Below are 57,671 nucleotides of genomic sequence, written 5' to 3' on the forward strand. Positions count from 1 at the left end.
GGTATGCAGCGACTGGTGGAGGTTGCACTACAGGGTCAAATACCGGTTTTGAAGGTTTTTGTACCTCAGTGCAGTTGGCAGATACAGAGTCAAAGAAGAAAAATAAAGCAACGGTAGGTAACGGCGAAGCTAACGGTAAACTGACAATTTCTGGAGAAGCTAAAAGAGTTGGGGAAGTTGGCCTCCAATTAGAAAAATCAGGTGGTAAATTAGTATCGGGTCAAACAAACTTAGATGGTAGTGCTACTGCAACTTATAGCTTTGGGGGAGATTCTAGTGGAGGCTGGAGTTACGGCAAGTACAGTGACTTGTATGCCGAAACTGCCTCAACCATTGGCAATGGTGCCTTAGCGGCAGTCGGTAACTTGATACCAGATATGGTAAATGGCATTGCTGACTGGACTGAACATTTCCTTCATCAAGATTCAGGTTCATTAGGTAGAATGGACCAGAGGGTTGATGTAGACAATGAGGTTGCCCAAGGCGTTGCTAATGATTTTAGAAAAATTGCCGCAGTTGGGACTGCCATGGTTCCTGTCATACGGAGAAGTACATCATCGTCAATGGAGCAGTATAACTTTGCAAACTCTCCAGCTCTTCATATGACTAACCCAGCTAGATATGTGCCTGTACAATTGCTTGATCAGGTAATCAAAGGAAGTAAAGGTTTTCCTGATCCACAAGGCTCGGTTGCCTTGATGCACTACATGAGGATTTGGCGTAACGAAAACCCGTATAATCTGGAAGTCCTTTATCATAAGAATACTAATACTATTCTACATTTTGAATATGCACGCAAAAAAATGGGGCCATTAGATGCAATCAAAAAATAAACCTAATAAACAGGCTGTAGAATATTTGTACTATTTGATGAAGGAGCTAATATCACAAAATATAACGCCTAGAAGCTTTTGTGACGAGTTTTATGAATGTTTTGACATAGGCATAGATTTATCTTTGCTAAATCCGAAGGAACTGCAGGAGTTTGAAAAGCTCTCAAATGTGGCAGGAAGATTTTCAGAGTTTGAAGAAGATCGAGTTAAATTTCCTAACGCTTACTGTGATGAAAATAAACTAAAGAGTATCGTTATTGAGGTTATGTCATCATTGGCTCAAGAAAGAAAAGGACTGCCACATCTTTTCTCTCAAGAATAGATTAGGCAGAGCCACGACACTCGCCGACCCAAATAGCAATATCGTTGCCAACGCTACTTTGCCCTCTTAAAAAAGGAAAGAGAGCGGGCAGCCATAACACTTTTTACAATAAGCCCCATTTCTTGGGGCTGTTTCTTGCCTGAAACCGGGCAATTCGACCAGCAGCCTGAGCAGTCGTTACTGGTAGAAGTGATCACTGTTCGCCAGCAGGGCGGCCAGTTTTTTGCAGCGCCACCACATCAATTGGTGTTGCAAAATAGATCGCTTCTGCTGTCTATGAGTGATCTCTTCTACTGTTTTGAGTTGCTCAGTCTGCTGCGAGTGTTGACCACATAAGTTTTAGAAGAGCATTCACTTTAGTTCATGGAAAGAAGAAGGATGGCTTGTTCATCGGTTTATTACTAACTTTCAATAATTGCCTTACAAATATTAATCCGAAACCAATGAATTAGAGTAAAAAATCTAACAAGGTTTTGTCCCAAAGCGTGCTGCGTAACACTTTTAAATCTACAGATTACGCGAATGCTCGAAAGGTGTGCCATGGTGATTGGCGAGACGACCGTCCGCCCCATGGACGGACTTGCTGCGAGTCGACGAGCGAATGCCATGGCAAGCCTGTGCGAGTGGATACCCGTAAACGCTAAACTTCTAACAACTGAAGTTACTGCTCCCCAAACACTACTTTCCAACACATTTCTGTCCAAAAGTGAGTTGTGTGGTGTCGAGTGGAGATTGTACGATTAAGTCACGCTATATAATCAAATCAGCCAGTTCGTGTATGAGTTAGTGCAAAAAGGGGAGTCAGTTAATCTGACTCCCCTTTTTTAGAACGTTTGTTGGACTTACATTAAAACCTACGTTAGGCCCAAACTAGCGTAATGTTAGAACAATAAATGGGCTACACCTGCGATAACAGGCAGTGTCACTAAGGTGCGTAGAATAAACACCACGAAAAGCTCAACGAAGTTGACGGGAATTTTACTGCCGATAAGCAGTGCACCGACTTCACTCATATAGATCAACTGAGTCACAGATAAGGCTGCAATTACAAAGCGGGTCATATCTGATTCAATTGAGCTGGCAAGGATTGACGGAATAAACATATCCGCAAAACCGACCACGATTGTTTTAGAGGCTTCAGTGGCTTCTGGAATATGCAGTAATTCGAGTAATGGAATAAACGGCATCCCCAGATAGTTAAAGATGGGCGTGTGCTCGGCAATAATCAGTGCCAGCGTACCAATGGCCATTACCACAGGGATAATACCAAACACCATATCGACAACGTTTTTAATGCCTTCATTTAAGACAGCTTTTATGCCACCGGCACTGGCGGCTTTTTCTAAGGCTTTATCAAAGCCCCAAGATAAGGCGCCATGTCCTGCTGGGATCAGCTCATCATCTGGCATGCGTGGTGTGTCATCTATATAGTTGTCTTTCTTCCACGATAATGGTGGCAACTTAGGCACAATCACAGCGGCGGCAAAACCCGCGAGGCACACAGTCAAATAAAAGGGCACAAACATATGCTCTAACTTAACTTGTGAAATCACCACTAAGCTGAAGGTAATCGATACCGCCGAGAAGGTTGTACCAATAACTGCGGCTTCTCTCTGGGTATAAAAACGGGCTTCGTATTGTTTGCTGGTCAGCAAAATGCCGACACTGCCATCACCTAACCATGAGGCCATACAATCGATAGCACTACGACCCGGTAGATTGAACACGGGACGCATGACTTTCGTTAAGAGTGTACCAAAAAGTTCGAGCAGGCCGAAGTTCAGCAGCAGCGGCAGTAACATACCCGCAAAGATAAATACTGAGAACAACACAGGTAATAAGTCGTTTAAGACTAATGCGCCAGTGCTCGAGGAGTTGATGATCTCTGGACCTAAACCTAAGTAAGTCAGTACGATAAACACTGCACCTAAGATCCGAGTCGTCAACCACATAGGGCTGACATTCAATAAACCATTAAGGAAGTGATTTTGGCTAACGAATGTGGGCTTAAACACTTTTGACAGTAAAGAGGCCAGCGCCGTAGTCACAACAATAATAGTCACTATGAGGGTTAGCACACCGCTCAATGCGCCTTGCAGTGCTTTAGATATGATAGCGATAGGAATTGTGATCGCATCGTTGTAGCTGATAGGGGTCATAAATAACAACAGACCAATCAGCGAAGGGACGATAAAGGTGAGTATCGTCTTAATGTTTCGGTTTTTATTTTCAGTAGCCAATGTTGTACACCTTAAAGTACGAGTCGTACATGGTAAATTTGAATAAATAGCCGCACGTAACAAGCTGTCGACGCTAATTAAGGTGCATTTAAATTCAACTCAAAAACGAGAATGGGGAAGATTACTCGCTTAGCTTCTCTATGTAAAACGATTCGCTAGTTAGTTTGATATAAGCAGCAAAACAGCATAGTTATTTTACTTCAGTTGTCGATAAATTAAGAGTGGCTATATTGGCTTCCATTACTGCAAAAGCATTATTAAACATAGCTTTACCATCACTTACCTTAGGTGGGTTAACGACTGGTTAATTACTTGTTTACTGATGTGTGTGAAACTATCTAGATGTTATTTCTGCACAAAAAAACATCAGCAACTTTAGCCCTACCGCCATGTTGGCTGGTTTTCTGTTCGATTTGAAAGTGCAATAGAGATAACTCTGGCTATATAGCGTTGACGAGAACCTGTTGTGCATATCGCGGTAATGTTAAGGAGTCTTGGGCACTAGGACACATTTTTATGCGATAAGCCTTTAAATCGACTTATCTCTAAAAGTGACCTTCTCCATTATCTTGATGCTTTTGTGATTGACTAAAAAGTCGCAAATAACGATGAAAGTAAAAATATTATTCATAAAGCGGATACCCGCCGCTTTAAATCTTCTCATTTCCATGTAAGTTAGTATTACTCCCATCCAGCTCTAGTATTCATGATCGCAAAAGTACAGAAGGTTACGATTAAAGGCGGCTCAACACTGGCCATTAAGTTTGGTTTTTTGGGGATCTTTGGGCTTTTAATTGGCATTGTTATTACTGTTTTGGGGTTCGATGATTCTGAATTCCATCGCTTCAATTTTTTGAATCACACCCTAAGTGAATTAGGGACTTATGGTCATTCGTCTTTCGCTGTCATTCTCAACGGTGGATTGTTTTTTGGCAGTTTAAGCCTCGTTTTCTATTGTTTGTCTTCTTTGCAGCAGGTAACTTCTTGCTGGGGATACCCTTTCTTTATCAGTTTGGCTCTCACTTTTCTGGCTTTAGCGAGCGTGGGATTATTTCCGGTGAACGTGTATCACTTGCATGTTCTTGGGCTGAAATGGTTTTTCTATCTGGGGAGTTTGAGTGCGATCTTCTATTTAGCCTTGGTCTGTTTCGGCAAGTCTAACTTTGGCCGTTGGACTGGGTTGTTGGCGTTAATAGTCTTATGTAGCATGTTGACGTTTCTGTATGCGCCACAGCTCAATTTAGGTTTGACCGAAGGTGATAGACCGTTTTATCAGGAGATGGTATTGCAACTGCCGCGTCCTACTTTGTGGTGGCCAGCCCTACTAGAATGGATTGGACTGGGAAGTTTATTGTGCTGGACAAGTGTGCTGCTTTTTAGCCAGTTAAGCTTCAGCCAAGATCCCAAAATCATTGGCTGAGTTATCTTTGAATTTAGGCTTATCTTCAGCTTTAGGCTATGGATTCACATGCACAGCAAGGCCCGCTTCACCAAACCAATAACCGTTGCACTGGGTTATACCAAGATTGCTATTCATCGAAAAATCCTGAGTATTTTTAGTCGCTTGAATCGTATCGACCAAAGCATTGGCTTTAGTGATGCAGTCAAGACTACTGGGTGATACTCGAAACACATCGACCCCCATTTGTGTCATTGCCGCTATTTCACTGCGTAAATCTAAACAGCTAGCGGATTGGGTTTGAATTCCATTGAGCCTGAGTAAAGGTTGCTGCTCTTGGGTTTGCGCGAGTAGTCCTTTACTGTATTCACGGCATACCGTTTCGCAATGATCTTTCGTGAGCTGTTTGTGTCTAGCGGTAAAGCAGCGCGCCGAATGGGCGAGTGGTAAATAGCCGTGGCCGAGCACTTCCACCTCAAATGATGGCTGTTCTTGAATCACTTGTTGCAACCAAGCCTTAGATAGCTCCACTGGCATGACAAATCTTTGCATTCCAAACCGCTGCAAAATGTCTAAACTAGCGCGATTGTAGTTATTGATACTCGCGCCGCAGACAAAGGGTAACTTACGCTCTTTGGCAAGATACACTGCCGCCATATCGTTTGCTTCGACGATAAATTCACCGTTATCGACCTGGCGTTTGAGCTCAGTATATTCAGATGGCGCTTCGATTAAGGCCAGCGTCGAAAGCACGACTTCTTTACCCGCCTGCTTGAGCATTTGCGCCAGCTCTAGATAATCGCCCCACTTGAGTTCGCGTCTGCGGCTACAAACCGCCTCACCTAAATATACTAAGGGAATTTGACTGGCGGCGACTTGCTGGTAAAAGTCAGCGACTTGCTGTTTCTGCCAGCAATACAACAGTGGTCCTAGGGAAATCTTCATAAGGTGTCCTTTGTCAATCTTGCTCTCTATTTACCTTTTATTGCCAATCGCGCTCGTAGGCGCCAAGCGTAGTGATCTGACCCTCGGATACTTTCGCTAGGGCTTGTTCCCAATGGGGTTGATTTTGGCTTTGTGAGTACAGCGCTGGATTATTTAGATAGGTGTCTATGGCTTGACGCCATACTCGAGTGACTTGTTCAACATAGGCGGGGCTGCGTTGACGTCCTTCGATTTTCAGCGACACTATGCCAGCTTTGGCTAGCTCTGGAAGTAAGCTTAAGGTATTCAAACTGGTTGGTGATTCGAGTAAATATTGCGGTGAATCTTGATCTGCTGTGATGTAACGGCCTTTGCATACCACGGGATAACCCATTTGTTCGTCGAGGGCCGATTTATCAATTAACACATCGTTGAGCCGGGTTAATCTGTTCTGTCCTTCTTCTTGCCAGCGTACGTGTTTTGCTGGTGAACAAGATCCACCGGTGTTGGGCGATTGGCCCGTTACATAGGATGACAGCTGGCAACGCCCTTCGGCCATAATGCACAGACTACCAAAGGCGAATACTTCCAAATCCACTGGGCTGACTTTAGCAAGATCCCGTACTTGTTTCATGGATAACACCCGTGGCAATACTACTCGGGTGATGTTAAAGGCTTCCTTATAAAAGCTCAGCGCACCCAGATTGGTTGCACTGGCCTGCACCGATAAATGCAGTGGCAGGTTTGGATAGTGCCTATGGGCATAATCGAGTAAAGAAAGATCGGCGACAATTAATGCATCCATACCCAGTTTTGCCGCTAAATCGATAGCCTGATACCAACGATGCTCTTCACCGGGCTTTGGAAAAGTATTTAAGGTCAAAAAGATTTTTTTGCCGTGCTTTTGCGTCAGCTCAGTGGCTTCTTGCAATTTTGCGGGGGTGAAGTTTAATCCTGCAAACGAGCGCGCATTGGTGTCGTCTTTTAACCCTAGATACACAGCGTCGGCTCCGGCATGTAATGCCAACTTTAGCGAGGCCAGATTTCCTGCTGGACACAACAGCTCCATAGTGATGCTCCCGATAAAATGATAGCCGCTGAGTGTAGGTAAGATTGAATGGCGATGAATTGATTTAAAACAGGTTTAAGATCATAAAATCCCGATAAACTGGGATATATCATGTTTTATTCTTGTAGGGTTCCCACCATGTCCGCTGTTTTTTTCGCAAAATTTGCTCAGCAACTTTTAGAGTTCACCCCAAAAGCCATCGGCTTTCCACTTGCTAAGATGCCGTTTAGCCTCAAAGCAAAAGCCATCAGCCAATTGCTTGAACTCTTACTTGCCGAGCAAGCTGCTGACGATGAGCTTGGATTTTTGACGGATAAATGGGTCGCGATTCGAGTGGAAGATATAAACTTAGCCTTCGAAGTCAGTTTTAATGGAAAATGGCAAGTCAGAGAGCTCACCGATGCGCAGGTGACCTTTAGTGCCAACTCTGCCGAGCTAGTGTTAGTGGCGGCGGCGAAGGAAGATCCCGACACGCTATTCTTCCAGCGTAAGCTGAGTATTCAAGGTGATACTGAATTAGGGCTCGAAGTGAAAAACCTGCTGTTAAGTATCGAATTTGCCAGTATGCCAGCCCCAATTCGTCTTAGTGTTGAAAAGCTTGCCGCTGTGATTGAGCGTCTGCAAATTGAAGCGAAACCGACAATTATTCTCGCCAAATCCCCAAGCTTTTAACGTTATGTAGTGAGACTACACACTGCTAATTCCATAAAGAAGCCCGCTAAGTTGTTATCTTAGTGGGCTTATTTTTATTTAAACTTTACTGTATGGTTTGGTCAATGAGTTAGTAGCTTGCACTCAGTTGTAGTCCCGAGTAGCTCGAATAAGCGCGTAACATCACATGGTAAGTTCCCGCTTGAGTCACGGTAATCGAACAGCTTTCATTGTTCCCGTTTTTATAGGGACGGCAATCATAGCTGGTGGTCGTTGGGGTAGTGCCTGCTTTAACATACAGGTCTACATCTCCAGTTCCGCCACTGGTGGCAATGTTGAGTTGGCTATTGGCTGGAACCACTATCTTATACAGTTTCTCTGTTGCCGTTGCCCCGCTTAAATTCGTGACAGGTACGCCATTGGTTAAGCAGTTTGCATCGGTGCAGCTTCCGCCGCCATTCAGGTTATAGCTGGCTGTCAGTTGGGCATTGGCGTAATTATTATAGCCTTGCACCATCACATACCACCGACCCGCCATAGGTGTGGTGAAGTTACAGCTCTCGTTGTTGCCATTTTGATAGGGGCGGCATTGGTAGCTTGTTGTCGTCGGTTTTTGCCCTTGGCTGACATAAATATCCGCATCACCAGAACCACCCGCTAGATTGATCCCTAAACTTGCCGCATTGACTGGGACATCGATGTAGTAATACGTCGCAGAACCTGTGGCACCACTGATTGCGACACCCACATTATTTTGCAGCGGTGTTTCATCGACGGGGCAATTATTGCCACAGCCACCATCATCGCCTGCGAGTGAAAAGAGTAATTTATTGGGTGAACCTGTTTTAGCGTCTGTAACTTTATTTGACGTGGCGCGCGTCGTAAGTAAGTTTGTCACCTGTGCGGGAGAGAGATTTGGATTTTCATCTAAGTATAATGCGGCAACGCCTGCCACATGTGGGGCTGCCATTGAGGTACCACTTATGGTATTAGTCGCTGAATTCGAGTTATACCAAGCGGACGTAATGCTCGAACCAGGCGCATAGATATCAAGGCAAGTTCCGAAGTTAGAAAAACTCGAGCGGGAATCGTTACTGGTGGTTGAACCAACCGTGATGGCATTTACCGCCCGTGCGGGTGAGTAATTACAAGCGCTGCTGTTGTCGTTACCCGCCGCCACTACGAAAGTGACCCCTGCGGCAACTGCGGCATTGACTGCATCATCAGTTGCTTGTGAGGCGCCGCCTCCTAAACTCATGTTTGCGACGGCGGGGCCGGAAGCATTGTTTTTCACCCAGTTTATCCCTGCAATCACGCCAGAGTTACTGCCTGAACCTGAACAGTTGAGTACTCTGACGCCCACAAGATTGACGTTTTTAGCCACACCGTAGGTAGCGCCGCCAACAGTTCCTGCCACATGGGTACCATGGCCGTTACAGTCAGTCGCATCGTAATCATTATCCACAAAATCATAGCCACTGCTGGCGCGACCACCAAACTCATTGTGAGTATTAAGCACGCCAGTATCGATCACAAAGGCGGTTACACCAGAGCCGTCGAAATCCGTGTGATAGTTACTATCCAATGGCAAGTTTCGTTGATCGATTCTGTCTATGCCCCAGGTCGGACTCGGTTGATTGGCATTGGCTTCAACCATAGGCGTTACTGACATGATTTGATCTTGTTCTATGTATTTCACATTTGGATCTTTACGCAGGGCTTTAATCTGTTGGGCGCTGGCCTTGATGAGTACACCATTGAGCACATTGCCAAAGTTTTTCATCACAGTGATATCATATTGGTTGACTAAACTCTCGGCTTGTTTCGTCGCGAATTCAGCTATGGTGTTGTTATTACTTAGATTAAGAACGCTTGGGGTATTGAATACAACAATGTAAGTATCTTTGATGGCTTTAGATTGCGGGACACTTACCATACTCGCTTGGTATTCATTAGCGTTAACAGGGAAGTAAGCAAGTCCAGTTGCGACCGCGACTGCAATTAAATGTTTCTTATGCATGTTGAACTCCATTTTCTTTTTATGTCTCCACGGACTTCGAGACATAATTTAATGTAGAAGGTATTTTCAACCTGCCCAGTTCGGTGCTTAAGGTATATCTAATTTACAAGGTTAAAATGTAACACTTGATTTACAATTTGACCGCAAGTGACTTTTTACTTAGCTAAAGAGTGAGGTGTACAAATAAGCGTCAAAATAATAACTATTAGTCTATTAAAACAACCTAGTCTGTAAAAGTGGTGATTTATCAAGCGACATTTTGTCCGAATCACAAACTGTGAAGCAGTGATAAATTCCGTCTGCTACTTTTTTGACATTCACCGCTGAAAATAAGTCAGTCTAAAGTAGTGTTTTGACTAATGCTGAAATAAAGGCTTGGATTTAAGCTATTTAAAGGTTTCTCATACCGTTAAATGCATCTTTATTGTGATTTTTTATGCGGGTTGTTTTGCGCAGGTTATGGCAGGTATTAGGGTAGATTTGACCGAGAGGCATTATAGCCACTCGGTCAGGTGACGTGATTAAGCTTTTTGCGTTAACACGGCAAATTTCACTAACAATTCGTCGTTAGATTCGACACGGTTTGGATCTGGGTCGATGCAATCAATGGGGCAGACAGACACGCAAGTCGGTTTGTCGTAGTGACCCACACATTCGGTGCAACGGTCTGGATCGATTTCATAGATCTCTTCGCCCATAGTGATAGCCTGATTAGGACATTCAGGTTCACACATGTCGCAATTGATGCAGCTATCGTCGATCAGTAGTGCCATGATCTTAACCTAGTTCATGTGGGTTGCGAGTATCCTGACCTTGGGGCAAGTTACGCAGCAAAATACCGTGGCTCAAATCGACTTCTTTCGGCACGGGTAGATACACAGTGTGCCCCGAACCTAAACCGGCTTCAACCGCTTCAGCTTTGCGATTTTCGAGTTGTTCAATCGTCAAACTGATATTGCCTTGCGGCGTCATCAGTTCAACACTGTCGCCAACGGAGAACTTGTTTTTTACTTCAATTTCGGCCAATCCTGCAAGATTACGTTTGCCCGTCAGTTCACCTACAAATTGTTGGGTGTCACTAACTGAGTAGCCATAGTCATAATTTTGATATTCATCATGCACATGGCGACGTAAAAAGCCTTCGGTATAACCACGGTGGGCTAGGCCTTCTAATTGATTCATTAGGCTGCGGTCGAAATCTTTACCCGATGAAGCATCTTCAATCGCGCGGCGATACAGTTGTGCGGTACGGGCAACGTAATAGAAGGACTTAGTGCGGCCTTCAATTTTGAGCGAGTCTATGCCCATTTTAGTCAGGCGCTCAACGTGCTGAATGGCCCGTAAGTCTTTAGAGTTCATGATATAAGTGCCGTGCTCATCTTCGAAGGCGGGCATGTATTCGCCGGGGCGATTGGCTTCCTGTAGTAGGTAAATTTGATCTGTGGGGGCGCCTGCGCCTAAGGTCGTTGGCGTTTCAATTTGCACCGCATTTGGCATGGCAATGATGTCACCGCTGTCATTTTGCTGCGCTTCGTGTACATCGTATTTCCAGCGACAAGCATTAGTGCAGGTGCCTTGGTTAGGATCGCGTTTATTGATATAACCCGAGAGTAAACAACGGCCTGAATACGCCATACACAGGGCGCCATGCACAAACACTTCAAGCTCGATATCGGGGCAGCGCTGACGAATCTCTTCGATTTCATCTAAAGACAATTCGCGTGACAGGATCACGCGTTTGATGCCTTGGGTTTGCCAAAACTTGACTGAGGCCCAGTTGATGGCATTTGCTTGCACGGATAAATGCACCACTTGATCAGGAAACGCTTCACGCACCATCATGATTAAACCGGGATCGGACATGATCAGTGCGTCAGGCTTCATCGCCACTACGGGTTCCATGTCCTTGATATAGGTTTTTAGCTTGGCATTGTGGGGCGCGATATTGCTCACCACATACAGCTTTTTACCGAGTGCATGGGCTTCTTCAATCCCAGTGGCAAGGTTTTCCATTTTAAAGTCATTGTTACGTACCCTTAGACTATATCTTGGCTGACCGGCATACACTGCATCTGCGCCATAGGCAAAGGCGTAGCGCATGTTCTTTAAGGTTCCAGCTGGAGACAGCAGCTCAGGTTTAAACATAATCACTCTCAAATGGGTTAATAAATGACGCGGTGCGCGGGGGCGGCATTTTACACAATGAAAGTAGGGGTATGCAAATTGCCTTAGTTAACTTTAGCAGTACTTCACATTTTACGAATATAGTGAGTTTGGCTTAGATCAACTGGAGCGGAATATTTCAACTTGAGTGATGATTGAGGTCGATGATTAAGACAGATAAGTAAGGCAAAATTGATAACGCAATCATACAAATTATTAACGTCTGCAGTTTTTTCTACGCATCTAATGATAGCCAACTGATATACTCCAACAATCCAATGTTGATGTTTACAGATTGATGGGAGTTAAGATGTCTACCGAACATCTACTGTTAGTCAGTTTATTAAAAAAACTAAAAGACGATGCCTTAGTACTACCGACCTTGCCTGAAGTGGCGATGCGGGTGCAAGAAGTGGTTGGACGCTCCGATGCGAGCCTTAAACAAGTGGCTGAAGTGATCGGCCAAGATGCCGCGATTTCTGCGCGTATTATTAAGGTCGCTAACAGCGCGCTATATAGCCGAGGCGTACCCGCTGAAAGTATCAACAGTGCGGTTTCTCGTATTGGTTTAATTCAGATTAAAAGCATTGCCACTTCGGTGGCGATGGAGCAATTGTTCATTTCCACCAATGAAATGGTGTGGGAAGTCATGGACGAAGTGTGGCGTACCTCAATCGATGTAACCGCTGCGTCTTGTGCCATGCTGCAGATGTACAATAAGCGTCATTCAACCAGTCGGTTAAATTTTGATACCTTAACCTTAGCTGGACTCGTGCATAACATTGGCGCTTTACCTGTTTTGACAGAAGCGGAGGCACATCCCCATTTATTCACTAGCATTGATCAATTACGCGCACTCGTACGTAAAATGCAGGGGCCTTTGGGTCGTGCTGTTTTAAAAAGTTGGGATTTCTCTACCGAAGTGATGGAAGTGGTTGAGCGTTGGGCTGATTTACCTTATCTACCCGATCATGTCACCTATCTCGACTTTATCCGTGCAGCGGCCTTTTATACCGGTGAATTGCGAGCGGGCACTGAACTAGAGCAACGTCTCGGTGTGTTTGTCGCCCGTGGATTACCTGTGACGACCGATGATTTAGCCAGTGATGAGTTTATGGAAAAATTCCATTCAATTAGAGAAAGTTACCAATAATCGTTAGGCCTAAATGGAATTCAAATGGCGCTGATATCTTTTATCGTGTCATTTGAGAAAAAGCTTACGTGGTATGGCAGAGGCCAAGGTATGTTCGTAATCGGGTTAGTTGTCGCTTCTCTCGCTTTATTGATATTTTCATTGTATATCCTGCAGGCAAAATACAGATCTTTACGGTCGCAGCAAAAATTCTTAGCACAGCTTTGTACCCAGCTAGAGCAGCAAAAGGTTGAACGCCAAGCTTTAGACATTGGCATCGTTCCCCAAGCGTTTGCTCCTCTCTACCATACTTTAAATGAATTATTAAAGGCGTTACCGGCAAGTGTGGGCAAGGATAAGTTAACAGGACTTGTTAATCGTGTCGGCTTGAAACGTACTCTTACCGGCATGATGCCGCTGACTCAAGGGACATTAGTGCTAATTGATATTTATCGATTTCGCTATGTAAATGATCTCTTTGGTTTTGTGTTTGGCGATATTCTGCTGAAGCAATTTGCCGAACGCTTAAACAGCTTAAGTTTATCCCCGAGATTAATCGCACGCCTCAATGGTGATGAATTCTGTTTATATTACGAGCAAGCGTTGACTGAGGAGCAATTAGTTCACTTAAGAGGGCGGTTGCAAGTGCCTTTTAACATTAAGAACACACCCGTCAGCGTTAAGCTTCAAATCGGTTGTCTGCATTTACAAGAACACCATGCCGACACGAGTCAGATGCTACGTCGAGTCGATTTGGCGCTGAAGAAAGCCCGCCATTCTCGTAGCGCGATTGCATACTATGCCCAAAATGATGATATTCGTCAGTTAAGAGAACTGAAAATTATCGATAGTTTGCCTAAAGGTTTGCAACGTAATCAAGTATATATGGTGTATCAAGCTAAACAGGACATTGTAACGGGTCGATGTTTTCAGGTTGAAGCCTTAATGCGTTGGGAGCATGACGAACTCGGGATTATTTCTCCTGGAGAATTTATTCCCTTAGCTGAATATGCTGGCATGATTGATTTAGTCAGCCAATGGGCACTCGATCAGGTTTTAGCACAGCAGGCAAAATGGCGCGCGGCGGGGATACAATTGTGTGTTGCAGTTAACCTGTCGACACGGGATCTTGACAGTGAAACCTTACCCCAAGAAATTGCTGCAAGATTAGCCTATTACCAGCTCCCACCCGAATCTTTGATGATCGAAATTACTGAAAGCACTTTAATGGCGGATTTAACTAAGGCGGTTGAGACGTTAGGAAAGATACGTGCCTTAGGAGTTAGACTTGCAATTGATGATTTTGGTACAGGTCATTCTTCTTTAGCTTATTTAAAGCATTTACCCGTCAATGAAGTCAAAATCGATAAAGCCTTTTTAAAGGATCTGGAGCAGGATAAACCGTCGGAATACATCCTCGAAGCCAGTATTAATATCGCCAAAAAACTCGGTTATGAGGTAACTGTTGAAGGAATTGAAACGCTTGAGATTAGAGATAGGTTAGTGGCTATGGGGGTTGATACTATACAAGGTATGTATTACGCGAAGCCCATGAGTGCCGCCGAACTCGAAATGAACTGGGCCCAACTACATAATACAATCTAAACCTTGTGCTCATTAAAGTAAGCGCTCGTTAAATCAAATGCTCGTTAAATCAAGAGTATTAAGGCTTACAGCCGCGCCTTAATACTGTCCAGTTATCGCTATTTGAGTTGTACTTCTTTGAGTGATTTTTGTTGCCTTTGCTGATGTCAAAATAAGCTCAGGAAATCGCGCGTACTTGTATGTAAGAGTATTAGCTTTGTTCGCTTGATGTGAAACCAAGACTTAATATGGCGATTAACTCTGCCGGCATAGGCGCTAATTGACGGGCTTGATTCATACACACCATTTCTATGGTTGCAGTGACAGCAGGTTTTTTGCCCTGAGGGCGCCAAATTTCCTGTAGCCACACAGTGCGATACTTGCTCTCAAAGTAAAATTTAGTCCGTACATCGATAATATCGGCAAATTCCACCCCCTCATGGCATAGCATATCGCTACGATACACAGCAAAACCCAGTTGGTTTTGTTGCCATAATGCACTTAAACGCTCAGCACCAATCACATGCTCACGGGCTCGCTCGAAGTATTTCAAAAAGTTGGGGTGATACACCACGCCAGAAAAATCAGTATCTTCATAGTAGATTTGCACTGGGAAAGAAAAGGTCGGGCTAAATTGCGGCATGGGGTACGGCTATTCTAGATAGTTTTATTGCGCAATAGTTTAGCGGCTTATCTCTTAAAACAAAACCTCTAATGCGGAGAGACAAAAGCGCTGTTAAAGGAAATGTGCAGACTACTTTAGGTCGGCAACGGCGATGCTTAATCTGGACATGATTGACAATGTGACTACTGAAATAGTCATTAGATTCGATTATGGGACGCTTTTCTGCTTATAGATAAAATGCTTGTTACCCAAAAAATATCACGCTAATCAGGCAGTAAAATCACACTATCGTGCCTAATTCATTAATCCCTTCCTATACTGATAACTGCAATCCCTTTCTTACGTTGATTTGCTAGGTTGAGAGCTTTATATGAGCGAAATTAAAAAATCAGAAATATTGACAGAGAGTGGCACAAATGAACTCGAAATTATTGAGTTTCATCTACATAAGACACTTCCCAATGGTGGCCATAAAGTGTGCCATTACGGTATTAATGTCGCTAAAGTGAGAGAAGTAATTAGGGTGCCAGAAACGTCAGATTATCCCAATGCCCAGCGGCACATGGTTGGGGTGTTCTCGCTGCGAGAAAAGTTGATCCCTTTGGTCGATCTTGCCGGTTGGCTCGGAATATCGACACCTGAGGATTTAACCCACAAAGTGGTCATAGTGACTGATTTTAATAAGATGATTAATGGATTTTTAATCGATAGTGTTCGTAGCATCCATAGAGTGTCGTGGGAGCAAGTTGAATCGCCGAGTCAATTTTTAGAAGCGGGTGAAAATGATTGTGTCGTTGCCGTAGTGCGCCGTGATGGCATGCTCATTATGATATTGGATTTTGAGAAGATTATTGCCGATATCAATCCTGAACTGAGTATGGATAAGTACGATGTCACGCTCGATAGAAGTGTACTGATCAATGATAAAATGCTGGCGAAACGTGAAGCGAAAACGATTTTAATTGTCGATGATTCCGCTTTTATTCGTAAGATGATCGAAAATACCCTTCGCAGCGCAGGTTACAACATTATCACAGCCAAAGATGGTGGTGATGCCCTTGAAATGCTAATGGAATTTGAGAATCTTGCTGACCAAGATAATGCTTCGATCTCTGATTTTGTCAGCGCCATTATTACGGATGTTGAGATGCCTCGCATGGATGGCATGCATTTGGTGAAACGCTTAAGAGAATCCAAGGCGTATCGACAAATGCCAATTGTGATGTTTTCCTCTTTAATGAGTGAAGATAACCGCGTAAAGGCGATGGCATTAGGTGCTAACGATACCATTACTAAACCAGAAATTGGTCGTATGGTCGGTATGATAGATAAATACGTATTCGAAGAGTAATGCCATTTCATTTAGTGGCGATATTTGAATATGGGATATTCGAGTCATCGCTATCAACGTCTTGAGTGATTCTTCAATGACAAACCATATCAAAGTAAAAAGCCATATTCACCGAGGCGAATATGGCTTTTTTGTAGGGTAAACGTTGTTTACTAGCGAATGATCATTTGATCGCGCTCTGGTCCAACAGAAACCATGCTAACGCGTACACCCATTAAGTCTTCAATACGTTCAACATATTGTTGTGCGGCGACTGGCAGGCTTTCGAAGGTGCGACAACCAGTAATATCTTCGCTCCAGCTTGGCATTTGCTCATACACTGGGCTTAACGCAGCAGTTTGTGGCCAAATTGGGTTCTCGGTGTGTTCACCTGCATAGGCAACACAGATTTTCAGATCTTTCATGCCAGAAAGACAATCAATCTTAGTCAGGGCAATTTCGGTTGCTGCTTGTAGCTCAACACCATTACGGGTGGCAACAGCGTCGAAGTAACCCATGTCACGTGGACGGCCTGTCGTTGCACCAAACTCGTTGGCATTTTCGCGGAAGGCGTCTTGCTCTTCCATTGCCGTCACTAACGTGCCAGTGCCGACTGATGAGCTAAAGGCTTTCGCGACAGCAATTACGCGCTCTGGACGCAGGGCAGGTAAACCGCTGCCGATACCCGCGTAAGCTGCAGTCACGTTTGAAGATGTGGTATAAGGATATTCGCCGTAGACTAAGTCGCGGCCAGCACCTAATTGCGCTTCAAACAGCAAGCTAGCATCTTGTTTTTGTAATGCTTTTAATGGCTCTGTCACGTTACAAATAAATGGACGCCAAGGTGCCGTCACTTCTAATAACCATGCGGTCATTTCGGCGGCGGTTTGATTAAAATCGCAACTTGGATAAAGTGCTTTTAACTGCGGTAATTTCCAGTCGAGCATAAATTGAATGCGCTCTTGCAGCACTTCAGGTTGGTTTAACCAGCCGACTAAAATGCCTTTTTTCATCACGCGATCGCCGTAGGCTGGTGCAATCCCTTGACGGGTTGAACCATAGGCGAGGTCGCCAAGACGTTGTTCTTCTAAGGTATCTTCTAATGCATGTAGAGGTAAGCACAAGGTAGCACGGTCAGAAATGCATAATTTGACTTCAATGCCAGCCGCTTGCACTTCAGCAATTTCTACACTGAGTTTTTCAGGACTGATCACCATGCCAGGGCCTAAAACTGCAACGCAGTTAGGGTTGAAAATGCCACTTGGTAATTGGTGTAATTTAAAGGTGCCATAGTCGTTGACGACGGTATGACCAGCGTTGTTACCACCTTGAAAGCGAATACTGGCAGCGGCATCCGCGGCTAAATAATCTACGATGCGGCCTTTGCCTTCATCACCCCAATTTGCACCCACAACCACGATCGACGGCATAACAACATCTCCTCATTGATTAAGACGCTATGCTAGACCCGTCATTTGAATAAGAGAAATTAATTATGGTTATCATCCCAATAAGAATTTCATATATCATTGGCTATCATTAACTCTAATACTTTGCAAAAGGTGGCGTTATGCTCGATATCCATTGGTTAAAGACCTTCGTGACTTTGGCTGAATACAAGCATTTTGGGAAAGCGGCCACAGCGCTGCACATGACGCAGCCCAATGTTAGCTTGCATATTAAGCAGTTAGAGCAAAGCACTCGAGTCAAGTTGATTGACCGTAATCCCTTTCGATTAACGCAAGCGGGATTTCGCCTGTTAGAGAGCAGTCAGAAGACGTTAATGGAGCTGCAAATTTGTCAGGCGGATCTCAATGCGATTAATGACCTTAGCAAAGGCACCTTGACCATTGCCGCCAGCGATATTATCTCGCGGTTATTGTTGATCCAGCCGTTTCAGCTCTTTAAGGCGGAGTTTCCGGGAATAGATTTCTCACTGCTCAACACAACCTCATCACAAGCCTCTGAATTGGTGAAAAATGCCGAGGCCGATTTAGGGTTTGTGATTGCGCAGAAGGAAAGTCAGCCACTGCATTTTACTGAGCTACAACAGATTAAATGGTGTGCAATCGGAGATAACTTACAGCAATGGCAGCAGGCAAAACCCTCTGTGGATACGCCCTTAGCCGAGCAACCGACGTTGATTTTATTAGGACACGATACGCGAACCCGCGAATTGTTAGATCCTGCATTGCCGTCGCTGAACTTATCGAATTACAGAATAATGGAAGTCGGCAGTGTTGACGCGCAAATCGATTGGGCTGAGGCGGGATTTGGTGTGGCGATCGTACCGGAGTTTTCGGTTTACACTAAGGCGAATCTCACCACTAAAGTCACTCCTCTACCGCAATTCCCTACTACGAGTTTAGGTTATATTGTGCGCCAGAATCAGATCTTGTCGAAGGCTATTAAGCAGCTGTTATATTGGGTGAATCAAGAGATCATTCGCTCGCAGCGGTAATCTATCATTCGCTTGTAGCGATAGTGGATTAGTCAGCGACTAAGAGCAGTTTGTCGTATTGGCCTGTGGCTTTTAGCTGTGATAAGCCAGCGTCGAGTTGGCTTGCTAAGGTTTGTGCTTGCGGATTTCCTTTCGAGAAGGCCAAAAAAATATCGCTGCTGTGGTTAGCAAATGCAGGAATAATCTCATCATCTACCCCCATTTTTTTCAGGTTTTCCTTGGCGACTAAGTCGAACATCAAGGCGGCATCTATGCGACCAATCAACAATAAATTGATGAGCTGTTGTTGGTTGGCGACGGTGACGATATTGAGCTGTTGCTGTTTAACTAATGTGGGAAACTCATCGCCATATTCATAGCTTTTAATCACGCCGATAACGGTGCCTTTAGGTAGAGCCCATTTATTGTCTGCCAGAATAGGTTTTTGTTTCTTTTGATAAAAAGAAGCCGTGGCGATAAATAATGGGGTGTTTCCAAAGATGAAGCGTTGCTCAGTACTGTTCTCGCGGGTGACGTTAAACACCCCATCAACTGCACCTTTTTCCGCCATCATTAAGGCGCGGGAGTAGGGCACAACTAAGCTATTCACTTCAATATGCGACTGTTTAAATGCGGCTTGGATTAAACGATGGGAAATACCTTGACCAAACTGATTGGCGAAAGGTGGCCAACTGTCTTCTGCGGCTAAGGTTATGGCTTGAGGTTGCGATTCTGCTGGTATTGCATTACTTTCTTTAGCGAGTGCCATGTTGCAAATAATGGATACGAGCAATAAAACGATGCTAAGTATCAATGCTGACGGCAAATTTAATGCCTGCTGCATCCTGAGCCTCATTCTGTTCCCTGCACGCATTTTGCTTCCATCTCCCCGCTTAATATATGGCTTTTATAGCATAAAGAATTATATCTAGACTAATGATTTGAATATTAATTACTGATAGTTAGTCCTTTTGTGATGTTTATAGGATATTTCAACAACCTCAGTTTACTGTGTGCGGGTCTATTATTTTTATGTACTGTGTTTAAGGGGGATTTTACGCTGGGTAACACATGAACTGGCTTAGCATTCTTGCTAATACCAATCGTACTAAATATCTGTTCATTCAGCGGGAGTTCAACGCGCTTTAGACAAGGCGAAGGCTTGAAGGCATAGTGGTGCTCTGTCGAAAGCCTTGAACGCAGTATAAAGCGCGTTAAAACCCGCCCTTCGGGAGCCTCACAGGCATCCCACTCCCGTGTTGCATTGACTTAAAAGGGAATAACCATTTCTGCGTCAATGCGCCTTGGATTGAGATGCCTGTGAGGCTCTGAACTGATTAGATATTTAATGTGATTGGTATAAGTAGAAGAAATTGAAATGGATAAGTTTCAATGTTGCCATCAAACGAATCGCTAAATTGTTTAGTGAGGTTCGTTTGATGGTGATGTGTGTTGATCTTAGCTGCGCTATTTGACCTTAGTGGCTTGCATAGTAATCCAAGTCTTATAGGGCTGATACTTGTCATAGCACCAATGGAATAGGGTGTTGTAGAAGAAGAAAAAGATCAAAAAAACCGCTTCTAAGCCCATGGCTGCCAACCAACCTATCTGTAGAAACCAGGCGATGGTCGGTATGCTAATGAAAATAAGTCCCCCTTCAAATCCAAAGGTATGCAGTATTCTGGTTTTCAAAGTGCGTTGCTCTCGATTTGCCCCAAATACCCTGTCGAATCCTAGGTTGTAGAAGTAGTTCCATACCACGGTATAAAGACTCAAAGCGATACCAACTATGACAAGTTCACTGGTTCCCTTGCCTGATATAAGGGCAGAAACGGGGATAATAATAGCGAGTGCAATCGCTTCAAAGAGTAAGGCGTTAAAGATACGTTCTGTCGTTTTCATGGCTATTTCCCATTCATTTAATGTGACTATGGCCATGATTTTATCTAGTATAGGGATAAGTTATAGTTAGATAGTATCGGTAAAAGCGATATGTTTAGTCTCGAACAACTCGAAGCCTTTATGGAAACCGTAGAATCGGGTTCATTTTCGAATGCTGCAAGGCAACTTAAGAAAGCACAATCCGTGATTAGCCAGCATGTGATGAATCTTGAAATTGACTGTGGGGTTGAGTTATTTGACCGTTCGGGTCGTTATCCTGTATTAACGGCCGAAGGTAGTAAATTACTGCCCTACGCAAGAGCGACGATTCTTCAACATCGTAGGCTCAAACATACCGCCTTATCGCTCTTTAGTAGTCAATCTTCAGAAGTGTGCCTTGCGATGGATGAAGGCATTCCGATACAGAGAATATCTGAAATTATTCGGTTGTTAGAAGGTGATTTCCCTAATATCGAACTCGAGTTTCTCAGTGCCTCAAGTATAGATATTATCGACATGGTGCATTCGGGAAGAGCATCTACAGGATTGATTTTTAGTGAATTATCTATGCCAAGTAGTATAGATTTTGAGAGTATTGGGGTGATTCAATTCGATCTTTATGTGGCGAGTTCGCATCCCTTAGCAAAATCAGTTGCACCGAACATGGACTCATTGCGACTGTATCGACAATTACTCATCCGCTCACGGAATACTAAAACCAGTAGTTTTCAGCAGGCGTTCAGTCCTGATGTTTGGTATGCCGATAACTATTACGTGTTATTGGAGCTCGCATTACAGGGCCATGGTTGGTGTCTATTGCCCGAGCATATGGCGTCCAATTTAGTTTCATCGGGTAACTTAACTCGCGTCCCCATAGAATTTGAGCAGATAGGCTGGCATGCAAACGTCGATGTGATCCAGCATCAAGATAAAAGCAGCCTGCCATTATTGAAACGACTCAGGCAACTGTTTAGAGAACTCTTGGTTGGACAGAAATAAATGGTTGGACAGAAATAAAGCAAAGCATAAATAAAACCCCAGTTAAGTGAGTACTCTACTGGGGTTTAGTTTTTGTGGATCAGGATTTGTGAATCAGGATTCATCATTACGCGGAAAGTTAGCCAGCACTAGCTCGGCCACTTTGCGCAGTTCATTCGGGCAAATTCCACTGGTCGCTTGTACGGCCATACCTTGCAATACAGTGCCTATATAACGGGCAAGCAGTAACGGCTCGGCATCTGCGGGCAAATCACCTTCATCTTTGGCGCGTTGCAGTCGTTCGCACAGGGCTATTTCACCGTCGCGGCGACGATTAATCAAAGTGTCTTTAATCGCTTGCCCTGCTTCACTGCAGGTTAATGCCCCTTGAACAATCAAACATCCCTGTGGATGGCTTTTATCCACCAAAGAGCTTGCCGCACCGAGTAGCATTGACTCGATAACCTGATAGGCGGTTTTTTGTTCCAGTGCCGGGTAGAAAAACGCACAGGGGCGCTGTTCATATAATTCTATCGCTTTGAGAAATAACTGTTCTTTATTACCGAAAGCGGCATAAAGGCTAGGTTTATTAATGCCCATAGCTTGGGTGAGATCGGTTAACGATGTACCTTCAAAACCTTTGAGCCAGAAGACTTCTAAGGCTTTTGCTAATGCATCGTCAGTGTCAAAAGCTCGTGGGCGACCAACACAGGGCGTCTGGGTGACGGTTGACATCATTAGGCTCCTCAATTCTCAATTGCCCCTAGGATAGACATGGGTTTAGTCCCTGTCCAGCCACACTTGCCACTGATGACGGACTTAGGGGGGATATGTCTACTTAGTCATTCAAGGTGTCACCTAAGTTCAGCATGTTATCTGCGTTAGTCAGTGTTTGCTTCAATATTCATCAAAATGCTTTGCCGTTCAAACTCGTAGCCTTTTGCCTCTGGACGCATTGCATGCCTAGGGTAAGTGCACACCTCTAGTTAAATACCGTTCGGTACATAAATTTGTTGACAGCATCATTTTACGCTATATATTACCGTCCAGTACAGAATATTTTTTACCAGTCGGTATTTAATTGGTTTGGTTTGTAACACAGCTGCATGTGTGTGGTTCGAACAGCGTGAAATGCCCGCCACTTTGAGGATAGTAATATGATGAGTAACAAACCTTTACGAATAATGATGTTAACGGCTGTGGCTGCTTTCGTCCTTTCAGCTTGTGGTGAGCAAACAGCGCAGCAGGGACCTGCACCGAGTGCACCTAAGGTGGATGTCGCTCAGGTATTGCATGAGCGAGTCACCGAATGGGATGAGTTTACCGGTCGTTTACAGGCGCCAGAAAGTGTCACCCTTATCCCGCGGGTGTCGGGTTATATCGACTCAGTAAATTTTAAAGAAGGCGCCTTAGTGAAAAAAGGCGAGGTGTTATTTCGAATCGATCCAAGCGTGTTTGAAGTGGAAGTGGCCCGGTTAAAAGCAGACCTTGCTAGCGCACTTTCTGCAGAGCAACTGGCCACTAATGACTTTGAACGGGCACATAAGTTATTTGACCAAAAGGCGGTATCGGCCGAATTACTCGATACCCGTGAGTCGAATAAACGTCAGACTGCAGCCGCAGTCGCTTCGGTGAAAGCAGCACTCATGCGCGCCGAGCTTGATTTAGCTTATACCCAAGTACAAGCGCCGATTGATGGCCGCGTGTCCTACGCCAACGTCACTGCGGGTAACTATGTCACTGCAGGGCAGAGTGTGCTGACCAGCTTAGTCTCTACCGCCAGCATGTATGCCTATTTTGATGTGGACGAGCAAACCTACCTTAAATACGTGAAGTTAACTGCGCAGAACAAACGTAACGATCCTCGTGCTGGCGATAACCCCGTGTATATGGCTTTAGCCAATGAGCGCGATTATCACCATATTGGCATGGTCGACTTTGTTGACAATGCGATGGATAAGCAGACAGGCACAATTCGAGTGAGGGCCACTTTTGACAATGAAGACAATAGTTTATTGCCTGGCTTGTTTGCGCGTCTTCGCACCGCGGGCAGCGGCGCCTATGAGGGGATCTTGATCGACGATAAAGCCGTTGGCACAGATCTCAATAATAAGTTTGTGCTGGTCGTCGGTCATGATGGCACGGTCGAATATCGCGGCGTGACCTTAGGCGAAAAAGTCCAAGGACTGCGCATCGTGACCCAAGGCTTGATGGCCGAAGACAAGATTGTCGTCAATGGTATGCAACGCGTACGCCCTAAGATGCAAATTGAGCCAAACATAGTGGACATGGTCGACAGCGACAAGCTCGAGGCGCTACGCCAAGCCCAGTTAATACTCGATAAAAACCAAGAGCATTTGACGGCGCAAGCGGTCGAAACGGCGAGCCGCGGTTAAGGAATAACACACTATGTTGTCGCAATTTTTCATTAAAAGACCGATATTTGCAGCCGTACTGTCATTGCTGTTTCTTATCACTGGGGCGATTGCCGTTTGGCAGTTGCCTATTACCGAATATCCCGAGGTGGTACCGCCAACCGTAGTGGTCACCGCTAACTATCCTGGCGCTAACCCTAAAGTGATTGCCGAAACTGTGGCTTCGCCGCTGGAGCAGGAAATTAACGGCGTCGAAGACATGTTGTATATGTCATCGCAGGCGACGTCCGATGGACGCATGACCTTGACCATCACCTTTGCGATTGGCACGGATGTGGATAAGGCTCAAACCCAAGTGCAGAGCCGAGTCGATCGCGCTATGCCCCGTCTGCCGCAGGAAGTACAACGTCTTGGTATTATTACTGAAAAATCATCGCCAGACTTGACCATGGTGGTGCATTTGTTATCGCCGGATAACCGTTATGATATGTTGTATCTGTCTAACTATGCGGCGCTTAACGTCAAAGACGAGTTAGCGCGGATTAACGGTGTCGGTGCTGTGCGTTTGTTTGGCGCCGGCGAATACAGCCTGAGAATTTGGCTCGACCCGAATAAAGTCTCGGCGCTGGGTTTATCGCCAGCGGACATTATTGCTGCCGTGCGCGAGCAAAACCAACAGGCAGCAGCGGGCAGTTTAGGCGCGCAGCCCAGTGGCAGTGCTGACTTTCAACTTTTGATTAACGTGAAAGGCCGTTTAACTGAACTGTCTGAATTTGAAGATATCATCATCAACGTTGGTCAGAATGCTGAGGTGATCCGCCTTAAAGATGTCGCGCGGGTGGAACTCGGGGCAACGAGTTATGCGCTGCGCTCTTTACTCGATAATAAGGATGCGGTCGCTATTCCTGTATTCCAAGCATCGGGCTCTAACGCGATTCAGATTTCCGACGATGTACGCGCCAAAATGGCAGAGCTGTCTAAAGGATTCCCTGAAGGACTCGAATACGAAATCGTTTACGACCCAACAGTGTTCGTGCGTGGCTCGATTGAAGCTGTGGTAAAAACCTTGCTCGAAGCCGTGTTGCTGGTGGTGTTAGTGGTGGTGCTATTCCTGCAAACTTGGCGCGCATCGATTATTCCGCTGGTGGCCGTGCCTGTGTCTTTGGTCGGTACCTTTGCCTTTATGCATCTGCTTGGTTTCTCGTTAAATGCCTTGTCGCTATTTGGGCTGGTGCTCGCCATCGGTATCGTGGTTGACGATGCCATCGTCGTGGTGGAAAACGTCGAGCGTAATATTGCCGCAGGATTAAGCCCAGTTGCGGCAACACAAAAGGCGATGAAGGAAGTGACAGGCCCGATTGTGGCAACCACCTTAGTGCTGGCGGCGGTGTTTATTCCAACGGCCTTTATGAGCGGTTTAACTGGGCAGTTCTATAAACAGTTTGCCTTGACTATTACTATCTCGACCTTTATCTCGGCGATTAACTCACTGACCTTAAGTCCGGCATTATCGGCGCTGTTACTCAAGAGTCATGATGCACCTAAGGACGGCTTAACCCGTCTAATGGATAAGTTGTTTGGTGCTTGGTTATTTGTGCCTTTTAATCGTTTATTTAACCGTGCATCCGATGGTTATGGCTGGTTAGTGCGTAAGGTGATCCGTTTTGGCGGCATTATTGGCCTAGTGTATTTAGGCATGGTGGCGTTAACGGGTGTGCAATTTGCCAATACACCAACGGGTTATGTACCCGGCCAAGATAAACAGTATTTAGTGGCCTTTGCTCAGTTGCCCGATGCGGCATCCCTTGAACGTACGGATAGTGTGATCAAGAAGATGTCTGAGATTGCGCTAAATCACCCCGGAGTAGCGCACTCGATTGCCTTCCCTGGCCTTAGCATCAACGGTTTTACCAATAGTCCTAACTCCGGCGTAGTGTTTGTTGCGCTCGATGATTTTGACTCTCGTACTAGTCCTGAACTGTCGGCTAATGCCATTGCAGGACAATTGAATCAGCAATTTGCTGCTATTCAAGACGCGTTTATTGCCATCTTCCCGCCGCCACCTGTGCAAGGCCTCGGCACTATAGGAGGGTTCCGTCTGCAAATTCAAGACAGAGCCAACCTTGGTTATGAGGCCTTGTATCAGGTGACCCAACAAGTGATGTACAAGGCGTGGGCCGATCCTCAGTTAGCTGGCGTTTTCTCTAGCTATCAAGTGAATGTGCCACAACTTGAACTGGATATCGATCGGACTAAAGCGAAACAGCAGGCAGTGTCGCTCGATCAAATCTTCCAGACATTACAAACCTATATGGGCTCGACCTATGTCAATGATTTCAATCGTTTCGGTCGAACCTATCAGGTGAATATGCAAGCCGACGAGGCGTTCCGTCAAAGTCCGCAACAGATAAGTCAGCTAAAGGTGCCGAATCTGAATGGTGACATGATCCCGCTAGGTTCGTTCATCAACGTCAGCCAAAGTTCAGGCCCAGACAGAGTGATGCACTATAACGGTTTCACGACCGCTGAAATCAACGGTGGTCCAGCGCTCGGAGTGAGTACAGGCCAAGCGCAGGCGGCGATTGAGAAAATTTTGGCTGAAACGTTACCTAATGGTATGACTTATGAGTGGACCGAGCTGACCTATCAGCAAATTCTCGCGGGCAATACGGGTCTTTTGGTTTTCCCGCTGGTGATCATCTTAGTGTTTATGGTGCTAGCCGCCCAGTACGAGAGCTTAAGCTTGCCATTGGCGATTATCTTAATCATCCCAATGACCTTACTTTCAGCCCTCAGTGGTGTGCTGATTTACGGTGGGGATAATAACATCTTCACCCAAATTGGCCTGATAGTGCTGGTGGGGCTGGCGACTAAGAACGCTATCTTGATTGTCGAGTTTGCAAAGGAGAAACAAGACCATGGTATGGCACCTATGGAGGCGATATTAGAGGCAGCAAGATTACGTTTACGTCCTATCTTGATGACATCTATCGCCTTTATTATGGGAGTGGTGCCTATGGTGTTCTCCACTGGCGCGGGCGCCGAGATGCGCCAAGCCATGGGGGTGGCAGTATTCGCCGGTATGATTGGGGTGACTGTATTTGGTCTTATCCTAACGCCGCTGTTTTACTATGCCTTAGCAAAGAGAGGCGGTAAAAAAGCCGATGAGCATAAAGAGATAACAGTCGGTTAAGCTTGTTTTCTAGTTGAAAAATACATGAAAGGTCTACATTGAGTAGGCCTTTTTTGTTTATTCACGGCGAGAGCGATTAGATTTGACTATCTTTAGCTGGGGTTAATTAACATTAGGTCAATTGATGTTTAGTGATGGTATTGCTCGCCAGATTAAAACTAAAACCAGAAATGAGGAATATCGTTGGTATTTTCTGGATCATCAATAAGAAACAATGAATAACTATTACCGGACCATTCTGTTAGCTTATAACTTATTGCCACTTGAGCGCGTCATTATCACAGTATGATTAGAATGGTTACTGTTTTACGACTTTTCTATATAATTTGATGATTATTCAATACATTAGTAATGTACAATGCTAGATGAATCTAGATCGTTTTTTTACGCAGAACTCAGCTAAGGTACTTGTTGGCCTTGCATCACTATGCCCGAGGTAACGGATGATCCTATATCGCGTTTTATATGCGTTAGTACTTTGCGTTTTGATCTATTTCACGCCTCAAGTCATGGCTGCTGAACTCAATATTAATGTAGTAGATCTGCAACAACAGGCCATTGCCGATACTGTCGTGGAGCTGATCCCTGCAGTGATGCCCGATAATGCGATACCTGTCGAACATTATGAAATGTCGCAAAAAAATCGAACCTTTATCCCCTTTGTACTGGCGGTGCCTAAAGGTGCAAAGGTGGATTTCCCCAACTTAGATCGTACTCGCCACCATGTGTATTCTTTTTCAGAAGCTAAACCTTTCGAACTTAAATTGTATGTGGGTCAGGCCGAAGCGCCGATTCAGTTTGATAAACCCGGTTTGGTCGCGCTTGGCTGTAATATTCACGATTATATGCAGGCATTTATCTATGTGGCAGATAGCCCTATTGTCGCGGTGACGGACGAAAAAGGTGAGATCCAGTTTAAGGGACTTATCGCCGGTCAATATAAAGTTAAGCGCTGGCATCCATGGCAGAAGGCGGCATCAGACCCAACGGATTTACTGATAGTTAATGGTCCTAATCAACTCAGTCTGTCCTTAGACATTGAGCGTCAAGCTAAACCGTCGGCTCCGCCGTCGGGATTTGGTCACTACGATTCTGAAGGTAAGCCATTACATGCTAAATAGTTTTCGCGCTCGGCTGATTTTAGTTTTCTTTATTGTGCTGACGTTAGTGCAATTTGCCACGGCATTTTCCGTGTTGACAGCGACCGAAAAAGATAACTTTTTACAGCAACAGAAAAGCCTCGATATTGGCGCGAATGTGTTTCTCGAAGTGTTATCGAATCGCGGTATTCAGCTCAGTCAAAGTTTGTCCGTACTCAGTGCCGATTTTGGTTTTAAGCGCGCGATTGCTACTGGTGAGCAAGAAACCATTGAGTCAGTGTTATCTAATCACGGCTCTCGTATTGGTGCCGACGCCGCTGTATTGTTATCACCTAAAGGGGAGCTCTTGACCTCGAGTTTGCCCGGACTCACTCAGGATGATATTCAATCCTTATTTAATATGACCACCAGCAATCATAATGCGTTAGCTATCCTTAATTTTGATCATGCTAGCTATCAGTTTGTGCTGCAGCCGGTGAAGGCGCCGACCTTAATCGCTTGGGTTGGCATGGGTTTTTTATTGGATGAGAAGGTCGCCCAACAAGCTAAAGCTATTACGGGCATCGATGTGAGTTTTGTCAATCAGGCAACGGGCCGCACTGAAATAGCTTCAACCTTATCAGATAATGAAAAGTTAAGCGTAATTGAGCAGGCGAGCTTATTGCCTAGCTTGCTGAAAATGCCTAGTGAAAGTATTCCCGTAGATCATCTGTCTATGGGCATCAAACTTTATGATCACAACGGCAGCCAATTAGCGCTACTACACCAATCAAACCTCAAGTGGCAGCAAAGTTATCAGCAACTACGCAATAATATGCTGCTGATTTTTGCTTTGACCTTAGCACTGGCGATTGCGATTGCGATTTGGTTGTCGGGCAGTTTGACTGAACCCGTGCATCAACTTGTGAATTATGCCCGCAAAATCGGTCAAGGTAAGCAGCCTGCCAATATTCAAGGTGCGCCAGCAGAGCTGAGGGTGTTGGCCAAGAGTTTGTCCTTAATGCGCGATGATATTGAAGCGCGGGAAAAGGATTTAGTCTACCAATCTCGCCACGATAGCTTGACAGGTTTACTCAATCGTTTTGCCGCAAAACAGCATTTGGCGGATCTTAACGATAAATTATCCGGTGCTATGGTGTTGTTAGATATTAAACATTTCCGCCATATCAACGATATTATTGGTTTTGCCAATGCCGATACTTTGTTACTGCTTTTTGCTCGTCGCCTAGAGCAATTAGCACCCACTCCGGATTTACTGGCGCGTTTAGACGGTGACTCATTTTTACTTCTGTATAGTCAAGGTATTCGCCCCGAACATTTACTGAAGTCATTGGATATGTTGGAGTCACCTTTTCCAATCCAAGGCTCAAACATTTCTCTTACCGTGCGGGCGGGATTACTCGAAATCGATGGTAATGGTGCTGATATCGATGTGTTAGTGCGCCGCGCCGAAATTGCCCTCAATCAAGCCTGTCTCGAAGAGCAACGTATTGTCAGTTATCGTCAAGGCGCCGATGAAAAGTATCAGCGTGAGCTGACGATTATCCGTGATTTGCCTATAGGTTTAGCGCAAAACCAATTGTATTTAGTGTTCCAACCTAAAGTGGATTTACGCCTAAACCAGTGCACTGGCGCCGAGGCATTGATCCGTTGGCAACATCCTACGCTAGGGTTTATTCCGCCCGATGAATTTATCCAACTGGCTGAAAATTCAGGCAACATTGATATTGTTAGCCAGTGGGTATTGAAGCAGGCAATTCAGCAATTAGTGACATGGCAGCGGCGGGGTATAGTGCTAAAACTGGCTATTAACCTGTCGGCCCATGATTTAGTCGATACTCGCTTACCGAATCAAATCGCCATTTTACTGAAAGACAATAATCTGCCAAGCGGTGCACTCTGTATCGAAGTCACTGAAGGCGCCGTGATGAAAGATGCACAGACTGTGGTGAGTGTATTACAGCGATTCCGTGACATGGGCGTGTCTGTTGCCATTGATGATTTTGGCACAGGTCATTCATCATTAGCCTATTTGAAAATTTTACCCGTTAATGAAGTGAAAATTGATCGCAGCTTTATCAAAGACATGCTCACGGATAGCCAAGATGTGATGATAGTCGATACGAGTATTAAATTGATCCATGGCTTAGGTTTTACCGTAGTAGCCGAAGGCGTTGAAGAACAAGAAGGTGTTGAGATATTGCGCAATCTTGATTGCGATATCATTCAAGGTTACGTGTTTTCGAAACCCTTAAAAGCGGCTGAATTTGATCTGTGGTTCGAGGCGTTTAACCATCCAAATACCTCTGATACATAAGCGCGTTTACTCAAGTCAATATGCAAAGACGCTAGACTAACGAGTCATCGTCGAAAGAATTAGAGCGGAGCATCAAGTGAACATTTCCATAAATGCATTGAAGTTGAATTCATTAACTTGGAATTATGTTAAGGCTTTGTTTTGCCTATTTTTACTATTGGGCACTGTTCCTACGTTTGCTGAAGGTAGCCGTGTGGTCGGGACTGGCGGCGGGACGATGATTGAAGGCAGTGCTGGCGGTGGCATAGTGCCATGGGCCGTGATCAACGGTTATGGTAGTAGCGGTGAATGGTCGGCAACGGCGATGGCGACGGGTGTCTATGTCGATGATTTTACGCTGAAAGTGATCGGTGCTTCTTTGAGTTTTGATAATCGATTCGAGCTGAGCGTTGCGCGGCAAACCTTTGATTTGGATACTATGGGCGGCGAGTTAGGCCAAGATATCTTCGGCGTAAAATACAAGCTTGCCGGAGAGCTGCTTTATACGGCTATGCCGCAAATTACCTTAGGTGCCCAGTATAAAAGAGTCGATGACTTTGCGATTCCTCAGGCGGTTGGGGCGCGGGATGATTGGGGTTTAGATGTATATGTTGCTGCCAGCAAAGTATTTTTTGATGCGGTAGCGGGACGAAATGTATTACTTAATGGGACCGTGCGTGTGACCAAGGCGAATCAAACGGGTTTATTGGGTTTTGGTACTCAAGCCAATCATGATTACCAGTTTGTGCTCGAAGCCTCTGCCGCGGTATTGCTGACGGATAATGTGGCACTGGGTATCGAATATCGCCAGAAACCCGATGAGTTAGCTTTTGCCCGTGAGGATGATTGGCAAGATGTGTTTTTAGCGTGGTTTATCAATAAGCATCTTTCCGTGGTTACGGCCTATGCGAATTTGGGCAGCATAGCGGGTTTTGACGATCAGCAAGGTTGGTATGTGTCGCTGGAGGGGGCGTTATGAGGCGTTTACGGGTGAAGTTAATACCTTTCGTCGCAGTGTTTTTTTTCACTGGCTGTGCGGTGCAAACGACCGAAACCTCAGCATCACAAACTCACTCGAGTCATCAAACCGCAAGCCATCAAACCTTATACCAAGATTTAGGAGGTAACGCAGGCGTATCGGCGATAGTCGATGGTTTGCTGGCACGTATCGCCACCGATCCACGCATAGTGCATCACTTTCAAGAGACAGATATTGCGTTATTTCGTGAGCGTGCCATTGAACATTTCTGTCTGGTTGCCGATGGCGGCTGCGTGTATCACGGCGAAAGTATGCAGCACAGTCATAGAGGCTTGAATATTACTCAAGCGGATTTCGATGCCTTAGTCGGCCATTTGATTGAATCGATGAAAGAGCAACATATTCCGCTATCGACCCGTAATGCCTTTCTAAAACGTCTCGCCCCTATGTATACGGACATTACCTATCAGTGACTTGCTTCATCTTTAAAGTAGAAGCTCAACATAGCGTCTCTACATTGAGGGTGAAAGAGTAAATGAGTTAGATACGGTTAGCGTGATGGATAGGCGCATTCTGTCTTTTGATTAGAGCAATAACGCCTCATCTATGGGATGAAATTGAGAGGCTGCATCCCTTAAGGATTTAGCCGTCAGGGTAGGAACGCCATACACTTGGGTTTCAACGCCATACTTTTGATGAATTTTTTGCAGCAATAAATCGAAATCGCCATCACCAGACAATAAGATCACTGTATCCACTTCACTCGCCGCTTCCATAATATCTATGGTGATCCCCACGTCCCAATCGCCTTTGGCTGAGCCATCGCTGCGCTGAATAAACGGTTTTAACTTCACCTCAAAACCTATGTGCTTTAGTGCGTCTTGGAATTTCAATTGCCCATCGTCGCCTTTATGGATGGCATAAGCCACGGCCAACGCTATGTCTCCCTCGTAGCCTAAGTGCTGCCACAGTTTACGATAATTAAATTGGCGGCCATAGGCTTCGCGGCAGGTGTAATAGATGTTTTGTACATCGACAAATAAAGCGATTTTTTTCAAGGCGTTTTCCAGCGGCTAGGGGAGTAAGGGCACTATAGCATATCGAGGCAATAGGGTTTTCAAGGATGTTAGAGTGTTGGGTTCAGCCGTCGAGATTGTGAACCCAAAGCGTATGTTAGCTTCTATGGTATTTTTGATATTCGCCCGGTGACATGCCACTGAGTTTTTTAAAGTAACGCCCCATATGACTTTGATTGGCAAAGCCATTACTGAGGGCGATATCGGTAAATGATTGCGTTGAATGACTCAAGCTTTGTTTGACCTTTTCAATGCGCACTTGCAGTAAATACTCCTGCGGCGTCATCGCAAATTGGGATTTAAACATGCGACAAAAATGGTACTCGCTCAGTTGGGCAAGCTCGGCCAACTCAGACAAGTAAATTTGTCGATGGGAATGGCAATGAATAAACTCTTTGATCGCTTTAGCCACTTTAGGTGCGAGCCCACCCTTAATTGGCCCCACCGACAAATTAAAGCCTGAGCTTTGCAGCAAAGTCACCAGCACAGTGTCGGTTACTTGTTCCATCATCAGATGGTGATCACTCGTCTGCCAATCGAGCCCGGCAACTTGGTGCCGAAACAGCGCCTCTAATCTCGGATTATCGACAAAGGTCAACTCAGGTAAACGCACTTGGCGTGGATCTTTATCAAAGACTCGCACCGCCAATTTTTTAAGATGTTCATCGCTAAAATACAAATGCATAAACTGCTGCGGTTGTCCCAGTTGCCAATGGCTTTGGCAGCCTTGGGGCATAAGGCAAAACTTACTGGGCGCGCCATAGTCGGCCTTGATATCGGTTCTGTGGGTTTCGTAGCCGCCATCCAGATACATGCTCAGCGTATGTTGTGCATCGTTTTGGTAATACAGACGCTCGCCCGCATTTTGATAATGGGCCCAAGATAAATCCTCCGTAATCGCTTGCTTACGAATACAGGTTTTGGCGGATTTATCAAAACTGATGTATTTGGGCTCCATGGGTTCCTAGTGATCTCACTGGCTAAGCATTTTGTCTGTCCAAATTATCGCACTTATGGGCGTGGCTCAACGTCCGCTCGCGATTAAAACCGCAATATCGTGTTATGACCAACAAGATGGTGACATAAGGACGAAATCCATAGTTGTATAGTTTGCCTCATTAAGCATTTTATGAAGGTGTAGGGGGCTCATTATGGCTGCTGTGATGTATTTGCTGATGATTTTTGTGTGGGGTTTTTCGTGGATTGCCATTAAGTGGCAGCACGGTGAGGTGGCGACGGAAGTCTCGATTTTCTATCGGTTTGCGATTGCGAGTCTCTTGATGTTCGCCATTGGCTTTGCCTTTAACAAGCTGCAAGCGGTAAAGCTGAGGCAGCATCCTTGGTTTGCACTGCAAGGCGTGTGTCTATTTTATTTGAACTTTATCGCGTTTTATACCGCAACCCATTATATCGCCAGCGGTTTAACAGCGGTCATTATGGCCACAGCCCCCATTTTTAATGCGATACATGGCCGCATTTTTTACGGTACGCCCACCAGCCGCAATTTTTGGTTAGGCGTTAGTGTCGGTCTGGGTGGCATTAGCTTACTCTTTGGTGCCGATTTGCTCGCGACTCAGTGGTCCCAAAATTTAGTGTGGGGCTTATTGTTTTCGCTGCTAGGTACGTGGTTTTTCTCGATTGGTACCATGATCAGCATGCGTAACTCGCGCGATAATGTGTCGCCCTTTACCTCAACAGCGTATGCAATGTGCTATGGCAGTGCGGCGTTACTGCTCATCATCTGGTTTAAAGATTTAAACTTTAGTTTACCGCTGACAACCAGCTATCTTGGCAGCTTGTTTTACTTAGCCGTTATCGCCTCTGTGATTGGCTTTACCGCTTATTTGATCTTGGTTGAGCGAATTGGTGCTAATGCCGCTGCGTATCTGTTGGTGATTACCCCAGTGGTGGCGTTAAGTGTATCGAGTGTGTTTGAGGATTATCAGTGGACTTGGTATTCAAGCGTGGGACTCTTGCTAGTCGCGCTCGGTAACATGTTAACCCGCCGTCAAAAACCGCTTGCTTGGTTTAAGTCTTCTGCCACGCCAGCGGTGAAAGCTTAACGTCGCAGCTAGCGTCATGAAAGTGCATATGAGGCAAGGCTCGATTCGACGATTGTAAGTCAGTCGAGCCAGTACTTATTTGAAATATTGTGCCGGAGTAGTGCCAGTATATTGCTTAAAAAAGCTGATAAAGGCACTGTCGCTGGAAAATTGTAAATTAAAGCCCACCTGTGCCACCGAGGTTCCCGTTGCTAATTGTTCAATGGCCGAGAGTAAACGCCATTGCTGGCGCCATGCTTGATAAGCCATTCCTGTTTGTGCGCTAAAAATTCGACTAATTGTGCGTTCACTGGCTCCGATTTCTACTGCCATATCCTTAAGATTGGCTGGCGGTTTCTGGTGTTGCTGCAGTTGCGCTAGCCAGGTTGTTAAACGTTTATCCTGTGGGAGGGGTAAAGCCAGATTTTCTTCCGTGGCATTGCCCAATTCTTCGCAGAGCAGCAAAAAGGCATTGTGTTGACTGCTTCTTGGTTTGTCCCAAGGCCAAAACGACATAGTGTCGATTAAGGCTTTGAGTAGCGGGTTTACATGGAAAATAGTGACCTTATCGGGCAATGAGCTGACGGTTTCTGGCTCAAAGTAGAGTGAGCGATAGGCGACGACATTATGCATTCTGACACTGTGCTCGACACCTGCTGGCAGCCAAGCGGCTCGCGTCGGCGGTAATACCACTTGAGCCTGGGTTAGGGTGAATGTCATGCATCCTGCTGGAGCATAAAGCAGTTGTGCCTTCCTGTGGTAATGCATTCCCGAATCGTGTTCGCCCATATCGGCGGCAATGCCAATAACCAGATTATCCAGCAGATCTGGATTAAATAGTTGTTCGGGTAGAATAAAGGCCATCTTGTCCTATTTTTGATGTTTTTTGTCTAAGTGTTGTTAATTGTTACATTTGGATTTTATCTATACTGCGCTATCTTTGACAAGTATGGAGTGACATTTCGGTAAACCAACTCATTTGTTGGAGTGCTGAAATGGACTAAAAATCATGAATATAAAACCCCCTTTAGGGCTCGCTGTGCTGCTAATGATGTTTCCGCAAATAATGGAAACTATCTATAGCCCAGCGTTGCCTAATATTGCAGAACACTTTGCGGTGTCGATTGCTGGCGCATCGCAAACCTTATCTGTGTACTTTATTGCCTTTGCTATCGGCGTATTTTGCTGGGGCCGCTTAGCCGACATTATTGGTCGCCGGAAAGCTATGCTCGCGGGATTAGTATGTTATGCCATTGGCTCAGCGTTAGCCTTGATGGTGAGCGATTTTAGCCTGTTGTTGCTGGCCCGCGTATTGTCGGCTTTTGGCGCGGCAGTGGGTTCTGTGATTACCCAAACTATGATGCGTGACAGTTATAGCGGCGAAGAATTAGCCAAAGTCTTTTCTGTGATGGGAATGTCACTTGGGATAAGCCCTGTCATCGGATTGCTATTGGGCAGTATCCTCAGTGCGTATTGGGGATGTCAAGGTGTGTTTGCCGCACTCATGGTCTCTGCAATTGTGCTGCTGTTTTTGTCGGTAAAATCCTTACCCGAAACGAAACCCGCACATACCCAGAAAATCGCGATAGGCGAGTTAGCGATTAAGATGCTTACCGACAGCGAGATTATTAAGAGCAGCTTGTTGGTGGCGGCGTTTAACCTAATGTGGTTTAGCTACTTTTCACTGGCGCCATTTATGTTTGAGGCGCAAGGCTTATCGACGCTTGCCTTTGGTACTAGTGGCTTACTGTTAGGCTTTGGTGCTTTCCTTGGTAGTTATGTTAATAAAATAATGCTGGGTCGAGGCCACACCAGCGCACAACTCGTTCGCTTAGCCAGTGCTATTGCACTTGTCGGTGGGCTGGGTATTTGGCTGATCCAATCGACCTTTATAGGGCTGGATAATGTTTACTTTTTAGCTCCTATGCTATTGATTGTGATGGCTTACGGTATCGCAATTCCGAACATACTCAGCTCGGCTCTGGCAAGCTACCACACCTATGCGGGCTCTGCTGGCGCACTCTTTGGACTATTTTATTATATTCTGTTGGGATTAGGTTTAGGCGGCGCGGGAATCATCCACCATTTAGGTATTGTGATTACGTTAAGTGCACTGCTTTGCGTTGGCTTAGGTTTACTTTTAGGCTTAGCCAATAAAGCAAAAAACGCTTAAGACGCAAATAAAAAAGCCAAGATAGTAAGTACCTTGGCTTTTTTTATGTAATTTCTACATTTTGTGTAGACGTGAAAAGCTAGGCTTTAGGTGCGAGTTCCTGCTGCTTTGCTGCCTCTTGGGCTGCAGTCGAAATCAATCGAGGCATGGCAGGAAGTAAAGTTAACTTCATCATTGAGTAGATCACAGTCTATTCATAAGCCGAGTGTTATGAAGGGTGACGGTTACGCATCTATTCTTCCGCTAAATCCGATCATCTCAAAGCTTCTATTGAATATTGTTACTACTGAATAGTACGAAAAATGAGCATTCGAACAAAGGGAATCAATGTCTTTTCAAACAAACACTTTACATTAGTGTTTTCTTAAGTAATTGTCATTCCATCATTTTAGATGTACTCAAAGTCACTTTCTGATTTTACGATGTGCGATTGTAGCGTTTTTATATCGACGACAGCCTAAGTGAGTTCTTGTCCTCACAAATCATATGTGGTTCTATCACACTAAATGTTATCTCTATGTTATTCGTTGTATGGGGAGATACGGATGCGTCGACTTTTTTCAGAAGATAGTGAAGTCTTATTATTCAAAAGTTTAAATTATATACCTATCCCAGTTCTATTATCTGAGGCCTTGGACGTTGAAGGACGTCGCCCAAGCACTCATAGGGTGCATAGATTTATGAATCATGCATTTATTGAGCAATTGGGTTATACCATGTCGGACATACCCGATATTAAATCTTGGTTTAATACTGTTTATCCCGAGCCAATCCTTCGAGATAAAGCGATGTTTGATTGGGATAGGGCTGTGTATGTAAGTGAAAAACAGGGGCTGAGCACCGCAGGTTTTCAAACTTACCTTCGCTGTGGCAATGGTGAATATCGTTGGTTTTTAATCACAGCTCAAATTACCACAGAAAATCAATCAAACTTAAACATAGTCACTATGAGAGATGTTCATCAGTTGCAGTTACTGATTGAGGATAACAAGCGACAGTCTAATACCGATTTACTGACGGGACTTGCCAATCGTCGTCAAGTGGAACAGCTCCTCGCTTTAGCCATAGAACACAGTGCCGATGCACAAGGTTCACTCTGTTTAGTGATGTGTGATATCGATTTTTTTAAGAGTATCAATGATAACTTTGGTCATTTGTGTGGGGATGATGTGCTTAAATTAGTAGCGGATCAGCTTAAGCGCTATGTCCCCTCTGCTTCCTGTGTCGCACGTTGGGGAGGGGAAGAGTTTCTGATCGTGCTGGAAAACACTGAACTTGAAGTCGCTATAGAGCTTGCCGAGAAGTTGCGTTGTGATATTGAATCCACGGATTACCAATCCTATGGCCAGCATATGCATTTGACCATGAGTTTTGGGTGTGTCGGGCATCAAGTTGCTGAAAGCTTGCATAGTCTATTATTTCGGGTTGATAGCGTTTTATATAAAGCTAAAAATGATGGCCGTAACCGTGTTGTGTTTGATTGAATTCTGAATAAATTCAAACGTTAAATTATATTTTATCTATCATCTTTTAGCCCCAATTAGGTTTGGGATGTGATAACAGATCTTTGTCTGGAATTTGAGCGGAGAAGGTTAATGACAGCACGCAATACCAGTGAGGTAATTCTCTTTAAAAGCTTAGATTTCATTCCTATTCCAATCCTGCTTTCAGAATCACGCATGAATGAGATGTCTGGCTGTATACAGCGGATCCATCGTTTTGTTAATCATGCCTTTATCGAACAGATTGGCTACACATTAGTCGATATTCCCGATATGGATGCTTGGTTTAATACTGTGTATCCAGATCCTTTAGTGCGCCAAGCTATGATTGAAGGATGGTCAAAAATTGTTGAAAGCAGTATCAATGCAGGAATCGATACGGCTGAAATGCAGGCTCGCATTCTTTGTCGTAACGGTGAGTACCGTTGGTTTTTAATAACTGCACAAATTACCACGGAGAATCAATCGGACTTGCATATAGTAACGATGAGAGATATCCATGATTTACAATTGCTTATTGATGAAAATCAAACTTTGTCTAATACCGGTGTGTTGACTGGACTCGCTAATCGCCGTAAAGCGGAAGCAGTGTTGGAGAATGCCTTAAGTACCACAAATGGCTCTGACCTTTGCTTATTAATGTGCGATGTCGATTATTTCAAAGCCATTAATGACACGTTTGGTCATTTATGTGGGGATGATGTCTTAGTACAAGTTGCAAGGTTACTTGAAGGGCTACAGCAATCAGCTGCTTGTATTGCACGTTGGGGAGGTGAAGAATTCTTGATTGTTTTACAAGGTTACTCCTTAGATGAAACATATCAAATTGCAGAGCAATTACGTTTAGATTTAGCGTCGACGGATTTTTTCTATCAAGATAAACAACTGAATTTGACTATGAGTTTTGGCTGTATCCGTGTTCAAGATAATGAGAGTCTGCGCAGCGCACTTTTCCGGGTAGACAGTGCGTTGTATAGCGCTAAATCCGCTGGCCGAAATTGTGTTGTGATTGGATAGATAAATTCCCAATATCCTATGTAGGGCAAGGAAACTTGATTAAGACGCTAATAAAAAAGCCAAGGCACTGAGTGTCTTGGCTTTTTGTTATTCGATTATCAACAACTATGATTAGCGCTAGGCTTTAGGTGCGAGTTCCTGCTTTGCGGCCACCTCTTGGGCCGCTAACTCTTGCGCTTTAATTGCCGCTTCGAGCTTAGCTTCAACATAACCCGGTGAATGGGTCGCTGCCGAGATTAATCGATACATGGCGGGGATCACCAATAAGGTCACAAAGGTAGCAAACGCCATTCCGAAGAACACCACAGTACCTACAGCGATACGGCTTTCTGAGCCCGCGCCCGTCGAGAAAATTAACGGTACAGCACCCACTAAGGTGGTGAAGGCTGTCATTAGGATTGGCCGTAAACGACGGGATGACGCATCGATAATGGCTTTATCGAGTTCAAAGCCGCGGTCACGCAATTGGTTGGCAAATTCGACGATAAGGATACCGTTTTTAGTCACCATACCAATTAACATGATCATGCCTATCTGACTGTAGATGTTGATCCCTTGGCTGGTGATCAGTAGTCCTAAGAAACCACCGAATACGCCCATAGGCACAGTAAACATCACCACTAATGGGTTGATAAAGCTCTCAAACTGTGCGGCTAATACTAAGTAGGCAACCAGTAAAGCTAAACCAAATACGATAAAGATACTGCTTTGGTTTTCTTTAAAGTCTTTGGATTCGCCCGTGTAACCAATCGAAATATCCTTAGGTAATAATTCAATGGCTTTAGCGTCAAGGAACTTTAAGCCTTCACCTAAGGTGTAACCTTCACTGACGTTAGCCTTGAGGGTGATCGATTTTTGCTTATTGGTGTGGCTTAATCTTTGTGCCGAGGCAATTTCTTCTATATGGGTGACAGTATCGAGAGTGACCAATTCGCCCTTAGCTGACCGCATGTAGATTTGGCTCAGGTCACCGACATTGTTGAAACTGTTTTCATCACCGCGTAAATACACATCGTATTCTTCGCCTCGATCGACGAAGGTCGTTTCGGTGCGGCCACCCAGCATGACTTCTAAGGTTTCCGATACTTGGTCGACACTGATCCCCAGTTCTGCGGCGCGCTCTTTATCGACAGTAACAATGAGTTCTGGCGTTGTTTCTGCGTAGTCTAAGTCAGCCCCTTCCATCATAGGGCTGGCATTGGCTTCTTCTTTGAGCACCTGCGCCCACTTAAACAGTTCAGCATAGTCCGAACCACCAAGTACAAATTGCACGGGTTCGCTTGATTGCCCCCTAAAGCCTGGCATCATAGGGCGAACCATTACATCTGGAATATCCTTTAAGGCATTGCTAATAATTCCAAGGGCTTGCTGCGCTGTCACATCGCGGTGTTCCCAATCTTCTAGCTGCATGATGACAAAGCCAGTTTGATCGCCAGCACGGCCACCAAAGGCGGGAGCTTGTACGCTAAAGGATCGCAGCACACCTTTACCTAGCAAGGGCATGAGTCTGTCTTCGACTATGTCCATGTTGGCTGTCATACGGTTATAACTGGTGCCTTCGGCGCCTTTAATAAAGGCGAACAACACGCCGCGGTCTTCCTGCGGCGCAAGCTGTGACGGTACTTGTTGCATTAACCAAGCGCTGCCGCCGATACAAGCGAGGATGACTAGCGGTGCGAGTAGACGAAATTTAATCGCTCGTGTCACGGCGACACGATAAACGCTTTCCATGCGAGCAAAGCCGCTGTCGACCCAACGATTAAAGCGATTCGGTTTGACGTTGGCTTTGAGTAATTTACTGCTCAGTACAGGTGTAAGTGTTAGTGCCACTAAGGAGGAGAACAGCACTGACACCGCCAGCATCACGGAGAACTCGGTAAATAGTAGCCCGACCATGCCCTCCATAAATGAAATTGGGAGGAATACCATCACCAGTACCGCCGTAGTGGCGATAACGGCAAAGCCCACTTCGCGAGTACCTTTATAGGCGGCGAGTAAGGGCTCTTCACCTTTTTCGATATGGTGGAAAATGTTCTCGACCACCACAATCGCATCATCGACCACTAGACCGATGGAGAGGATTAATGCCATCAATGTCAGTAGATTAATCGAATAACCTAGCATGTTGGCGGCGATAAATGCCGAGATCAAAGATACTGGAACCGTCACCGCTGGGATTAACGTTGCTCGCGCTTGTCCAATGAAGATATACAGCACGAGTACGACCAAGGCGCCCGTGACATAAAGTGTGCTATACACTTCGTTAATTGAGCGGTCGATAAATACGGTCGAGTCGAAGTCGACCACTAGGCTAGTGCCTTCGGGCAGGAAGTCTTGTACGCGATCAACTTCTTTATGCACTTCTTTGGCAACGAGCAGAGGGTTGGCATCGGACTGGGCAATAATGCCTAAACTGATGTTAACTATGCCGTCGCTTTTGAAGGTCGAGTTTTCGTTTTGTGCCCCAACAGCCACATCTGCCACATCTTTTAAGTAGATAGCCGTGCCATCGCTGGCGGTACGCACCACAAGATAGTCGAAATCCTTCGGCGTGTAGTACAAGCGTTTGGTACGCACCGACATCACAGTGGTGTCGTTGCGCACTTGGCCGCCGGGCGTTTCTATGTTCTCTTTACGCAGGGCGTTGATAATATCCGTTGCGGTGACATTACGTCCTGCCATTTGTTCGGGTCTGAGCTTGACGTACATGACCTTATACAAGCCGCCGGAAATGCTGATAGAACTCACGCCGCTGATTAAGCTGAATTTGTCCTCGAGTACTCGCTGGGCGTAGTCCGTTAATTGAGTGCGGTCCATCACACTCGAGCTTAAATTCACATAGACAGAGGGTTCGCCGGAGCCGTTGTCTTTTGAGACGACGGGGTCTTTTGCATCTTCTGGGAGTCTGCGTTGGGCGCGGGCCACAGCATCACGCACATCGCTGACCCCTTCGGTTAAGTTCCAACCTAGGAGGAATTTAACTGTGATACGCGAGCTACCGTTACGTGTGGTCGAGGTGATTTCGTCAATACCACTGATCCCTGTTAGCTCATCTTCTAAAGTCTTAGTGATCTGGCTTTCCATAATCGCCGCCGATGCACCCGAGTAACTGGTGCTGATGGTGACCACAGGGCTTTCGACGTCGGGCATTTCCCGTATCGACAGTTTAGTGAACGACACTATGCCGAATACACACAGCAGTAAGCTTAAAACGATGGCAACGACAGGGCGTTTAACCGAAACATCGGATAACCACATTATTTCGTCTCCGTTGCTTTAGGACCTGAAAGCTCTGTTGCACGGGCTGAGGCTTTATTATCGAGCGTGACTTCATTGATTTGCAGGCCATCGCGCATATTGACTAAGCCCTGTACCACGACTTTGTCACCTATGTTTAAACCGCTTTCGATTAAGACTTGGTTATCGATACGTGCCCCGAGTGTCACTTCTGTGCGGTGGGCAATGTGGTCGGCGCTAACTACGTATACGTAACGTTTAGTTCCTGAATATTCAAGAGCTTGCACTGGCACCATAGGTGCTGAAATCGCTGGGAAGGTGATGGTTGACGACATCATCATGCCCGGTTTTAAGCGTTTCTTCGGATTATCGAATAGCACTCGTACTTTGAGGTTTAAGGTTTCCTCATTGACGCGGGGATCGATAGCCACCATTTTGCCAGTAAAGATTTCATTCGGCCAAGCGCGACTGGTGGCTGACACTTGCATGCCAATACTCAGTTGCGATAGGAAATGCTCAGGCACTTGTAAGTCGAGACGCATGCTGGACAAATCATCTAGCGACATCAACTCAGTGCCCATGCTGACCATCTTGCCTTCGCTGAAATTAATCAGGCCAGTATTACCCGCAAACGGCGCTATCAGCGAGTGGTAATGTAAATCTGCTTGGGCGGAAGATAAGCGTGCTTGGGCGATATCAACACTGGCTTTTTGTGCGTCAATCTCGGTTTGGGTAATGGCGTTACGGCTGATCAGTTTTTCAAACTCTTTGAGTTTACGTTTTTCATCATTGAGGAAAGCATTGGCCTCGGCAACGGCGGCTTGGGCTTTCATATCATCGAGTTCGATCAGTAACTGGCCTTTTTTCACCGCTTGGTTTGAGGTCACTGCGACTTGTTTAATCTTACCTGTGACTTGCGGTGCAATGATCACTGCACGTTCAGCCGCGAGTTTGCCGATAAGAGAGATAGATTGCGCTAATGGATATTCAATCACTTCACCCGTGACCACAGGAACGGTACGCATAAGATGTGGTGCGTTCTCGGGTTTAGCCGCTTGAAGGACATCACTAAAACTCACCGCTGTGGCGATAATCGCGAACAGGGCAATGGCAATAATGGTTTTTTTCATTGTAATTATTATCTCGCGCAAAGGCAGTTTAAAAAGGTAATCGCTCTAATGGCGCTATTCTAGTGAATAACGTACGCCAGTTGGGTAAAAGTTTGTAAAGGTAAGCGAACGAAAATGAAAGAAATTGTGTTTTTTGAGCATTGAGCACAATTCAACGAGAGTTTTGCTGTTTTTTTGTGCTGTTATTGCTTTTTAAAAGCTGTACGGACTTTAGGGATGGACTTCAGTTCGCGTTTTTTCAATCGGCGCTTGAGTCGTTTCAACCTGAGGATATTGGCTTAAAATTGCCGCTAATCGTCCATCGCGTCGCATACTTTCTAAACCTTGATTAAAATCCGTCACTAACTGCGGATGATCCGCCACAGCCAAAGAGATCCCTAAATGAAATACCTCAGTCGCATGGGGTGGCCGACTTGCTCAAAGGCACCCTCATATTCACTTGGTCCTTTTTTAATTAAATACCTCGCTAAGTTATGGCCAATCAAGACTAAGTCAATACGCTTTAAAAACAGCTTTTTGAGATTCATCTCATCCGAATTTCCTTCCTCTGTGGTGAGCCCCGCGGCGAAGATTTCTGGCGGATTAGCGTAACCGCGACCTATACCGATAGTGAAAGGTTTAAGATCTGAAAGTTGACTGAAACTCAGCGGTGAATCTTTACGTTTATAAAACACAATTTGTACGGGTTGGATAGGCGCAGAATATTGGGCCCATTGCTCGCGCTCTTTACGATACCAGAGCCCAATGATGCCATCAGCTTGGCCAGTTTTAACGAGTAAAGCCGCGCGGGCGAAGGGATAAAACTTGAGACTTGCAGTGTAACCTTGACGTTTAAAAGCTTCTTTGACGACTTGCGCAACGCCGCCCTGTTCAGGTAAAGCATCGGCATAAAAAGGAGGATAGTTAGTGGCGACTAATTGGAGTTCCCTGCCCGCAAATGCAGGGGGATAGAAGCTGAATAGAAACAAGCAAAAGCTAGATAATGTGAGTAATTTCTTCCCCATTTCTACTCCAGCACTTAGGTGAGTCGCACTTGGCTTGAGTATAGTCAGAGTTAATTAAAACAGGCGAACTTATGGATATTAAGATGGGTGAATGTTGAGAGCCATACAGATTGAGCGTTGTGCAGATTTAGATCCATGGCGGGCGCCCATTTTACCCTTGCTCATTCATGCCTTATTGCCCCAGCGCATTTATGGATTAGGGCGCTAGCTCATTCACGTATTGGGGCAAAAGATATTAGTGAGGCAGGTTATAGCGAAACCTGCTCACCCTGATACAAACCTCGGCGGAGTTTGCCAGCGTCGATAAGTAACAGCTCACCGGATTTACCATTCTTAATGCTGCTATCTATCGCAATGATTTTATTATGATAAAGCCCAAGCACTTGTTCCTGCGATGTGTGCCCTACGACGATATGATCGACCTTGAAATAGTTCAGTATGCTATCGATATCCGACTCTTTCAGTTCATCTTTAAAGTAGCCACGATACCAAGTTGGACCATTGGTAAAAAACAAAAAGTTGAGTAAATCATCCTTTTTCAACTCGGCTTTTTTATCATCTAAATGCTGACGAAATAGTTGGTTGGCATCGCTGATATTTAATTTACGCTCTACCCATTCAGGGCTGATGCCGCCGTGCATAAACAAGATATTATTGATTTTGACTAAAGTATGTTTGCTGCGAAGCCATTGGCCTATTTCGGTGTCTTTGTTGTAGAGCGCATCGTAGCTGCGTTTGAGTAAATCTGCCGAGACTTGGTAGCGTTCGTTGACGTAGCGTAAGTCGCCGCGAAACACCATTTGCTCGTGATTGCCCATGAGTAGATGTAAGCGTCCGCCCGCAGCTTGGGCTTCTTGGTCTAAGGTATATAAAAACCACAATACTTCATTGACTTGATGACCACGGTCAAACATGTCGCCCGTCATCACCATATGACCGTCACCAAAGGCCCAGTGGTTATCTTTGTCGATAATCTGATGGGCTTTTAGCAAGTTAATCATTACATCAAACTGGCCGTGTACATCGCTAAGGGCGACAATTTTGCTGATATGGGTAAAGGTATCTGGTTCAACCGTGACAGTTTGTGTATGAAGGTGCGGTTGGGGTAATTCTCCGCAACTGGCAGGGCGAGTTAACTGCGCCTTCGCAATCGGCGTTTGTTTTAGCTCACTCTGGCAAATCCAATAGGCAGTGTCCTTTTGAGTGTCATCTAAAAACACATAAGGGCCATCGGTGACGCTGTTTTCTTGAACTTTTAGCTCTAGCTCGGCTTCACTTGCATTGGCCGCTAATGAGGTCAACGCCAGTGAGGTAAAGGGGAGTGCGGTGACAAGCCATAACAGGGGCGTGAATTTTCTCTGTTGCTTGAGTATCCATTGGCTGGCTCGGCTAAGTCGCGTCATAGATAGCGTGATTGGATGAGCCCCGACTGGCATCGAATTGATTCGCATTAGACCGCATCCTTGTTCTTGTTTTAGTTATTCATTCTGTCATTTTAGACACTTGAGTTGATGAGTCTTCAACGTGCAGCTTGACGAATTCAATTTCAAGCGCTTAATCCAAACGCTTAATCACAAGTGCTTAATCTTAAGTACTTAATGTCAAGTGCTAAACCTATTGAAAACACTAAATCATACGGATAAGGCTTAACATCGGCAAGTCGTGAGGCGGGCTAAAGTAAACTTGCCCGCCTCGTGATTCAGTTATTCCATCATTGCATGTCTATAAGTGCATGACTGTGGTTACATGGTATTGGCAGTTACATGGCATTGACTACGGTATGACTATCGACAAACTGCTCGAAACTGACGATTTTTCCGCTGTGTATTTTCCATAAATGGGCGACTCGGGCGCTAAAATACTTGCCCGTTTTGACATAAGTACCTGAATAAGTACCGAAGGCAAAAACCTTATCGCCCTGTGCCACATAGTCTTCGATATCGACGCGATAGTTATCCCATTCTTTTTCGAGGCGGGCGAACACATTGGCGGCTATCGCACTAAAACCTATGTAAGTGCCCGCATAGGGAAAACCTGCCGCCTCTGTCCAGCGTGCGTCATTTGCCAGTGCATACTCAAGATTTTTAGCATTTTCGGCAGAGCTGTGTCCCTCGTAAGTACTTTTGACAAGTGCAAGATTCGCATCAGTTTGCCTTGCTGTTTCGATAAGATTTAACTGAGCAGGCTCACTCACTAAAGAGCTTGTTGGAACACCATTAAGCGTTGGCATGATTACGACTCAAACAGTGCTTCAAGATGGCTTAACCACTGGGCGGGTTGGCCGTAGAAGCGATTGATATTAATGGCGGTGATGTTGCCGTCATCACCCTCTATAGCCATCGAAGGGAAGCCTTGGGCACCTATCAGATTCAATAATGCTCTGGACTCAACGATATGCTCATACAGCTTGTCTTCACCTTGGGCATAATGCTGCGCAAAGCCTATAGGGTCGAGCCCAAGTTCAGCGGCTAACCTTGCGAGATTACCTTCATCACTGGCGCTGTGACCATCGCGGTAATGGGCCAGTTGTACTGAGTGTAGATAGGCCAAACTGTCGCCACCCATAGCATCGACTGCGAGCATGGCTTTAATGGGGGGCGCCGAGTCGAGTACGATTGTGGTATCGCGCAGCAGACCATCAAAGTAGTTTTCACCAAAAGGCTGGCCAGTTAGCTCGCCAATACGCAGATCGTGGGGCATAACATAATCGCGCCAGTTAGCATCGATTTGTTTACGTCTTGGGCCCGTGAGCATACCGCCGCCGTGGAGCTTAATGGTAAAGCCTGCTTTTGCGGCGGCATCGAGTAAAGGCGCAGCGGCATAACACCAACCACATAAAGGGTCGATAATGGCGTGCAGAGTGCGCTCTTTGGCCGTTGCTGTGCTGCTGGTTGTGCTAGTTGGATGAGTTGTTGGCTGAGTCATAGTGTTAAACCTTTTGGCTTAAGTTCGTCGCGACATTAGCGACTTAAGCCCTTTGAGAACATCGATTAAAATAGTTAGGTTGGTACAGTTATTTAGGTGAAGTCATTAAGCTAAAAAAGTGGCACGCAATCGAACACGTGCCTGCCTTTAACTATTTTCACTTAAATGCTTGTATCTAATCGCCGAGATAGATATGGCTGGGCTTACATAGGCCAGGTCATTTCACCCATGTAAACTTTGGCGCTGATCTCAAGCCCTGCATCGGCTGGCATTTGTGGGTATAGCGCCAGCATCTTTTGGATTAATTCGGCTGAATCTTTCGAGGCTTTTGCTGCGACTTCAAAGGCTTTCACATATTCACGGGTAAAACCAATGGCGCGGGTATCAAATCGCGCTTCGCCTAAGTAGTGCCCTGGGATAACGGTAGTCGGCAACAGTTTTTCCATTGCATCTAAATGGGTTAACCATTCCTGACGCTCAGAGGCAGTTTGAGTGTCAGCCATCCAAACATGCGTGTTATCAAATACTTCTACGCCACCTGTAATGGTTTTTGCCGATGGTACCCACAGGAAAGTGTGTTTAGGGTGTTTATCATTAAAACCTTTGATAATCACTTGCTCACCGTCGATAGTAAAAGTGTCACTGTGAATCGCCTTAGGTAACACTAATTCGCTTGGCGCATTATCTTTTAAAATCGGCCCCCAGTAGGCGAGTTTGCCTTCCATTGAGGCTTTAATAGCATCGACAGTGGTTTGAGTCGCGACGATTTGTGCATCGGGGAAATTCTTTTTAATCACGGCTAAGCCGAAATAGAAATCAGGATCGCTATGGCTGATATACACCTGAGTCAGCTTTTTACCGCTGGCTTTGATGGTGTCGACCAATGTTTGGGCATCGTTATTTTGAAATTGCGCATCGACTAGCATCATTTCGTGTTCGCCGCTGATAAAGCTCGATGACACGGCAAAGATGCTGTTTTCGCCCGGATTAAAATGGCTCACTTGCAATGGCGCAGCATTGACCGCGCTAAGTCCTGCCAGCAACAAGGTGGCGGCTAGGCTTATTTTAGACGAGGCCTTCAATGTGGCGTTAACTGTGTTACGTATTGCATAGGTCGATGTGTTCATTTGGGGCTCACTTATAGTCACAGGGTGAAAGAGTAAAATGTTCGATTTAGCATTCATTGATTTGCAGCTGCTGCAAAAGTGAGTTAAGTATAGGTTGCAATAATCAATAGATAAATGCGAGTATCTGCCCATGTTTGTTGCATTAATCGGAGGAATAGCCGTATGTACTCTTAGTTATTATTCATGTGGTGACGTGAGTATGTGAGTGGGCCTTCGAGTGATTGAAAGTGAGTGATTGAAAGTGAGTGGAGATAAATCATGGATAGACTCGAAGCGGCTAAGGTGTTTGTGACTATTGTTGAGCGCGGCAGCATGATCAGCGCCGCCAATGCCTTAGATATGTCGCGTTCTATGGTGACCCGTTACTTGAGCGAAATGGAAGAATGGTCTGGTGCTAGGTTGTTGCATCGCTCGACGCGTAGCCTCAGCTTAACGCCCGCGGGTGAGCAAGTGCTGGACTATTGCCATCGGCTGCTCGAACTGGCTAACGAAGTCCCTGCGGTAAGCCATGCCGCTGTGGCTATTCCGCGGGGATTACTACGTATTAGTTGCTCCCAGTTTTTGGCACATCAGATTTTAGCGCCCGTGGTACAGCAATATTTAGCCAGTTATCCGCAGGCGAGCGTGAATTTCCACGTGAGCAGCCAAACCGTCGATTTAGTCGCCGAGCGAATTGATCTGGCGATTCGCATCACCAATGAACTCGATCCCAATCTTATCGCTAGGCGTTTAGGGGAGTGTGAGTCTGTTGTGTGCGCTGCACCGAGTTACCTTGCCGCGCGCGCCGCCGTGCTGCATCCAGAGGATTTAACTCAGCATAACTGTTTAACCTATTCCTATTTTGGCGATGTGATGTGGCGGTTTTATCAAACCGATGTGGTTGCGAAACAGGCTCAGGCGCTTAACTCCGATCCTAAGTCAAACCAAGGTCAAGTATTTAACGTGCCTGTGAATGGGAATTTTAGCGCCAATGATTCCATGGTGGTGCTCAATGCCACGCTGGCAGGTGAGGGGATCGCTATGCAGCCTGTTTGGGCGGCGAAACCCTATTTAGACTCGGGTCAGCTAGTGCCTTTATTAATGGAGTTTAAGCCGCAGTCCCTCGGTGTGTATGGCGTGTATCAATCCCGCAAACACATGCAGCCTGCACTTAGGGTGATGATGGACATGCTGGTGGCCTACTTTGCCAGCTTGAATTGAAATCGTGCCAGTTTGAAATAGTGTTAGCTTGAAATAGTGCCAAAGCTTGCGGCACTTATAGCGTAACGGGATGCCATAAAAAAGGAGCTTAACCCTTTCGAGTTAAACTCCTCAGATACATGCTTGACTAGATTCTAGATTCTAGATTCTAGATTCTAGATTCTAGATCTACTTAATCATGCGCTTGTATTTCAAGCGGTGTGGCTCAACCACATCGGCGCCATAGGTGTTCTTCAACCATGCCGAGTATTCTGTGTAGTTACCTTCGTAGAAGTTCACTTGACCTTCGTCGCGATAATCCAGAATGTGGGTCGCGATACGGTCGAGGAACCAACGGTCATGCGAAATCACCATAGCGCAACCTGGGAATTCCAGAATCGCTTCTTCCAGTGCGCGCAGGGTTTCAACGTCTAAATCGTTGGTGGGTTCGTCGAGTAATAAGACGTTACCGCCCGCCTGCAGCAGTTTGGCTAAATGCACTCGGTTACGTTCACCACCAGATAAAGTACCGATGACTTTTTGCTGATCGCCACCACGGAAGTTGAAGCGGCCTACATAGGCGCGGCTCGGGATTTCCATGTTGTTGATACGCATGATGTCTTGACCACCGGAGATTTCTTCCCAAATGGTGTTCTTATCATTCATCGAATCGCGGAACTGCTCAACCGAGGCCAGTTGCACAGTATCACCCAGCTCAATGCTGCCGCTGTCTGGCTTTTCTGCGCCGGATAACATGCGGAACAGGGTCGATTTACCCGCGCCGTTGGCACCGATAATGCCGACGATAGCGCCCTTAGGTACTGAGAACGACAAGTTGTCGATCAAAACGCGGTCACCGTAAGACTTGGTCAGGTTATTCACTTCAATAACCTTGTCGCCTAAACGTGGTCCGGGCGGAATAAACAGCTCGTTGGTTTCGTTACGTTTTTGGTAATCGTTAGTGTTCAGTTCTTCAAAGCGCGCCATACGGGCCTTGCCTTTAGACTGACGGCCTTTGGCGCCTTGACGTACCCATTCCAATTCTTTGGCAATGGTTTTTTGACGAGCGCTTTCGGTGGCTGATTCTTGCTTCAGACGGGCATCTTTCTGCTCAAGCCATGAAGAATAGTTACCTTCCCACGGAATACCTTCACCGCGGTCGAGTTCTAAAATCCAGCCAGCGGCATTGTCGAGGAAGTAACGGTCATGGGTAATCGCGACCACAGTACCGGCATATTCCTGCAAGAAGTGCTCAAGCCAAGCCACAGATTCAGCATCCAAGTGGTTGGTGGGTTCGTCCAGTAACAGCATTTCTGGCTTTTCAAGCAGCAAACGACAAATCGCTACGCGGCGACGTTCACCACCGGATAATACTTCGATTTTCTCATCCCAATCTGGCAGACGCAGGGCGTTGGCGGCGCGCTCAAGGATATACTCTAAGTTATGGGCATCTTGGGCTTGGATAATGGCTTCGAGTTCGCCTTGTTCTTTAGCAAGGGCATCGAAATCGGCATCCGGCTCGGCGTAGGCGGCGTAAACGGCATCGAGGCGAGTCAGGGCATTTTTAGCCTCAGATACCGCTTCTTCAATCGCTTCACGCACGGTTTGCGTCGGATCGAGTTTAGGTTCCTGTGGTAGATAACCTATTTTCAAACCCGGCATTGGGCGTGCTTCACCTTCAATTTCGGTATCGATCCCCGCCATAATGCGCAGTAGTGTCGATTTACCTGAACCGTTGAGGCCTAATACGCCAATTTTGGCACCGGGGAAGAAGCTTAAAGAAATGTCTTTAAGGATCTGCTTCTTAGGTGGAACAACTTTGCCCACCCGCAGCATGCTGTAAACAAACTGAGCCATTTTTCTCTATCTTAAGTGACTAATGATGCGGCTAATTCTACTCGATTGCGCGCCGAACTCAACTCGACAATGAGCCAAGTTCAAGCACTATCTGCAGGAATTTCATGTTTCAAATACTGGGATTGTGACCGCGTTCCGAGTAGAATACCGCGCAACCCTACCTATAAGAATTGGCAGCTGGAGTAAGCAATGCTGAAAAAAGATATGAATATCGCAGATTATGATCCGGAACTGTTTAACGCAATTCAGAATGAAACTCTGCGTCAAGAAGAGCATATTGAGCTGATTGCTTCTGAAAACTACACCAGTCCACGCGTGATGGAAGCGCAAGGTTCACAGTTAACCAATAAGTACGCTGAAGGCTATCCAGGCAAGCGTTACTATGGTGGTTGTGAGTATGTGGACGTAGTTGAAACCTTAGCGATTGAACGTGCTAAACAACTGTTTGGCGCAACTTACGCTAACGTACAACCTCATTCAGGTTCACAGGCAAACAGCGCGGTTTACATGGCATTGTTAAAACCTGGCGATACCGTACTGGGCATGAACTTAGCTCATGGTGGTCACTTGACCCACGGTTCACCCGTTAACTTCTCTGGCAAACTGTACAACATCATTCCTTACGGTATCGACGAGTCTGGCAAAATTGACTACGAAGAGATGGAACGTATTGCCATAGAACACAAGCCTAAGATGATGATCGGCGGTTTCTCTGCCTATTCAGGTATCGTTGACTGGGCAAAAATGCGTGAAATCGCAGACAAAATCGGTGCTTATTTATTTGTCGATATGGCACACGTTGCCGGTCTTATTGCTGCGGGCGTTTATCCAAACCCAGTACCACACGCGCACGTTGTGACATCTACGACCCACAAAACCTTAGCCGGTCCCCGTGGTGGCGTGATCCTATCTGCTGCTGACGATGAAGACTTGTATAAGAAGTTGAACTCAGCGGTATTCCCAGGTGGTCAAGGTGGTCCATTGATGCACGTTATCGCCGGTAAAGCGGTGGCGTTCAAAGAAGCCCTAGAGCCAGAATTTAAAGTTTACCAACAGCAAGTGGTTAACAACGCTAAAGCTATGGTTGAAGTGTTCCTTGAGCGCGGTTACAAAATCGTCTCTGGCGGAACCAGCAACCACTTAATGCTAGTTGACCTGATTGGTCGTGACTTAACGGGTAAAGAAGCCGATGCCGCCTTAGGTAGCGCTAACATTACCGTGAACAAAAACTCAGTGCCAAACGATCCACGTTCACCCTTTGTGACCTCAGGTGTGCGTATCGGTACGCCAGCCATTACGCGCCGCGGCTTTAAAGAAGCGGAATCGAAAGAGCTGACTGGCTGGATTTGTGACATCCTTGATGATGCGAACAATCCTGCTGTGATTGAGCGTGTTAAGGGCCAAGTATTGGCACTGTGTGCACGTTTCCCTGTTTACGGCTAATTTGCCTATGCATCTACGTTTAGTAGATGAAGGGCCGAGATTGATCGCCGACTGACTTGATACTTGTCACATCAGGTACTTAGCATCAGGCACTTAACATTAAGTTGTTAAGCTCAGGTAGTTAACCTCAGCCCATAAATAGGATAAAATCCCATGGCCGCATCTCGCGGCCATTTTTATTGGTAAAATCTTAAGTTTAAATCCATGGCTTTTGACTGATATTTAACAGGTAAACCCATTAACGCTTTACGATCATTCACTGGCAGGAGGCTCAATGCATTGTCCATTTTGCAGCGCGACAGATACTAAAGTCATCGATTCTCGATTAGTGGCGGAAGGCCACCAAGTGCGCCGTCGCCGAGAATGCACCGAATGCCATGAACGATTTACCACCTTCGAAGGCGCCGAATTAGTCATGCCTAGGGTGATTAAGCGCGATGGTTCACGCCAACCCTTCGATGAAGAAAAACTCCAAGGTGGCATGTTACGCGCCGTTGAAAAACGCCCCGTATCTATGGATGAAATCGAGCAAGCACTCAGCAAAATCAAGTCCACTCTGCGCGCCACTGGCGAGCGGGAAGTGCCGTCAGAAATGGTAGGTAACTTAATGATGGAGCAATTGATGAGCCTAGATAAAGTCGCCTACATACGTTTCGCTTCCGTGTACCGTGCCTTTGAAGACGTGTCTGAATTTGGCGAAGCCATCGCCAAACTGCAAAAGTAGTCATTGAGTTTTGTCGCCGATAAGGCAGACGTGTACGAGCTATTGGCGTGAAAGCACAAATTTAAAAGACAGGTTTGTAAGACTGGTGAAAGCCGAAACCTTTAACAACAGGGTTGAACATGAGCTTGAACATAAGTTGGTCCGTACTCGATACCCAAATGATGAGCCGCGCGATTCAATTGGCGCGCAAAGGCTTTTACACCACGAGACCCAATCCCAGTGTGGGCTGCGTTATCGTAAAAGATAACCAAATCATCGGTGAAGGTTATCATCAAAAAGCAGGTGACCCCCACGCCGAAGTGCATGCGCTACGTATGGCTGGCGAACGCGCCCGTGGCGCAACCGCCTATGTCACCCTAGAGCCCTGCAGTCATTATGGCCGCACGCCGCCCTGCGCCTTGGCGCTGATCAATATTGGCGTTAAACGTGTAGTTGTGGCGGTGGAAGATCCTAATCCGCAAGTGGGTGGTCGTGGTATTCAAATGCTGCGCGACGCTGGTATTGAAGTGGATGTGGGATTACATCGCGATGAAGCCTATGCCTTGAATTTAGGTTTTATGAAGCGGATGGAATCAGGTTTACCCAGAGTTACTGTAAAATTAGCCGCGAGTCTCGATGGAAAAACTGCGCTGTCCAGCGGTGTGTCTAAATGGATAACCGGTCCAGAATCTCGCCGCGACGTGCAGCGATTACGTTTGCGTTCTTGTGCACTGGTCACGGGAATTGAAACCATACTGGCGGACGATCCCTCACTCAATGTGCGTTATCAGGAACTTAGCAGCTTAAAAGACAGTGTAACCGAGGCGCAATTACTACAGCCATTAAGAGTCATACTCGACAGTCGCGCCCGTTTGCCATTATCGGCCGCCTGCTTGGCTATCGTATCGCCGATACTCTTGGTCTCTACCGTGGCTTATCCCGCAGACTTTCAAGCACAATTGCCCTCCCATGTGAGTTGCCTCGTGTTACCTGCAATTGCAGGTCGCGTCTCATTGCCTGAACTATTAAGCTATTTAGGCCAAAGCTGTAATCACGTGCTGGTGGAAGCGGGTGCAACCTTAGCGGGCGCATTTTTAGCGCAGGGGCTTGCCGATGAGTTAGTGCTATACCAAGCGATGAAAATCCTCGGTGGGCATGGGCGTAATTTGCTGCAATTGCCCGATTATCAAACCATGGCACACATTCCTGCACTCACGTTGGTCGATGAGCGTAAATTAGGGCCAGATACCCGTTTAACCTTGAGTGTTAAGCTTGATACCTCTTTATCTAAATCGAATTGGAGCAAGATAACCGTTTAACCTTGAATCTTATGCCTTATTACTTCTTTATTTAATTAAGTGAGTTAACCATGTTTACTGGGATTATTGAAGCCGTTGGCACCCTGCGCAAACTGGAGCGTAAAGGCGATGATATTCGTCTTACCGTGGCGAGCGGCAAACTGGATTTAAACGATGTGCGTTTAGGCGACAGCATTGCCACTAACGGTGTGTGCTTAACGGTTGTGCAGCAATTAGCAGACGGTTATGTGGCTGATGTCTCTGCCGAAACCGTGAGTCTAACCGGCTTTGCTCACTACAAAGTGGGCACTAAGGTGAATCTTGAAAAGGCCGTCACCCCAACCACACGCTTAGGCGGGCATATGGTTAGCGGCCATGTCGACGGTATTGCAACGGTTGAGCAACGCTTAGTGCGTGGTCAAGCCATCGAGTTTTGGTTAGCCGCACCCGCAGAGCTTGGGCGTTATATTGCCCATAAAGGTTCCATCACCATTGATGGCGTGAGTCTGACGGTTAACGAAGTGGACGGCAGTCGATTCCGCTTGACCATAGTGCCGCATACCGCAGGTGAAACCACGTTAATCGACCTGCAAGCGGGCGATAAGGTGAATATCGAAGTGGATTTAATCGCCCGTTATCTTGAACGCTTGATGAATTATGATGGCAAAGACAGCAAGAGCGGTGGCGTCACCATGGAAATGTTAGCCCGTGCCGGCTTTGTGCGTTAGTGCACAGGAGCAGATTATTTAACTTAAGCTTATCGGCAGCTTAGGTTATTTAGGTATAGAATTTCATAATAACAGCAAAATCATAAGGTCCTACAATGGCGCTGCACAGTATAGAAGAGATCATCGAAGATATTCGTCAAGGCAAAATGGTTATTTTGATGGATGACGAAGACAGAGAAAACGAAGGTGATTTGATCATGGCGGCCGAAATGGTCACGCCAGAAGCGATTAACTTTATGGCGAAATATGGCCGTGGGCTCATTTGCCAGACCATGACTAAAGCCCGTTGCCAGCAGTTAAACCTGCCTTTAATGGTGACGAATAATAACGCCCAGTTCTCGACTAACTTTACGGTTTCTATTGAAGCGGCGGAAGGTGTGACTACTGGCATTTCGGCCCACGATCGCGCTGTAACGGTGAAAGCGGCTGTGGCTAAAGAGGCTAAAGCGTCTGATTTAGTGCAACCAGGGCACATCTTCCCGCTAATGGCACAGGACGGCGGCGTATTAACCCGCGCAGGCCACACTGAAGCTGGCTGTGATTTAGCCCGTCTTGCGGGACTTGAGCCATCGGGCGTTATCGTTGAGATTTTGAACGAAGACGGCACTATGGCCCGTCGCCCAGATTTGGAGGTTTTCTCCGAGTTGCATGGCATCAAAATCGGCACTATCGCGGCTTTAATCGAGTATCGCAACACCAAAGAAACCACGGTTGTGCGTGAAGCTAAATGCAAATTACCGACCCGTTTCGGTGAGTTCGACATGGTGACCTTCAGAGACACTATCGACAATCAACTGCACTTTGCCTTAGTCAAAGGTGAGGTGAAAGAAGATTGTTTGGTGCGCGTGCATTTGCAAAATACCTTCAACGATTTACTCCACTCAGAGCGCGATCAGCAACGCAGCTGGCCACTCGAAAAGGCGATGGAGCGTATTTCTGCAGAAGGTGGTGTATTGGTTTTACTCGGGAATCAAGAACATCCCTGTGAAATCCTCTCTAAGGTGAAAGCCTTTGAAGCTGAAGATCAAGGCCAAGCGCCTGCTTCTGCAAAATGGCAGGGGACGTCGCGCCGAGTGGGTGTTGGCTCGCAAATTCTCGCTAGCCTTGGCGTGACTAAGATGCGTCTGCTCAGCTCGCCTAAACGCTACCATTCACTTTCAGGCTTTGGCCTTGAAGTGACTGAGTATGTGGCGGACTGAAACCCAAAGTTACACTGAAGTAAAATTAACAATTTCTGATAATTTGCATAGGGCTCTGGGCAATTGGCTGTGATATCATGTCGCCACTTTTCGCCCCGAGCTGGGTGCTTTAGCTAAATTAGGTAAGATAATGAACGTAGTTCAAGGTAATATCGAAGCGAAAAATGCCAAAGTTGCGATTGTAATTTCGCGTTTCAACAGCTTTTTAGTTGAGAGCTTGCTTGAAGGTGCACTTGACACGCTGAAACGTTTTGGCCAAGTCAGCGACGACAATATCACTGTTGTCCGTGTACCAGGTGCGGTTGAGTTGCCGCTAGCTGCGCGTCGCGTAGCTGCCAGTGGTAAATTCGACGGTATTATCGCATTAGGTGCGGTGATCCGTGGTGGTACTCCTCATTTTGATTTTGTTGCAGGCGAATGTAATAAAGGTCTAGCTCAAGTTGCTTTAGAATTTGATCTGCCTGTTGCTTTCGGTGTTTTGACCACTGATACCATTG

At 45.9% G+C, this 57,671-nt stretch carries 48 protein-coding genes and 1 pseudogene (1 of these 49 running past the window's edge); 27 read left to right on the plus strand and 22 right to left on the minus strand.

Annotated elements, in window-relative coordinates:
• The 3 genes from KO531_RS11325 to KO531_RS11335 form a co-directional block, all read left to right on the plus strand.
• A partial coding sequence (locus KO531_RS11325; protein ID WP_219251221.1) for a hypothetical protein occupies nucleotides 1-833 on the plus strand: 833 nt, incomplete at its 5' end.
• Nucleotides 817-1,155, plus strand: coding sequence for a hypothetical protein (locus tag KO531_RS11330; RefSeq protein WP_219251222.1), 339 nt, complete (start codon nucleotides 817-819; stop codon nucleotides 1,153-1,155). The genes KO531_RS11325 and KO531_RS11330, both read left to right, overlap by 17 nt.
• A gap of 135 nt (nucleotides 1,156-1,290) precedes the next feature.
• A complete protein-coding gene (locus KO531_RS11335) occupies nucleotides 1,291-1,491 on the plus strand; it encodes a hypothetical protein (protein ID WP_219251223.1) in 201 nt (66 codons plus the stop codon).
• Between the two features lie 545 nt (nucleotides 1,492-2,036).
• Here KO531_RS11335 and KO531_RS11340 read toward each other — a convergent pair.
• A complete protein-coding gene (locus KO531_RS11340) occupies nucleotides 2,037-3,395 on the minus strand; it encodes a YjiH family protein (protein ID WP_131523258.1) in 1,359 nt (452 codons plus the stop codon).
• 706 nt (nucleotides 3,396-4,101) lie between these two features.
• Here KO531_RS11340 and KO531_RS11345 point away from each other — a divergent pair.
• Complete coding sequence (locus KO531_RS11345) at nucleotides 4,102-4,815, plus strand: hypothetical protein (RefSeq protein WP_028761881.1); 714 nt, start codon at nucleotides 4,102-4,104, stop codon at nucleotides 4,813-4,815.
• 36 nt (nucleotides 4,816-4,851) lie between these two features.
• Here the strand turns inward: KO531_RS11345 and KO531_RS11350 are convergent, their stop codons facing one another.
• The gene (locus tag KO531_RS11350; RefSeq protein ID WP_219251224.1) at nucleotides 4,852-5,739 is read right to left on the minus strand and encodes a U32 family peptidase; all 888 of its coding nucleotides are present in this window, start codon (nucleotides 5,737-5,739) and stop codon (nucleotides 4,852-4,854) included.
• Between the two features lie 37 nt (nucleotides 5,740-5,776).
• A complete protein-coding gene (locus tag KO531_RS11355) occupies nucleotides 5,777-6,787 on the minus strand; it encodes a peptidase U32 family protein (RefSeq protein WP_219251225.1) in 1,011 nt (336 codons plus the stop codon).
• A 138-nt stretch (nucleotides 6,788-6,925) separates the two neighbouring features.
• Here KO531_RS11355 and KO531_RS11360 point away from each other — a divergent pair, with 138 nt between their 5' ends.
• Nucleotides 6,926-7,459, plus strand: a complete 534-nt coding sequence (locus KO531_RS11360; RefSeq protein ID WP_219234640.1) for an SCP2 sterol-binding domain-containing protein — start codon at nucleotides 6,926-6,928, stop codon at nucleotides 7,457-7,459.
• Between the two features lie 109 nt (nucleotides 7,460-7,568).
• Here the strand turns inward: KO531_RS11360 and KO531_RS11365 are convergent, their stop codons facing one another.
• The 3 genes from KO531_RS11365 to yegQ all read right to left on the minus strand — a co-directional run bounded on the left by KO531_RS11365 (nucleotide 7,569) and on the right by yegQ (nucleotide 11,603).
• On the minus strand, nucleotides 7,569-9,458 hold the full coding sequence (locus KO531_RS11365) for a S8 family peptidase (protein ID WP_219251226.1): 1,890 nt from the start codon (nucleotides 9,456-9,458) through the stop codon (nucleotides 7,569-7,571).
• A gap of 521 nt (nucleotides 9,459-9,979) precedes the next feature.
• Nucleotides 9,980-10,231 (minus strand): YfhL family 4Fe-4S dicluster ferredoxin, encoded by a 252-nt coding sequence (locus tag KO531_RS11370; protein ID WP_006082676.1) that lies wholly within the window; start codon nucleotides 10,229-10,231, stop codon nucleotides 9,980-9,982.
• A gap of 4 nt (nucleotides 10,232-10,235) precedes the next feature.
• Nucleotides 10,236-11,603, minus strand: coding sequence for a tRNA 5-hydroxyuridine modification protein YegQ (gene yegQ / locus KO531_RS11375; RefSeq protein WP_105251727.1), 1,368 nt, complete (start codon nucleotides 11,601-11,603; stop codon nucleotides 10,236-10,238).
• Between the two features lie 328 nt (nucleotides 11,604-11,931).
• Between yegQ and KO531_RS11380 the strand changes: the two genes are divergently transcribed.
• Nucleotides 11,932-12,774 (plus strand): HDOD domain-containing protein, encoded by an 843-nt coding sequence (locus KO531_RS11380; RefSeq protein WP_028761421.1) that lies wholly within the window; start codon nucleotides 11,932-11,934, stop codon nucleotides 12,772-12,774.
• A gap of 90 nt (nucleotides 12,775-12,864) precedes the next feature.
• Nucleotides 12,865-14,358 (plus strand): bifunctional diguanylate cyclase/phosphodiesterase, encoded by a 1,494-nt coding sequence (locus tag KO531_RS11385; RefSeq protein ID WP_219251300.1) that lies wholly within the window; start codon nucleotides 12,865-12,867, stop codon nucleotides 14,356-14,358.
• A 190-nt stretch (nucleotides 14,359-14,548) separates the two neighbouring features.
• Here the strand turns inward: KO531_RS11385 and KO531_RS11390 are convergent, their stop codons facing one another.
• On the minus strand, nucleotides 14,549-14,980 hold the full coding sequence (locus tag KO531_RS11390) for a thioesterase family protein (RefSeq protein ID WP_168822859.1): 432 nt from the start codon (nucleotides 14,978-14,980) through the stop codon (nucleotides 14,549-14,551).
• A 352-nt stretch (nucleotides 14,981-15,332) separates the two neighbouring features.
• Here KO531_RS11390 and KO531_RS11395 point away from each other — a divergent pair, with 352 nt between their 5' ends.
• Complete coding sequence (locus KO531_RS11395; protein ID WP_131523264.1) at nucleotides 15,333-16,313, plus strand: chemotaxis protein; 981 nt, start codon at nucleotides 15,333-15,335, stop codon at nucleotides 16,311-16,313.
• Nucleotides 16,314-16,465: 152 nt separating this feature from the next.
• Here the strand turns inward: KO531_RS11395 and KO531_RS11400 are convergent, their stop codons facing one another.
• The gene (locus KO531_RS11400) at nucleotides 16,466-17,722 is read right to left on the minus strand and encodes an adenylosuccinate synthase (RefSeq protein ID WP_028761418.1); all 1,257 of its coding nucleotides are present in this window, start codon (nucleotides 17,720-17,722) and stop codon (nucleotides 16,466-16,468) included.
• A 140-nt stretch (nucleotides 17,723-17,862) separates the two neighbouring features.
• Here KO531_RS11400 and KO531_RS11405 point away from each other — a divergent pair, with 140 nt between their 5' ends.
• Nucleotides 17,863-18,753 (plus strand): LysR family transcriptional regulator, encoded by an 891-nt coding sequence (locus tag KO531_RS11405; RefSeq protein ID WP_168822863.1) that lies wholly within the window; start codon nucleotides 17,863-17,865, stop codon nucleotides 18,751-18,753.
• Between the two features lie 28 nt (nucleotides 18,754-18,781).
• On the opposite strand, the gene KO531_RS11410 is transcribed toward KO531_RS11405, so the two are convergent.
• Nucleotides 18,782-19,606, minus strand: coding sequence for a transporter substrate-binding domain-containing protein (locus KO531_RS11410; RefSeq protein ID WP_131523266.1), 825 nt, complete (start codon nucleotides 19,604-19,606; stop codon nucleotides 18,782-18,784).
• Between the two features lie 593 nt (nucleotides 19,607-20,199).
• Nucleotides 20,200-20,634 carry a PACE efflux transporter gene (locus KO531_RS11415; RefSeq protein WP_219251227.1) on the minus strand — a complete coding sequence of 145 codons (435 nt, stop codon included), beginning with the start codon at nucleotides 20,632-20,634 and terminating at the stop codon, nucleotides 20,200-20,202.
• 90 nt (nucleotides 20,635-20,724) lie between these two features.
• Here KO531_RS11415 and KO531_RS11420 point away from each other — a divergent pair, with 90 nt between their 5' ends.
• On the plus strand, nucleotides 20,725-21,612 hold the full coding sequence (locus KO531_RS11420) for a LysR family transcriptional regulator (RefSeq protein WP_105251732.1): 888 nt from the start codon (nucleotides 20,725-20,727) through the stop codon (nucleotides 21,610-21,612).
• Nucleotides 21,613-21,705: 93 nt separating this feature from the next.
• Here KO531_RS11420 and KO531_RS11425 read toward each other — a convergent pair whose 3' ends face one another.
• Complete coding sequence (locus tag KO531_RS11425; protein WP_219251228.1) at nucleotides 21,706-22,329, minus strand: TetR/AcrR family transcriptional regulator; 624 nt, start codon at nucleotides 22,327-22,329, stop codon at nucleotides 21,706-21,708.
• Between the two features lie 419 nt (nucleotides 22,330-22,748).
• On the opposite strand from KO531_RS11425, the gene KO531_RS11430 reads away from it, so the two are divergent.
• From KO531_RS11430 to KO531_RS11455, 6 genes are all read left to right on the plus strand, one after another.
• Entirely contained in the window at nucleotides 22,749-23,987 is a 1,239-nt protein-coding gene (locus KO531_RS11430; RefSeq protein ID WP_168822869.1) for an efflux RND transporter periplasmic adaptor subunit, read from the plus strand.
• A 13-nt stretch (nucleotides 23,988-24,000) separates the two neighbouring features.
• Entirely contained in the window at nucleotides 24,001-27,159 is a 3,159-nt protein-coding gene (locus tag KO531_RS11435) for a multidrug efflux RND transporter permease subunit (RefSeq protein ID WP_219251229.1), read from the plus strand.
• A gap of 443 nt (nucleotides 27,160-27,602) precedes the next feature.
• Nucleotides 27,603-28,280 (plus strand): methylamine utilization protein, encoded by a 678-nt coding sequence (locus KO531_RS11440; RefSeq protein WP_173497526.1) that lies wholly within the window; start codon nucleotides 27,603-27,605, stop codon nucleotides 28,278-28,280.
• Nucleotides 28,270-30,576 (plus strand): GGDEF domain-containing phosphodiesterase, encoded by a 2,307-nt coding sequence (locus KO531_RS11445; protein ID WP_173497527.1) that lies wholly within the window; start codon nucleotides 28,270-28,272, stop codon nucleotides 30,574-30,576. The genes KO531_RS11440 and KO531_RS11445 overlap by 11 nt, the downstream gene beginning before the upstream one ends.
• A gap of 76 nt (nucleotides 30,577-30,652) precedes the next feature.
• A complete protein-coding gene (locus KO531_RS11450; protein ID WP_219251230.1) occupies nucleotides 30,653-31,534 on the plus strand; it encodes a DUF3034 family protein in 882 nt (293 codons plus the stop codon).
• Nucleotides 31,531-32,007, plus strand: a complete 477-nt coding sequence (locus KO531_RS11455; RefSeq protein ID WP_212599301.1) for a group 1 truncated hemoglobin — start codon at nucleotides 31,531-31,533, stop codon at nucleotides 32,005-32,007. The genes KO531_RS11450 and KO531_RS11455 overlap by 4 nt, the downstream gene beginning before the upstream one ends.
• Nucleotides 32,008-32,118: 111 nt before the next feature.
• Here the strand turns inward: KO531_RS11455 and KO531_RS11460 are convergent, their stop codons facing one another.
• Together KO531_RS11460 and KO531_RS11465 are read right to left on the minus strand one after the other, a co-directional pair.
• Nucleotides 32,119-32,592 (minus strand): NYN domain-containing protein, encoded by a 474-nt coding sequence (locus tag KO531_RS11460; RefSeq protein WP_006082658.1) that lies wholly within the window; start codon nucleotides 32,590-32,592, stop codon nucleotides 32,119-32,121.
• A 115-nt stretch (nucleotides 32,593-32,707) separates the two neighbouring features.
• Entirely contained in the window at nucleotides 32,708-33,568 is an 861-nt protein-coding gene (locus KO531_RS11465; protein ID WP_219251231.1) for an AraC family transcriptional regulator, read from the minus strand.
• 193 nt (nucleotides 33,569-33,761) lie between these two features.
• Here KO531_RS11465 and KO531_RS11470 point away from each other — a divergent pair, with 193 nt between their 5' ends.
• On the plus strand, nucleotides 33,762-34,673 hold the full coding sequence (locus tag KO531_RS11470) for an EamA family transporter (RefSeq protein WP_219251232.1): 912 nt from the start codon (nucleotides 33,762-33,764) through the stop codon (nucleotides 34,671-34,673).
• Between the two features lie 75 nt (nucleotides 34,674-34,748).
• On the opposite strand, the gene KO531_RS11475 is transcribed toward KO531_RS11470, so the two are convergent.
• On the minus strand, nucleotides 34,749-35,516 hold the full coding sequence (locus KO531_RS11475; protein WP_113939339.1) for a helix-turn-helix transcriptional regulator: 768 nt from the start codon (nucleotides 35,514-35,516) through the stop codon (nucleotides 34,749-34,751).
• 145 nt (nucleotides 35,517-35,661) lie between these two features.
• Here KO531_RS11475 and KO531_RS11480 point away from each other — a divergent pair, with 145 nt between their 5' ends.
• From KO531_RS11480 to KO531_RS11490, 3 genes are all read left to right on the plus strand, one after another.
• Nucleotides 35,662-36,825 (plus strand): multidrug effflux MFS transporter, encoded by a 1,164-nt coding sequence (locus KO531_RS11480; protein WP_219251233.1) that lies wholly within the window; start codon nucleotides 35,662-35,664, stop codon nucleotides 36,823-36,825.
• Nucleotides 36,826-37,505: 680 nt separating this feature from the next.
• Nucleotides 37,506-38,309: a sensor domain-containing diguanylate cyclase gene (locus KO531_RS11485; protein WP_219251234.1), complete on the plus strand. Its 804-nt coding sequence runs from the start codon at nucleotides 37,506-37,508 to the stop codon at nucleotides 38,307-38,309.
• A gap of 111 nt (nucleotides 38,310-38,420) precedes the next feature.
• A complete protein-coding gene (locus KO531_RS11490) occupies nucleotides 38,421-39,344 on the plus strand; it encodes a sensor domain-containing diguanylate cyclase (RefSeq protein WP_219251235.1) in 924 nt (307 codons plus the stop codon).
• A gap of 117 nt (nucleotides 39,345-39,461) precedes the next feature.
• Here KO531_RS11490 and KO531_RS11495 read toward each other — a convergent pair whose 3' ends face one another.
• The 7 genes and pseudogenes from KO531_RS11495 to KO531_RS11525 form a co-directional block, all read right to left on the minus strand.
• Nucleotides 39,462-42,602, minus strand: a complete 3,141-nt coding sequence (locus KO531_RS11495; protein WP_219251236.1) for a multidrug efflux RND transporter permease subunit — start codon at nucleotides 42,600-42,602, stop codon at nucleotides 39,462-39,464.
• Complete coding sequence (locus tag KO531_RS11500; RefSeq protein ID WP_219251237.1) at nucleotides 42,602-43,711, minus strand: efflux RND transporter periplasmic adaptor subunit; 1,110 nt, start codon at nucleotides 43,709-43,711, stop codon at nucleotides 42,602-42,604. The genes KO531_RS11495 and KO531_RS11500 overlap by 1 nt, the downstream gene beginning before the upstream one ends.
• A gap of 210 nt (nucleotides 43,712-43,921) precedes the next feature.
• Nucleotides 43,922-44,715: pseudogene (locus tag KO531_RS11505) on the minus strand (transporter substrate-binding domain-containing protein).
• 248 nt (nucleotides 44,716-44,963) lie between these two features.
• Nucleotides 44,964-46,166, minus strand: a complete 1,203-nt coding sequence (locus KO531_RS11510; RefSeq protein ID WP_219251238.1) for a metallophosphoesterase — start codon at nucleotides 46,164-46,166, stop codon at nucleotides 44,964-44,966.
• 308 nt (nucleotides 46,167-46,474) lie between these two features.
• Entirely contained in the window at nucleotides 46,475-46,945 is a 471-nt protein-coding gene (locus KO531_RS11515; RefSeq protein ID WP_219251239.1) for a nuclear transport factor 2 family protein, read from the minus strand.
• 2 nt (nucleotides 46,946-46,947) lie between these two features.
• Nucleotides 46,948-47,640, minus strand: a complete 693-nt coding sequence (locus KO531_RS11520) for a DsbA family protein (RefSeq protein WP_219251240.1) — start codon at nucleotides 47,638-47,640, stop codon at nucleotides 46,948-46,950.
• Nucleotides 47,641-47,843: 203 nt separating this feature from the next.
• On the minus strand, nucleotides 47,844-48,767 hold the full coding sequence (locus KO531_RS11525) for an MBL fold metallo-hydrolase (protein WP_219251241.1): 924 nt from the start codon (nucleotides 48,765-48,767) through the stop codon (nucleotides 47,844-47,846).
• A gap of 258 nt (nucleotides 48,768-49,025) precedes the next feature.
• Between KO531_RS11525 and KO531_RS11530 the strand changes: the two genes are divergently transcribed.
• Nucleotides 49,026-49,967 (plus strand): LysR family transcriptional regulator, encoded by a 942-nt coding sequence (locus KO531_RS11530; protein WP_173497538.1) that lies wholly within the window; start codon nucleotides 49,026-49,028, stop codon nucleotides 49,965-49,967.
• A gap of 168 nt (nucleotides 49,968-50,135) precedes the next feature.
• On the opposite strand, the gene ettA is transcribed toward KO531_RS11530, so the two are convergent.
• Entirely contained in the window at nucleotides 50,136-51,803 is a 1,668-nt protein-coding gene (gene ettA, locus KO531_RS11535; RefSeq protein WP_219251242.1) for an energy-dependent translational throttle protein EttA, read from the minus strand.
• A gap of 189 nt (nucleotides 51,804-51,992) precedes the next feature.
• Between ettA and glyA the strand changes: the two genes are divergently transcribed.
• The 6 genes from glyA to ribE form a co-directional block, all read left to right on the plus strand.
• Nucleotides 51,993-53,246 (plus strand): serine hydroxymethyltransferase, encoded by a 1,254-nt coding sequence (gene glyA, locus KO531_RS11540; protein WP_011788583.1) that lies wholly within the window; start codon nucleotides 51,993-51,995, stop codon nucleotides 53,244-53,246.
• 274 nt (nucleotides 53,247-53,520) lie between these two features.
• On the plus strand, nucleotides 53,521-53,970 hold the full coding sequence (nrdR, locus tag KO531_RS11545) for a transcriptional regulator NrdR (RefSeq protein WP_006082643.1): 450 nt from the start codon (nucleotides 53,521-53,523) through the stop codon (nucleotides 53,968-53,970).
• Between the two features lie 119 nt (nucleotides 53,971-54,089).
• Nucleotides 54,090-55,268: a bifunctional diaminohydroxyphosphoribosylaminopyrimidine deaminase/5-amino-6-(5-phosphoribosylamino)uracil reductase RibD gene (gene ribD, locus KO531_RS11550; protein WP_219251243.1), complete on the plus strand. Its 1,179-nt coding sequence runs from the start codon at nucleotides 54,090-54,092 to the stop codon at nucleotides 55,266-55,268.
• A gap of 50 nt (nucleotides 55,269-55,318) precedes the next feature.
• Nucleotides 55,319-55,975, plus strand: coding sequence for a riboflavin synthase (locus KO531_RS11555; RefSeq protein WP_219251244.1), 657 nt, complete (start codon nucleotides 55,319-55,321; stop codon nucleotides 55,973-55,975).
• 95 nt (nucleotides 55,976-56,070) lie between these two features.
• Complete coding sequence (gene ribBA / locus KO531_RS11560; protein ID WP_219251245.1) at nucleotides 56,071-57,174, plus strand: bifunctional 3,4-dihydroxy-2-butanone-4-phosphate synthase/GTP cyclohydrolase II; 1,104 nt, start codon at nucleotides 56,071-56,073, stop codon at nucleotides 57,172-57,174.
• Nucleotides 57,175-57,304: 130 nt separating this feature from the next.
• A protein-coding gene (ribE, locus tag KO531_RS11565; protein WP_006082639.1) for a 6,7-dimethyl-8-ribityllumazine synthase crosses the window boundary here: on the plus strand, nucleotides 57,305-57,671 show its 5' portion. The gene runs 113 nt beyond the window's last position; only the first 367 of its 480 coding nucleotides appear in the window; it begins with the start codon at nucleotides 57,305-57,307; its stop codon lies beyond the right edge, outside the window.

It is taken from the genome of Shewanella sp. NKUCC06_TVS (assembly GCF_019345515.1).
Taxonomy (GTDB): Bacteria; Pseudomonadota; Gammaproteobacteria; order Enterobacterales; family Shewanellaceae; genus Shewanella; species Shewanella oncorhynchi.

What these genes read in the sequence shown, in the direction of transcription:
- KO531_RS11330 (WP_219251222.1), top strand. Translation starts at nt 817, where the DNA reads ATGCAATCAAAAAATAAACCTAATAAACAGGCTGTAGAATATTTGTAC.
- KO531_RS11345 (WP_028761881.1), top strand. Translation starts at nt 4,102, where the DNA reads ATGATCGCAAAAGTACAGAAGGTTACGATTAAAGGCGGCTCAACACTG.
- KO531_RS11350 (WP_219251224.1), bottom strand. Translation starts at nt 5,739, where the DNA reads ATGAAGATTTCCCTAGGACCACTGTTGTATTGCTGGCAGAAACAGCAA.
- KO531_RS11355 (WP_219251225.1), bottom strand. Translation starts at nt 6,787, where the DNA reads ATGGAGCTGTTGTGTCCAGCAGGAAATCTGGCCTCGCTAAAGTTGGCA.
- KO531_RS11360 (WP_219234640.1), top strand. Translation starts at nt 6,926, where the DNA reads ATGTCCGCTGTTTTTTTCGCAAAATTTGCTCAGCAACTTTTAGAGTTC.
- KO531_RS11365 (WP_219251226.1), bottom strand. Translation starts at nt 9,458, where the DNA reads ATGCATAAGAAACATTTAATTGCAGTCGCGGTCGCAACTGGACTTGCT.
- KO531_RS11370 (WP_006082676.1), bottom strand. Translation starts at nt 10,231, where the DNA reads ATGGCACTACTGATCGACGATAGCTGCATCAATTGCGACATGTGTGAA.
- yegQ (WP_105251727.1), bottom strand. Translation starts at nt 11,603, where the DNA reads ATGTTTAAACCTGAGCTGCTGTCTCCAGCTGGAACCTTAAAGAACATG.
- KO531_RS11380 (WP_028761421.1), top strand. Translation starts at nt 11,932, where the DNA reads ATGTCTACCGAACATCTACTGTTAGTCAGTTTATTAAAAAAACTAAAA.
- KO531_RS11385 (WP_219251300.1), top strand. Translation starts at nt 12,865, where the DNA reads ATGTTCGTAATCGGGTTAGTTGTCGCTTCTCTCGCTTTATTGATATTT.
- KO531_RS11390 (WP_168822859.1), bottom strand. Translation starts at nt 14,980, where the DNA reads ATGCCGCAATTTAGCCCGACCTTTTCTTTCCCAGTGCAAATCTACTAT.
- KO531_RS11395 (WP_131523264.1), top strand. Translation starts at nt 15,333, where the DNA reads ATGAGCGAAATTAAAAAATCAGAAATATTGACAGAGAGTGGCACAAAT.
- KO531_RS11400 (WP_028761418.1), bottom strand. Translation starts at nt 17,722, where the DNA reads ATGCCGTCGATCGTGGTTGTGGGTGCAAATTGGGGTGATGAAGGCAAA.
- KO531_RS11405 (WP_168822863.1), top strand. Translation starts at nt 17,863, where the DNA reads ATGCTCGATATCCATTGGTTAAAGACCTTCGTGACTTTGGCTGAATAC.
- KO531_RS11410 (WP_131523266.1), bottom strand. Translation starts at nt 19,606, where the DNA reads ATGCGTGCAGGGAACAGAATGAGGCTCAGGATGCAGCAGGCATTAAAT.
- KO531_RS11415 (WP_219251227.1), bottom strand. Translation starts at nt 20,634, where the DNA reads ATGAAAACGACAGAACGTATCTTTAACGCCTTACTCTTTGAAGCGATT.
- KO531_RS11420 (WP_105251732.1), top strand. Translation starts at nt 20,725, where the DNA reads ATGTTTAGTCTCGAACAACTCGAAGCCTTTATGGAAACCGTAGAATCG.
- KO531_RS11425 (WP_219251228.1), bottom strand. Translation starts at nt 22,329, where the DNA reads ATGATGTCAACCGTCACCCAGACGCCCTGTGTTGGTCGCCCACGAGCT.
- KO531_RS11430 (WP_168822869.1), top strand. Translation starts at nt 22,749, where the DNA reads ATGATGAGTAACAAACCTTTACGAATAATGATGTTAACGGCTGTGGCT.
- KO531_RS11435 (WP_219251229.1), top strand. Translation starts at nt 24,001, where the DNA reads ATGTTGTCGCAATTTTTCATTAAAAGACCGATATTTGCAGCCGTACTG.
- KO531_RS11440 (WP_173497526.1), top strand. Translation starts at nt 27,603, where the DNA reads ATGATCCTATATCGCGTTTTATATGCGTTAGTACTTTGCGTTTTGATC.
- KO531_RS11445 (WP_173497527.1), top strand. Translation starts at nt 28,270, where the DNA reads ATGCTAAATAGTTTTCGCGCTCGGCTGATTTTAGTTTTCTTTATTGTG.
- KO531_RS11455 (WP_212599301.1), top strand. Translation starts at nt 31,531, where the DNA reads ATGAGGCGTTTACGGGTGAAGTTAATACCTTTCGTCGCAGTGTTTTTT.
- KO531_RS11465 (WP_219251231.1), bottom strand. Translation starts at nt 33,568, where the DNA reads ATGGAGCCCAAATACATCAGTTTTGATAAATCCGCCAAAACCTGTATT.
- KO531_RS11470 (WP_219251232.1), top strand. Translation starts at nt 33,762, where the DNA reads ATGGCTGCTGTGATGTATTTGCTGATGATTTTTGTGTGGGGTTTTTCG.
- KO531_RS11475 (WP_113939339.1), bottom strand. Translation starts at nt 35,516, where the DNA reads ATGGCCTTTATTCTACCCGAACAACTATTTAATCCAGATCTGCTGGAT.
- KO531_RS11480 (WP_219251233.1), top strand. Translation starts at nt 35,662, where the DNA reads ATGAATATAAAACCCCCTTTAGGGCTCGCTGTGCTGCTAATGATGTTT.
- KO531_RS11485 (WP_219251234.1), top strand. Translation starts at nt 37,506, where the DNA reads ATGAATCATGCATTTATTGAGCAATTGGGTTATACCATGTCGGACATA.
- KO531_RS11490 (WP_219251235.1), top strand. Translation starts at nt 38,421, where the DNA reads ATGACAGCACGCAATACCAGTGAGGTAATTCTCTTTAAAAGCTTAGAT.
- KO531_RS11495 (WP_219251236.1), bottom strand. Translation starts at nt 42,602, where the DNA reads ATGTGGTTATCCGATGTTTCGGTTAAACGCCCTGTCGTTGCCATCGTT.
- KO531_RS11500 (WP_219251237.1), bottom strand. Translation starts at nt 43,711, where the DNA reads ATGAAAAAAACCATTATTGCCATTGCCCTGTTCGCGATTATCGCCACA.
- KO531_RS11510 (WP_219251238.1), bottom strand. Translation starts at nt 46,166, where the DNA reads ATGCGAATCAATTCGATGCCAGTCGGGGCTCATCCAATCACGCTATCT.
- KO531_RS11515 (WP_219251239.1), bottom strand. Translation starts at nt 46,945, where the DNA reads ATGCCAACGCTTAATGGTGTTCCAACAAGCTCTTTAGTGAGTGAGCCT.
- KO531_RS11520 (WP_219251240.1), bottom strand. Translation starts at nt 47,640, where the DNA reads ATGACTCAGCCAACAACTCATCCAACTAGCACAACCAGCAGCACAGCA.
- KO531_RS11525 (WP_219251241.1), bottom strand. Translation starts at nt 48,767, where the DNA reads ATGAACACATCGACCTATGCAATACGTAACACAGTTAACGCCACATTG.
- KO531_RS11530 (WP_173497538.1), top strand. Translation starts at nt 49,026, where the DNA reads ATGGATAGACTCGAAGCGGCTAAGGTGTTTGTGACTATTGTTGAGCGC.
- ettA (WP_219251242.1), bottom strand. Translation starts at nt 51,803, where the DNA reads ATGGCTCAGTTTGTTTACAGCATGCTGCGGGTGGGCAAAGTTGTTCCA.
- glyA (WP_011788583.1), top strand. Translation starts at nt 51,993, where the DNA reads ATGCTGAAAAAAGATATGAATATCGCAGATTATGATCCGGAACTGTTT.
- nrdR (WP_006082643.1), top strand. Translation starts at nt 53,521, where the DNA reads ATGCATTGTCCATTTTGCAGCGCGACAGATACTAAAGTCATCGATTCT.
- ribD (WP_219251243.1), top strand. Translation starts at nt 54,090, where the DNA reads ATGAGCTTGAACATAAGTTGGTCCGTACTCGATACCCAAATGATGAGC.
- KO531_RS11555 (WP_219251244.1), top strand. Translation starts at nt 55,319, where the DNA reads ATGTTTACTGGGATTATTGAAGCCGTTGGCACCCTGCGCAAACTGGAG.
- ribBA (WP_219251245.1), top strand. Translation starts at nt 56,071, where the DNA reads ATGGCGCTGCACAGTATAGAAGAGATCATCGAAGATATTCGTCAAGGC.